The sequence below is a fragment of the Virgisporangium ochraceum genome (genome assembly GCF_016863655.1).
GTDB lineage: Bacteria > Actinomycetota > Actinomycetes > Mycobacteriales > Micromonosporaceae > Virgisporangium > Virgisporangium ochraceum.
On record NZ_BOPH01000132.1, the window covers coordinates 57,050 to 113,626 of the forward strand.

Consider the following 56,577-nt stretch of genomic DNA (forward strand, 5'->3'; position numbering starts at 1 on the left):
CGTGGGCCCGGGCATGGCTGCGGTCGATGCGCCCGGCCACCCATCCGATGTAGACGGTGACGAGCAGTAGCACCGCCAGACCCGCCGCCCACCACCACACGCCACGCAGTGTAGGAGGGACTCAGCCCGTCGCGTGGTGCACCTCGATCGCCGTGGCGTAGACCTCGAGGATCTGCTGGGCGAGCACCGGCCAGTCGTACCTCGCCACGATCCTGCGGGCGTGCGCGGCCAGGGCGCGGCGCGCGTCGGGGTCGTCGAGGAGGTCGGCCAGCACCGTCTCCAGGCGCGCGGCGTCACCGATCGGGAACAGCGCTCCCCCGCCGTCGAGCACTTTGCGGAATGCCTCCAGGTCGGAGGCGACCACCGGGGTCCCGGCGGCCATCGCCTCGGTGAGGATCATGCCGAAGGACTCGCCGCCGGTGTTCGGCGCCACGTAGAGGTCGACGCTGCGCAGCATGCGCCGCTTGTCCTCCTCGGAGACCAGCCCGAGGAACACGATCCGTTCCCGGATGCCGGGCGGCACGTGCCGCACCGCCTCGTCGGGGTCGCCCGGCCCGGCGACCAGCAGCCGCAGGCCCGGCCGCGCCGACGCCAGCGCGCAGAACGCCTCGAGCAGCGTCGGGAAGCCCTTGCGCGGCTCGGTGAACCGGCCGAGGAAGCCGACCGCTCCCCCGTCGCCGGGCCAGCCGGGTAGCGGCGTCGCCGCCTCGAACGCCGCCACGGCGACGCCGTTGGGGATCTCCCAGCCGCTGCCGCCCAGGTGCTCCACCTGCACCTTGCGGGCCAGTTCGCTCACCGCGATGCGTCCCGTGATCTTCTCCATCATCGGCTGGAGGATGCCCTGCGCGGCGGCCATCGCGCGCGACCGGGGGTTCGCGGTGTGGAACGTGGCGACCACCGGCGCGTCCGACGACAGCGCGGCCAGGAACGACAGGCTCGGCGAGATCGGCTCGTGCACGTGGACGACGTCGAAGTCGCCGTTCGCGAGCCAGCGGCGCACCCGGGCCGCCGACACCGGTCCGAACGCGACCCTCGCGACGGAACCGTTGTACGGGACCGGCACCGCCCGGCCCGCCGGCACCACGTACGGCGGGTTCGGCGCGTCCTCGTCGGCCGGCGCGAGCACGCTGACGTCGTGCCCGAGCGCGATCAGCGCCTCCGCGAGGTCGCGGATGTGGTTCTGCACCCCGCCGGGGACCTCGAAGGAGTACGGCGACACGATGCCGATGCGCATGCGCCCTATCCTCCCGAGGTGTTCACGCCGGTTCAGGGGCCGGTTCCGTCGTCGGTTCCGCGGCGGTATCGGCCAGCCAGACCCGTTGCAGCATGTGCCAGTCCTCCGGATGCCGGGCGATGCCCACCGCCAGCCGGTCGGCGACCCGTTGGGTGAGCTCGCGGACCCGGGCGTCGAGCGGCCCGTCGGCCGGCGGCTCGATCGGTCCGTCGAACTCCGCGACCGGACGATCCGGTTCATACCACAGGTGCGCCACGTAGAGGGGGGCACCGGTACGCAGCGCGAGCAGCGCGGGGCCGGCCGGCATCCGGGAGCGGCCGCCGAAGAACGTCACGTCGACGCCGCGCCGGCTGAGGTCGCGGTCGGCCAGCAGCGGCACCACCGCGCCCTCCTTGAGGCGCTCGGCGAGGATGTCGAGCGGCGGCCGGTCGCCGCCGGTCGCCGGGATGATCTCCATGCCGAGCTTGCGGCGGAACGCCAGGAACTGCTCGTAGACGCCCTCCGACAGCCGCTCGGCGACCGTGGTGATCGGCCAGCCCTTCGCGGCGACCCACGCGCCGGCGGCGTCCCAGTTCCCGGCGTGCGGCAGCGCGATCACCACACCCTTACCGGCGGCGACCGCCTCGGCCATCGCCTCCTCGCCGTAGAGGCGGAACCACCCGCGCACCTTCTCGGGCGTGAACGCCGGGAGCTTGAACGCCTCCTGCCAGTACCGGGTGTACGAGCGCATCCCGCGCCGCACCAACGCGTCCAGCTGATCCTGCGGCATCTCCGGCCCGACCACCCGGCGCAGGTTCCCGGCCAGGCGTTGCACGCCACGCCCGCGCCGCCGGACCGTCACGGCCGCGGCGGCCGCGAAGAACGGCGAGGTGACGCCCATGGGTAGGGCCCGCACGACCCGCCACGCCGCGGTGAACCCGAGCTCGGCGGCGCTAGCCATCGACGGGCCGTTCCCCGACCGCCGGTCCCGCGCTCGGCTCCCCCGCGGTCGGCGCGACCGGCGTCGCGACGGGCTCGCGGGTCTGCCGGTACACGGTGACGAACCGCTGCGCGACGGTGACCACCGACAGGATCGCGAGGGTCCACAGCACGATGTACATGCCGGTGTCCCAGCCGAAGCCGGCGGAGAACCCACCGACGCCGATGCCGAGCAGGCGTTCGGGCCGCTCCACGATCCCGACGCTGGCGGTGAGCCCCAGCGACTCGGCCTTCGCCCGCACGTACGACGTGACCTGGCTGGCGACCAGCACGACCAGCGACGCGAACACCGCGTGCCAGGCGCCGTCCTTCGCCGCCCACCAGGCCAGCGACGCGAAGATCGCCCCGTCGGCCACCCGGTCGAGGGACGAGTCGAGGAACGCGCCGAACCGGCTCGACGTGCCGCGGGCCCGGGCCATCGCGCCGTCGAGGATGTCGGTGAGCGCCGAGATCGTCGCGAGGATCACCGCGACGAGGATGTGGTCGAACGCGGCGAGCACCGACGCCACGAGGACGCCGACGGTGCCGGCGACCGTGACCGCGTCGGGCGTGACGCCGACGCGCAGGAGGCCCCGGGCCACCGGGTCGACGACCTTGCCGATCGCGGGTCGCACTCCGCTGAGGATCTTCGCCATGGCGGCACTACCTTATCCGCAGTGCCACCGCCACGGCCGGACGGCACTGCCCCATGACTGAGAGTTTCTGGAAGGTTTCACGATGGGGTTGTGTCCGCTGACGTTCGGGTGTGGGATCGCTTCAACAGCGAGTGGACGTGAGGTGTCTCACATCTGAACCGTTCCAAGGGAGGCGCGCGATGGCGCAGAAGAACCAGGACAAGGGGGTCGCCGGCGCAGTGCCGGCGGTGAGCGACCCCGGCAGGGTACGTAACGTGGTGCTGGTCGGTCACTCCGGCGCCGGCAAGACCTCCCTGGTGGAGGCACTGCTGGCGGTCACCGGAACCGTCAGTCGGGCCGGTTCGGTCACCGAGGGCACCACGGTGTGTGACTCCGACCCCGCGTCGGTGAAACAGCAACGGTCCGTCGCGCTCGCGTGCGCGCCGGTCACGCACGAAGGCATCAAGGTCAACCTGCTGGACACGCCCGGCTACGCCGACTTCGTCGGCGAGCTGCGAGCCGGGCTGCGCGCCGCCGACGCCGCCCTGTTCGTGGTCTCGTCGGTCGACGGCATGGACGCCGCGACGGCCGCGCTCTGGGAGGAGTGCGCCGCGGTCGACATGCCCCGCGCGGTGGCGATCTGCCGCCTGGACCACCAGCGGGCCGACTTCGAGGAGACCCTCGCGGAGTGCCAGCGCGTGTTCGGTGACAACGTGCTCCCCCTGTACCTCCCGCTGCACGGTGACGACGGCCAGAGCGTCGCCGGCCTCATCGGGCTGATCACCCAGCGGGTCTTCGACTACTCTGCCGGCTTCCCGCCGACCGTGCGCGACCCCGACGCCGAGCACCTGCCGCTGATCCAGGAGTCCCGCAACGCCCTGCTCGAGGGGATCATCGCCGAGAGCGAGGACGAGACGCTCATGGAGCGCTACCTCGAGGGCGAGGACATCGAGACGTCGGTGATCATCGAGGACCTGGAGAAGGCGGTCGCCCGCGGCCACTTCTACCCCGTGATCCCCGTCTGCGCCGAGACCCGGGTCGGCCTCGACGCCCTGCTGGAGGTGCTGACCAGCGGGTTCCCGTCGCCGCTGGAGCACCCGCTGCCCGCGGTCGCCGGCGTCGACGGCAGCCCGCGCGAGCCGCTCACCTGTGACCCCGACGGCCCGCTCGTCGCCGAGGTCGTCAAGACCACGATCGACTCCTACGTCGGCCGGGTGAGCCTGGTACGCGTCTTCTCGGGCACGCTGCGTCCCGAGTCCGTGGTCCACGTCTCCGGGCACGGCATGAGCGAGCGCGGCCACCCCGACCACGACAACGACGAACGCTTCGCGCACCTCTACTCCCCCCTCGGCTCGACGCTGCGCGAGGTGAGCGCGTGCGTCGCCGGCGACATCTGCGCGATCACGAAGTCGACCAGCGCCGAGACCGGCGACACGATCTCCGGCAAGGACAACCCGCTGCTCATCGAGCCGTGGGAGATGCCCGAACCGCTGCTGCCGGTCGCGATCGTGGCCAAGACGCGGTCAGACGAGGACGCGCTGGCCAAGAACCTGGGCCGGCTGGTCGCCGGCGACCCGACGATGCGGCTGGAACGCAACGCCGAGACCCACCAGCTGGTGCTGTGGTGCATGGGCGAGGCGCACGCCGACGTCGTGCTCGACCGGCTGAAGTCCGGCGGCGTCGACCTCGACACGGAGCCGGTGAAGGTCGCCCTGCGCGAGACGTTCGTCGCGGCGTCGAAGGGGCACGGGCGGCACGTCAAGCAGAGCGGCGGGCACGGCCAGTACGCGGTCTGCGACATCGAGGTGGCGCCGCTGCCGCGCGGGTCGGGCTTCGAGTTCGTCGACAAGATCGTCGGCGGGGTGGTGCCGCACAACTACATCCCCTCGGTCGAGAAGGGTGTCCGCGCCCAGATGGAGCGCGGGATCGTCGCCGGTCACCAGGTCGTCGACGTCCGGGTGACGCTCTTCGACGGCAAGGCCCACTCGGTCGACTCGTCCGACGCCGCGTTCCAGACCGCCGGCGCGCTGGCGCTGCGCGAGGCGGCCGAGCACGGGCAGGTCGCGCTGCTCGAGCCGGTCGACGAGGTGACGATCCGCGTGCCCGACGCCTTCGTCGGTGCGGTGATGAGCGACCTGTCCGGCCGTCGGGGCAGGGTGCTCGGCACCGAGCCCGACCCGGGCGGTCACGAACGCACGCTGGTGAGGGCCGAGGTGCCGGCCACGGAGCTGGTGCGGTACGCCGTCGAGCTGCGGGCGATGACCTCGGGCGCCGGCACGTTCAACCGGGTCTTCGCCCGGTACGACCAGATGCCCACGCACCTCGCGGAGTCGGTGAAGAAGGAGCACGCCAAGACCTGATCCCTCCCCCCGGACGACCGTGGACGCCGATGGTGCTGTCGGGCGTCCACGGTCGTCCCTTGTCCGCTCTGTCCGTTCGGGGGGTCGCGGGCCGCTCGTTCGACCCGGCACACTGCCCTCCACGGAGGGGTGCGTAGTGATCCAGGTCCCGGCCGGTCGGCGGCGGCTGGCCCGCCTTGTCGGCGCGGCGCTCGTGAGCGTGGCCACGGCCGTCGTGCTCACGGTCGCACCGACGGCGTCGGCCGATCCGGGCGCGGTCTCGAAGGCATGGGACCCGGACGAGACGGCCTGGGCCTCCGTGCGCGCCCGCACCGCCGACGAGTTCGCCCACGACGTGCGGACCCGGACCGGCACCGGCTACCTCCTCACCGACCTCGAGGCCGACACGTTCGGCGGCGACCTGCGGCTCGGCGGGGTCTTCCACCGCAACCCCGACCGGCGCCGCTCGGTGGTCGAGCCGCGGCTCACCGGGCCGGAGTACCGCGACCGGGCGGAGCGGGCCGACGCGGCCGGCCTGCGGCTGGTCGACCTGGAGGTCTACGACCTGGGCGGGGTGCGTCACTACGCCGCGGCGTGGGTGGAGGACGTCGAGGGGCTCGCGGGCCCCGACGCGCACGACCTCACCTACGACCAGCTCCTCGCCGCCGAGGCCGAGCAGCGGCGGCTCGGCCGTCGACCGGTCGACTTCGACGCCTACCCGACGCCGGCCGGCACCCGGTACGCCGTGGTCTGGGTCGACAACCCGCAGGCGCTCACCTGGCGCCTCGACGGCGACCTCAGCGCCGCCGAGTACGAGCGGCGCGCCGCCGGGTACGCCGGTGACGGGCTGCGGCAGGTCGGGTTCGACTCGGTCGGCGGCCGTTACGGCGGCATCTGGACCGAGAACCGCAACCTGCGGCAGTGGCTGTCGTACCGCGACCTGTCGGCGCGGCAGTACGCCAACCTGTGGCACCGCAACGTCGACCTCGGCTACCGGGAGATCTTCGCCGGCACGTACCGCGCGGCCGGCGGGGTGCGGTACGCGTCGATCTGGCGGGCCAACAGCGACCGGCCGACGTGGCCGCTGCGGGGTCCGGTCGACGCGACGGTCGACCGGCTGGTCGGTTCGACCCCGGGCGTCAGCGTGTCGGTGGTGCAGCGGGGCCGCACGGTCTACCAGCGCGGTTTCGGCCACGCCGACCTGGCCGGCGACGTGTGGATGGACTCCGACCACGTGCTGCGCACGGCGTCGGTGGCCAAGGCGGTGGCCGGCATCCTCACGCTGCGGCTGGAGGAGCAGGGCGTGCTGTCGCGGAAGGACACCGTCGCCGGTGACCTCCCGGGTCTGCCCGCGCAGCACCGGCGCACCACGTACGAGGAGTTCGTGAGCAACCGCGGCTGCGTGCGTCATTACGGCGGCCGTGCCGACGCGGTGCTGGCCGCGACCGGCTACCGCACCGCGCGCGACGCCGCCCCGCTGTTCTGGAACGACCCGCTGGTGGCCGGCTGCACCGTGGGCGTGACCGACTCGTACAGCACCCACGGCTACACGCTGGCCGCGGCCGGCATGGAGGCCGCGAGTGGCGGCACCCCGGTGGCCGACCTGCTCCGCCAGCGCCTGTGCGAACCGCTGGGCCTGACCACGCTGCGCCAGGAGAACCCGTCGGACCCGTCGGTGCGCCGCTCGAAGATCTACGAGGGCCGCACCGAGGTGCCCCGCGACCAGCTTTCCTGGAAGACGCTCGGCGGCGGCCTGGAGACCACGCCGAAGGACCTGACCCGGCTGGGCTCGCGCCTGCTGGCCGGCGCCGTGCTGGGCCGCGGCAACGTCGAGTACCTGTGGAGCGGCACCGGCTGGGGCTACTCGTACGGCTTCGGGATCGGGTCCGAACGCGGTCACCGCCGCGCGGCGAAGAACGGGTCCCAACGCGGAGCCGACTCGTTCTGGCTGATCTACCCCGACGACGGGATCGTGATCGCCGTGATGGCCAACCGCAAGGCCCCGGGCGGCGGGGTGGCCCCGGCGGAGGCGATCGCCAACGAGATCGGCCGCCAGATGCTGGCCTCCCTGGGCTGACCCCTGGCAGGGGCGTCAGGACCGGCGGGCCGCGCGCTCCTCGGCGGCGAGGCGCTTGCGCTCGGCCCAGTGGCGCTTCCACTGCTCCCGTGCCTCGGTGGAGCCGCCGTGGAGGGCGTTGTCGACGGTGGCCGGGCCGTAGAAGAAGAACAGCGCCTTCCAGTGGAAGTGGCCCTTGACCTTCTCGTTCACGATTACCTCCACACCAATGATTGGTGTACCAATGATATGCACACCATGGGTTAGGATGGAAGACGTGACCGGCCCCGTCGACCCGAGCCCTCAGGATCTCCTCGACCTGGAGCGGCAGGTGTGTTTCGCGCTCGCGGTGGCCTCGCGCAACGTCATCGCGCTGTACCGGCCGCTGCTGGAACCGATGGGGCTGACCCACCCGCAGTACCTGGTGATGCTGGCGCTGTGGCAGCACGCCCCGCTGTCGGTGCGCGAGCTCGGGCACCTGCTGCAGCTCGACCCGGGCACGCTGTCGCCGCTGCTCAAGCGCCTGGAGGCCGGTGGGCTGATCCGCCGCCAACGCAACCCGCACGACGAGCGCGCCCTCGCCGTCACCCTCACCGACGCCGGTCAGGAGCTCCGTGCCGAGGCCCTGAAGATCCCGCCGGCGGTGGTCGAGCGGCTGGGCCTGCCGCTGGAGAACCTGGAACGCCTGCACGCGGCGCTCACCGAGGTCATCAAGGCGACAACGCCCTAGCCAGCCCGGCGGCGGGCACCGCGCGGTGCCCGGGCGGCAGTTCCAGCCGGAAGCTCAGCTCCGGCCCGACCGGGAGCCCGGCGGAGGCGGGTCAGTGGGCGACGTTCCACGGGTCGCCAGCGGCCGGAGCCTCCGACGGCACTCCGAAGAGCAGCGTGCAGGGGTCGGGGGTCATCCGGCCGACCAGGCCGTCGGGGTGATGCCGCGGGCCTTCAGGGCGTGCTTCTCGACCTTCTCGGTGGGCGTCTTCGGCAACGAGGGCACCACGTCGACGTAGGCCGGCAGCATGTGCCGCGCCATCCGGGACGCGCACCAGGCGACCAGCGACGCGGGGTCGACCGACCGGCCGGGCCGGGGCACGACCGCGACCATCACGTCCTCCTCGGTCAGCTCGCTCGGCACCCCGTACGCGGCGGCCTCCAGCACGTCCGGGTGCGCGCCGACGACCTCCTCCACCTCGAACGCGGAGATGTTCTCGCCGCGGCGGCGGATCGAGTCGGACAGCCGCCCCACGAAGTAGACGTACCCGTCGGGGTCCCGGCGCACGAGGTCGCCGGTGTGGAACCACAGGTTGCGCCGCGCGGCCAGCGACTCCGCCGGCATGCCGAGGTAGCCGTCGTTGATGAGGCCGGGCTCGTTCGGCCGCACGACGAGCTCGCCCACGGTGCCCGGTGGCACCGGCTCATCAGAAGGGTCGACGACCTGCACGTCGTAGGCGGGGATCGGCCGCCCGCAGGCGCCGGGCCGTCTCGGGAGGTCCGGGTCGGAGTAGATGGGGACGCCGACGTCCGTCGATCCGTAGGCCTCGACCAACCGGACGCCGAAGCGCTCCTCGAACTCGGCGGCGAACTCGGGCATCGGCACGCCCCAGCCGAGGCGCACCCCGTGGTCGCGATCGTCCACCTGGGACTGTCGCTTGTGGAGGATCGTCAGCGTGGCGCCCATGAAGTCGAACGCGGTGGCGCCCATCGCCCGCACCTCGGGCCAGAACCCCGACGCGCTGAACCGTTCCCCGATCGCCGCCGTGGCACCGAGCACGAGCGCCGGCATCACGGTCATCACCGTCGCGTCGAGGTGGAACAGCGGGAAGGGGCAGTACAGCACGTCGTCGGCGCGCAGCCGGAAGTTCTCCACCATCAGCTCGGCCTGCCGCACCGCGAACCGGTGCGACAGCAGGCAGCCCTTGGAGCGGCCGGTGGTGCCGGACGTGAACAGCACGAGCGCCGGGTCGGCCGGCTGGGGCTGCACCGCCGGCACGGGATCGCCGGGCTCCTCCAGCACCGCGTACGGCAGCACCGTCCACTGTGGAAAGAGGGTCGCGTCGTGGTCGCCGCGCACGATCAGCGTGCGCACCGTCGTCAGTTCACTGTGGACGGACGTGAGCGCGCCGACCAGCGTGTGGTCGACGACGAGCACCCGGGCGCCGGTGAGGTTGAGCGCGTGCGCGAGGGCCGGGCCGCGGAACGCGGTGTTCACCGGTGCCGCCACCGCGGCGATGCGGTTCGCGCCGAACCAGGTGACCACCGCCTCCGGGCAGTTCGGGAGCAGCACGGCCACGAGGTCGCCCGCCCCCACCCCGAGACCCGTGAAAGCCCGAGCGGCCAGCTGACTCAGCGCGTCACATTGCCTGTAACTCAGCTCGCGCCCGGCGAAGCGCAGGAACACGTGCGAAGCGTGAGTGTCGGCGCGCTGCGAGAGCAGCGCGCTAGTTGTCCGCACGGCGGTGCTTGCGTTCGGCGAACGTGCGCAGGCGTTGCTGGAGCTCCTCGTTGGCGAAGCCTTCGAGGACGGCGGCGGCCTCCGCGTCGAGGGTCTCCTGCCACGGGCGCGGGTCGGCGTTGAGAAGCTCCTTGGTGAGGCGCACCGCCTCCTTCGCGTACTGCGCCGCCTGATGCGCCATCGCGACCGCCTTCGCCTCCAGGTCGTAGACCGGCACGACGCGCGTGACGAGCCCGACCCGCAGCGCCGACGCGGCGTCGAGCACGGTGCCGAACAGGAGCAGCTCGCGGGTCCAGCCCTCGCCGATGAGCTGACGCAGCAGCACCGACGAGCCGTTCGACAGCGTGAGGCTCCACTCGACCTCGGGGCAGGCGAAGCGGGCGTTGTCGGCGGCGATACGGGCGTCGCAGTTGACCGCGATCTCCAGCCCGCCGCCGTACGCGTAGCCGCCGACGGCCGCGATCACCGGCTGCGGCGCGAACCGCAGCGCCGTGGCCAGCTCCTGGAACTGGGCCGCCTGCGCCTTCATCTGGTCGGGCGTCAACGACGCGGCGGCGACGAGGTCCTCGCCGGTGTTGAACGCCCTGGGGCCGCCGGTGAGCACGATCGACCGGACGTCGGGGTCGGCGGTGGTCGCCTTCACCGTCTGCAGGAGGAGGTCGAGCGCCGCGGGGTCGAGGGCGTTGTGGACCTCGGGGCGGTTCATGCGGACGACGGCGACCGCACCGTCGCGCGTGACCTCGACGGTGCTCATGCCCACGCCTGCTTGAGGAGGTCCCGCGTGTCGTGCAGGAGCTGCGGCAGCACCTTGGTGCGGCCGATGACGGGCATGAAGTTGGTGTCGCCGCCCCACCGCGGCACGACGTGCTGGTGCAGGTGCGCCGCGATGCCGGCGCCGGCCACCGATCCCTGGTTCATTCCGAGATTGAACCCGTGCGGGCTGCTGACCGCACGCACAACCCGCATGGCGGACTGCGTGAACTCGGCCAGCTCCAGGGTCTCGGCCGCGTCGAGGTCGGTGTAGTCGGCGACGTGACGGTAGGGGCAGACCATCAGGTGACCCGGGTTGTACGGGTACAGGTTCAGGACGGCGAAGACCTTCTCGCCCTTCCTGACGACGAGGTCGTCCGCGGTGCAGAACGGACAGCCCGACGGTTTGTCGTAGCCCTCGGCCGGTTTCTCCGCACCGGAGATGTAGACCATCCGGTGCGGAGTCCAGAGTCGTTCGAGATCGTCGGGCGTGCTCATGCCCGAGATCCTATTCCGCGGCCGACGGCCCTTCGTTCACTCTGCTTTCCACGATCCGCACCACGTGCTCGATGGCCTCGTCGAGCGGGACGTTGTTGCGCTGCGACCCGTCGCGGTACCGGAAGGACACGGTTCCGCCCTCGACGTCCTGATCGCCGGCCAGCACCATGAACGGGATCTTCTGCTGCTGCGCGGTGCGGATCTTCTTCTGCATGCGGTCGTCGGAGTGGTCTGTTTCCGCGCGGATTCCACGCTTCCGCAGCGTCGCCACGAACTCGTCGAGGTACGGCGCGTGGTCGTCGCGGATCGGGATGCCGACCACCTGCACCGGCGCCAGCCACGCGGGGAACGCGCCGGCGTAGTGCTCGGTGAGGACGCCGAAGAACCGCTCGATCGACCCGAACAGCGCGCGGTGGATCATCACCGGCCGCTGACGGGTGCCGTCGGCCGCCGCGTACTCCAGCTCGAAGCGGGGCGGCAGCTGGAAGTCGACCTGGATCGTCGACATCTGCCACGTGCGTCCGATGGCGTCCTTCGCCTGGACGGAGATCTTCGGGCCGTAGAAGGCCGCGCCGCCCGGGTCGGGTACCAGTTCGAGGCCGGACGCCTCGGCGACCTGCTGGAGCGTCGCGGTGGCCTCGTCCCAGTCCTTCTGGTCGCCGATGAACTTCGGGGAGTCGTCGCGGGTGGACAGCTCCAGGTAGAAGTCGGTCAGCCCGTAGTCCTTCAGGAGGTTGAGGACGAAGGTGAGCAGGCTGGTCAGCTCGTCGGCCATCTGCTCGCGGGTGCAGTAGATGTGCGCGTCGTCCTGGGTGAAGCCGCGGGCCCGGGTGAGGCCGTGCACCACGCCGGACTTCTCGTACCGGTACACCGAGCCGAACTCGAACAGCCGCAGCGGCAGCTCACGGTAGGACCGACCGCGCGAGCGGTAGATCAGGTTGTGGCCGGGGCAGTTCATCGGCTTCGGGTAGTACCGGGCGCCCTCCAGCTCCATGGGCGGGTACATGCCCTCGGCGTACCACTGCAGGTGCCCGGAGATCTCGAACAGCGTGCCCTTGGAGATGTGCGGCGTGTTGACGAACGAGTAGCCCTCCTCCTCGTGCCGGCGCCGCGAGTAGTCCTCCATGACCCGCCGGATGATGCCGCCCTTCGGGTGGAACACCGGCAGGCCCGAGCCGATCTCCTCGGGGAAGCTGAACAGGTCGAGGTCGGCGCCGAGCTTGCGGTGGTCGCGCTTGGCGGCCTCCTCCAGCATGCGCAGGTGGTCCTTGAGCGCGTCGCGGGTTGGCCAGGCGGTGCCGTAGATCCGCTGCAGCTGCGGGTTCTTCTCGCTGCCGCGCCAGTAGGCGGCGGCGCTCCTCATCAGCTTGAACGCGGGAATGAGCCTGGTGGTGGGCAGGTGCGGGCCGCGGCACAGGTCGGACCAGCAGGTCTTGCCCGACTCGGCGTCGAGGTTGTCGTAGATGGTGAGGTCGCCGGCGCCGACCTCCACCAGCTCCTGGTCTCCCGGATCACCCTTGATGTCGACCAGTTCGAGCTTGAACGGCTCGTCCTTCAGCTCCTGCTTGGCCTCGTCGAGGCTGGCGAAACGGCGCCGGCGGAACCGCTGGCCGGCCTTGATGATCTCCTGCATGCGCTTCTCGAGCTTCGACAGGTCGTCGGGCTGGAAGGGCTTCTTCACGTCGAAGTCGTAGTAGAAGCCGTTCTCGATCGGCGGGCCGATGCCGAGCTTCGCCTCGGGGAAGACGTCCTGGACGGCCTGGGCGAGCACGTGCGCGGTGGAGTGCCGCAGGACGTTGAGCCCGTCGGGGCTCGACATCGGCACCGGCTCGACCTCGGTGTCGTGCTCCGGCGCCCAGTCGAGGTCGCGGAGCCTGCCGTCGGCGTCGCGCACCACGACGATCGCGTTCGGGCCGTTGGCCTGCAGCCCGGCCTCGGCCACGGCCGTGGCCGCCGTCGTGCCCGCGGGCAGGGCGAGGCGGTCGGGCGGGGCTGCGGCGCGTGATGAGGACACGGTTGATCTCCTTGATCGGGCTCCTGTCGACCGATCGTATCGGCCGAGCCCGCCCACCCCGCGCGGCAGGGCCAAGCGCCACCCCCGGCGATCTTGGACACTTGTGCATCGGATTCGATGGACAAGCGTCCAAGATCTACCGGCGGACGGGGCTCTACCTCTTCCAGAACGGGCGGCGCCTCTGCTCGGCCGGTTCACCGGCGAGCGCCAGGAGCGCCGCCTCGGTGCGCGCCCACAGCTGCGGCGTCGCCTCGCCGGTGCCGAGGAGCTCGGTCGCCAGGTCGGCGTACCCGGCCAGCGTGGGGTCGGTCGGTGCGGCCACGCGCAGCTGGGTCACCGCGTCGCTCAACCAGCGGCCGGCCACGCGCAGCGCGTGCAGGCGGTCGCCGTCGGACCGGGTTGCGGCGGCCCGCAGCTTCGCGAGCTCGGCCCGCGCGCCGGTGGCGAGCTGGCCGGCCAGGTCCTCCGGCCGCACCGGACGCGGGGTCGCCTGCACCGGGGGCAGCGGCCGCGGCGCGACCGGCTCCGGGGGCAGCGGCGGCGCGACCGGCTCCGGCGACGCCGGCGGGCCGAACGGCGGCGGGGCGGAGTACCGGCGCTCGGCCCGCGGCTGCGCCCCGTCCGCCGACAGGTCGAGCTCGTACTCGGCGGCGTACAGGTCCCGTCCCGGACCGCCCGACGCGACCGTCGGCGGTCCACCGGGCGCGGCCGGCGCGGGCGCACCACCGGGCGCACCACCCGGCGCGGCCCCGGACATGGCGGGCGGCGGCCCCCCAGGAGCGGCACCGGGCGCGGGCGGCGGCGCGCCGGTGACAGACGCGAACTTCGCCCGCGACCGCCGGGCCCCCATGGGTGCCGCCATCGCCGTCCCGTAGGCGACCGGTCGCAGCGCGCCCTGCGGCATGTCCCACCCGGACACCGGCTCGACCGGCTGCACCACCTTGTGCGGACCGCCCTCGGCCACCACCCGGTCGTCGACTGCGACGTACGCGGTGAACCGGCACAGCACGCCGAACCGCAGCGACGTCTCGACGATGCGCTTCTCCAGGTCCGACGCGCCGCCGCGGGCGGTCACGGCGTACCGGTCCTCGAGGTCGCGTACGTGTGCGCGGGCCCAGATCGCGGTGGCGGCCGGGTTGTCGTGGCGCTCGCCGGCCACGTCGGCCCGCCAGGGTGTGCCGTCGGCGGCGGTGCCGTGTACCACCAGCCGTCCGTCGTCGCCGGTGTAGCGGCCCCGGATCACCAGGGGCACACCGGGGAACAGGTCGGGCAGCCGGGTCGGCGCGACCGTGTCGTCCACAATGGACAGTCCGTGCGGAACGAGCGACAGGTTCGTCACCAGCGGCGAACCGATCCGGCGGTGGAGGTTCGCCATCACGTCGTCGAGCTGGTCCTCGCTCTCGACGAGCTCGAACAGTCCTCCGCCCGCGGAAGCCAGCCGGCCCAGGAAGCCGGCGTTGACGGCCCGGTCGATGCCGATGGTGTGCACGCGGATGCCGGTGAGGTCGCCGATCTGGCCGAGGATCTGGTCCTCGTTGCCGACCTGGCCGTCGGTCACCAGTACCAGCACGAGGTCGCGCGACCGGTCCGTGAGAAGGGCGCGTCCCTCGCGGAGCGGCGCGAGCATCTCGGTGCCGCCGCGGGCGTCCACTGAGGACAGATGCCGCACGGCCCGGTACCGGTTGCGGTCGGTGGCCGCGACGAGCCCGGCCGGTAGCCCCTCGACGTGGTCGACCACGTGGTCGAACGTGAGCACGGCGAACCGGTCGGCGTCGGTGAGCGTGTCGACGATGCGGGCCGCGGCGCGCCGGGCGCTGACCATCTTCCAGCCGCCCATGCTGCCCGACCGGTCGAGCACGAGCACCACGTCACGCGGACGCGGCGGCGCGCTGCCGGCCGGTGGCAGCACGGTGAGCTCGAAGGTGCCGTCGTGCAGGCCGAGAACCGGTGCCGTCTCGGCGGAGCCGTAGTCCAGGCGCAGCACGAAGTCGCGGTCGGCCCGCTCTCCGGGCGCGATCCGCCACCGTCCGTCCACGTCGGACACCGCGTGCAGGCTCGACCGCACGGCGCCGAGCGGCAGTCCGGCCGGGTCGACGCCGACGTCGATCGACAGCCGCACCGGGCTCGGGAACCCGGGCAGCAGCACGGGTGGCGTGATCCGCGACGCGTCGGGCACCGCGTCGGTGTCGACCACGACGCCGTCGCCGGCCTGCCCGCCTCCGAGCGGCGCGCCCGGGATGTACCGCGGGGCGACGACCAGCGGGAACCGGAACAGCGCCGCACCGTCCGACATGGACAGTGGACCGGCGAGCGTCAGGATCACCGAGACCTGTTCCCCCGGAACGATGTTGCCGACCCGCATCGTGAACACGTCGGGCCGGTCCTCCTCGGCGATGGAGGCCCGCTGTCCGGCGGCGATGGCGCGGTCGTACGTCTCGCGGGCCTCGCCGCGCTCCTGCAGCGTCGCCTGGACGGTGCGGTCGGCGGCCACCATCTTCATGCCGGTGACGGCGGCGCGGTCGGGCAGCGGGAAGATGTACGTCGCTTCGAGCGGCTGGTCGTAGGTGTTCACGAACTGTTGCGTCAGCTCGACCCGGTACACCAGGCCGGTGATGTCGGTCTTCACGTCGACCGCGGCGAGCGGCAGGTTTCCGCGCTCGGTGCGCAGGCAGCCGATGCCACCATCGTCGAGCGGCCCGGACAGCCGGCCCGCCTGCTCGTCGGTCATCGGCACGATCTGAACTGTCATCGTTGTCCCCTCGCGTCGCCGTTCAGGAGGCCGCGTGCGGCCAGGAGGTCGATCAGTGGTTCGGCCGCGGCGCGCAGCGCCGCGAGGTCGTCGTGGTCGGGCCGCGCCGGCAGCAGCAGCACCGCACCCCCGTCCAAGGGGACGCCCGTGAGCACGTCCTGGTATGTGCGGTGCACGGTCCCGGCGCTGTCGCGCACGGTCTCGGGGGCGGCGGCGGTGACCGGTTCCGCCCAGAACGCACGCCGAGGTGCCTCCGGGGCCTCCGCGGCCTGCTCCGGATCGACCCCAGCGAGCTCGTACAGCACGGCGTCGGTGACGCCCACCAGCTCCGCCTGGATCTCGGCGAGCGACCGCCCCTGCGCCTGCCGCCGCTTGATCGCGACGAGCTGGGCGAGGTGCCGCGGCCCGTACAGCGCGGTGCGCCCGCGCATCCCGGCGGGCCGGTCGAGCAGCCCGATCGTGGTGTACCAGCGGATCGCCCGCCGGTCAGGCACCTCCCGGACGCGGCCGTTGGGCGCACCGGGGTAGTCGGCCGCTCCCAGCGCGCCCGAAACCCTGGCGACCAGCTCGTCCAGCGTCCACTCGATGCCCATGCCGACGACAGTAACACTGTCACACCAACTATGACAGTGTCAGATTCGGCGCCGGCGCAGCCGCTCCAGGAACACGGAGAAGCCGTCCGGTGCCCGCGCCGCCCGGCGGGCGCTGGTCACCACCGGGCTGCTCCCGTCGTGCACGACCCGGTACCCGGCCCGGCGGGCCCGGGCCACCAGGTCGTGGTCCTCACCGACCGCGAGCGCGTCGAAGCCGCCGACCGCGACGTAGGCCGGGGTGGCGCACCCGAGGTTCGCGCCGTGCACGTGTGGCCGGTTGGCCGCGTAGTGCCGCTCGAACCGGTCGCGCACGGACGGCGGATGCGGTGTCCAGTCGACGACGTCGATCTCGCCGACCAGCACGTCGGTGCCGGCGGCCGCGTGCGCCAGGTGCCAGGCGAGCCAGCCGGTGGGCACGAGGCTGTCGGCGTCGGTGGTCGCGAGCCACGTCGCGCCGGTGCGGACCGCGTGGGCCATGCCGGCGGCCCGCGCCCGGCCGACGTTGCGGTCGCCGACCTCGATCACCGTGGCGCCGGCGCCGGCCGCGACCGCCGCGGTGGCGTCGGAACACGCGTCGGCGACGACGATCACCTCGACGTCGGACCCCGCCGCGGCCCGCCGGACGCTCGTCACGCAGGCGCCCACCGCGAGCGCCTCGTCGTGCGCGGGCACGACGACCGCGACCCGGTTCAGCACAGACCCTCCGCCTGCGCGACGGACCGCGCCGCGGGTGGGACCCGGCTGAACACCTCCAGCCGGAAGTCGGTCTCCTCGTGCGCGGCCACCCGTTCCAGGCCCGGCAGCGCACCGATCACCTCGTGCACGTCGTCGCCGGAGCGCACGTGCTCGGCCACCGGGTGCCGCCAGTGCACCGCCAGCAGCGTGCCGCCCGGTTCGAGAGCCTCGCCCGCGTGCCGCACCAGCCGGTCGAGCTCGTCGTCGTCGAAGTAGTAGCCGAGCTCCGACAGCACGACGAGGTCGAACCGCCCGGGCGGCCAGTCGTCGGGCATCCGCCGCCGTTCGACGGTCACGTGCGGGTGGGGCGCGCAGCGCGCGCGGGCGGCGCTGACCGCGACCTCGACGGTGTCGACGGCGAGCACCCGGTCGCACCGGGCCGCCAGCAGATCGGTCAGCAGCCCGGTGGCGCACCCGGGCTCGAACGCCGCCCGGTACCGCCGCCACGGCAGCGACGCCATCACGATCGCCCGTTTGCGCTCCTCGTACCAGCGGCCGGCGAAGTCCCAGGGATCCTCGGCGCCGGCGTACATCGTCTCGAAGTACCCGGCCGGCGTGCTCACACCAGCACCGTCTCGAACGGCCGCTCGAATCGGGCGAGCACCGCCGGCGGGAGGATCGGGGCGTCGGCGGGTTCCGGACCGAGGGGCCCGGTCTGGCTGCGGAACTCCGCCACCGCGGCCCTCTTCCGTTCCCGGACGTCGGCGTCGAGGTCGATCCGGCGCGCCCGCTCCCACGGCACCCGCGGGTCACCGGGGCGGGCCCAGTGCCACATCCACACCGGGTACTCCAGCAGCCGCGCCCCGGTCCGCGCGCAGGCGGTGGCCGCGGCCCGGCCGACCGCCTCGTGGTCGGGGTGGCCGTCGCCGCGCCAGGTGGCGAAGCACCAGCGGCCGGGCCACAGCAGCGGGGTGAGCGCCGCGGCCAGCGCCGCCTCGTCGATGCCGCCGTCGGGTTGGCCCAGCCGGTGCACCAGCACCGGGTCGACGCCGAGCCGGTCGAGGGCCGCGTCGGTCTCCTCGCGCCGGAGCGCGGCGAGCTTCGCCGGCGTGTACACCGTGGACCCGGGGTGCGAGGCCTCGCCGTCGGTCACGGCGAACACGTCTGCGGCGCCGAGGATCGCCATGGCGCCGCCCACGCCGAGGATCTCGTCGTCGGGGTGCGGCGCCACCACCAACGGCGGGTCGTGCGCGTCCCACTCCAGCGCCGGGAAGGCGTCCAGGGAGCTCCAGGCGGCTTCGTCGGTGCCGTCACCCTCGATCGCGATCACCGCGCGGCCGCCGCGAGGGAGCCGAGCAGCTGCAGATCCCGCTCGGCGTGGCTCTGCCGCAGGTAGACGGTCAGGTCGGCGACGCGGGCGGCGTGCCCGGCGTCCCGGCACAGCGGCGCGGCGCCGAGTGCCCGGCCGACCCGGTCGATCACCTCGGTCGCCGTGGCCTCGACGACGGCGCGGACCTGACGGGCCAGCCGTTCGTCGACCCGGTCGGGTGCGGCGTCGATCCGGGCCGCGGCGTCGAGCAGCAGTGCCCTGGCCGCCGCGAGCCGGGCGTCGACCGCGCCGAGGTGCGCGAGGGCGTGCGGGTCCAGGTCGCGGTCGAGGGCCGCGGTCGTCAGAGCGTCGGAGACGCCGACGGCGCCGCCGAACCAGCACGCCGCCACCCCGATTCCGCCGTGCCAGAACCCGGGCCGGTCGGTGTACTCGCCGGGCCGGCCGACCGGCGTCGCCGCGGCGGCGGCGAACCGCACCGTGCGGCTGTCGCTGCGCGCCATTCCGACCGCGGGCCAGGTGCCGTCGAGCGGGGTGGCCCCGGCCCGCGCCAGGTCGACCGCGAACAGCCTGATGCCGTCCGGAGCCTTCGCCGTGACCAGGGCGAAGGCGCAGGCGGCCGCCCCCGAGCACCACGGCCGGTCACCGTCGAGCCGCCATGCCCCGTCGGCCGGCGTCGCGGTGACCGAGGCGGGCACCGCCGCCCATACCCCCCACGGTTGCGCCCGTTGCCCGTCGTCGATGCCGACGCCCAGTTCCGCCAGGATCGCGATGGCGTCGGCGTGCCCTTCGGCCAGCCGCGCCAGCACCGGATCCTGCCTGCCCAGCTCGGCCAGCCGCAGGAACCGTTCCGCGGTGCGGCCACCGCCCGGCAGGGGCAGCTCCTTGACCGCGGACACAAAGTCCGGAAACCCGACCAACCCCGCACCCGCCCGTCGTCGCGCCATGTCCCCCTGGCAGGTGCCCCACCCAAGCAAGATCAAACCCCCGGCGACCCCGCCACGATCGCGCGCTGGCAACCGAAGCCCGGCCGCCGCGCTGACCGAGTGCGTGGAGGTGCGCCGCCGCACCGCCCCACGCGCCCTTCCCCGCGCCGCCGCACGCGCCCCTCCCCGCGCCGCCACACGCGCCCCTCCCCGCGTCGATCTTGCAGTGGTGGCCGCACCTATGTAATGACATGTCGTGTTTTAGGTGAGGCCACAACTGCAAGATCGGCGCGCCGCCTCGGGCGGCACCACGGCGGGGCCCGGGCGCGGCGGGCGGCCCGACGCAGCGGCGACCCGGACGCGGCGGCGGGCGGCCCGGACGCGGCGGCGGGTCAAGGTGCGGGGATCAGGGCACGGGTCAGCGGTAGGCGGATCGTGGCTCGCAGGCCCGGGCCGGCGTCCGCAAGTGTCACCGAGCCGTCGTGTCTGCGTACCAGTTCGCGGACGATGGCCAGGCCCAGCCCGCTGCCGCCCTCGTCGCGGGCGCGGGCGTCGTCGAGGCGGGTGAAGCGGTCGAACACTCGCTCCCGGTCGACCTCCGGGATGCCCGGCCCGTCGTCGGTCACCTCGATCACGGCGTGTCCGGCCTCCGGGTAGCCGGTCAGCGTCACCCGGCCGGCGGCGTGCCGCACGGCGTTGTCGAGGAGGTTGGCCACCGCGCGCAGCAGGGCGTCGTGCTCGCCCAGCGTCGTCAGGTCCGGGCCGTCGTCCAGCACCAGGGTGACCGGGACGCGCGCGCCGCGCGAACGGTCGCGGGCCTCGCGGAGCACGTCGGCGACGTCGACCGGGGCGAAGCGGTCCTTCGCGGGGGCGGCCCCCGAACCGGCGTCGTCGGCGCGGGCGAGCAGGAGCAGGTCGTCGACGAGGCGGCTCAGCCGCACCACGTCGGCGAGCAGGTCGGGTACCAGGTCGGGCGGGATGCCGTGCCGGCCGGCGACCTCGAGTTCGGTGCGCATCGCGGTCAGCGGGCTGCGCAGTTCGTGCGCGGCGTCGGCGACGAACGCGCGCTGCCTCGCCCGGGCGGCCGACAGCCGGTCGAGCATGCCGTTGAGCGTGATGGCCAGGCGCTGGATCTCGTCCTCGGAGCAGGGCACCGGCAGCCGGTCGTCGCGGCGGGAACCGGTGATCGACTCCGCGCCCGCCCGCAGCTGCTCGACGGGGCGCAGCGCCGCGCCGACCACCCGCCACCCGACCACGCCGATCGCGATGACCAGCACCGGGTAGACCACGAGGAGGTGCCCGCGCAGCACACCCATGCTCCGGTACATCTCGCCCACGGGCCGCCCGACGACGACAGTGTCGTCACCGGCCGGCAGCGCGACGACCCGGATCGGCCCCTCGACGGTGGCCCGCGACCCGTGGACGTACCGGTAGTTGCCCTTGCGGGCCTCCGCCAGCTCCTTCGGCTGCAGCAGCGGCACCAGCCGGTCGGCGCCGATCGACGCCGAGCGCACCCGGCCCTGGGCGTCGACCACCTGCACCAGCTGGCCGCCGGAGACCGGCAGCGGGTCCGACAGCCGCCCCTCGGCGGCGAGGGCGGCGACCTCGCGGGCGGTGCTCTCGGCCGCGGTGTCGATCGACCGCTGCAACGCGAGCCCGAGCACCCCGAACAGCACGACCCCGCCGACGAGGAACCCGACGCCGAGGCCGCAGGTGCCGAGGATCACCAGGCGCGCCCGCAGGGACCGGCCGCGCCACCAGCGCATCACGGCGTGCCGCCGGCCAGCCGGTAGCCCGCGCCGCGCACCGTCTCCAGGCGGTCGCGGCCGAGCTTGCGCCGCAGGTAGCCGATGTAGACCTCCACCACGTTGGGCGCGGTGTCGGCGGCGGCGTCCCACACGTGGTCCAACAGCTCGATCTTGGAGACCACCCGGTCGGGGCGGCGCATCAGGTACTCGAGCAGGGCGTACTCGCGGGCGGTGAGCGTCACCGGCTCTCCCCCGCTGGTCACCGACCGCGACGCCGGGTCGAGCTCGATGTCGCCGACGGCGAGCACCGTGGGGCGTGACGGCGCGCCGCGGCGCAGCAGGGCCCGCAGCCGGGCCAGGAGCACCACGTACGAGAAGGGCTTGGTGAGGTAGTCGTCGGCGCCGCAGTCGAGGCCGTCGGCCTGGTCGTACTCGCCGTCCTTGGCCGAGAGCATGAGCACGGGCAGCCAGTGCTCCTCGGCCCGCAGCTGGCGCACCACGCGGTAGCCCGACAGGCCGGGCAGCATCACGTCGAGGATCATCGCGTCGTAGTCACCGTGCCGGGCCAGGTCGAGCCCGCTCACCCCGTCGTGGGCCAGGTCGACCGCGAAACCCTCGGCGGCCAGCCCGCGCTGCAACGCCCGGGCCAGCCGCTGCTCGTCCTCCACCACCAGCAACCGCACAAGAGACAGCGTGGCATGCGCACACGCAAAGGGGGAGCGCACTCTCAGCGGCCTCTCAGTGCCGGAGGAGCACCATGTAGGGCATGTCGATCTTTGCTACCCGTCCGGCGTTGCGCTGGCTCGTCCCGGTGGCCGTCACCGCCGTGGTCGTCGGTGGCGGGGCGGCGGCCCGCTCGATCGCGGCGTCCGCCGAACCGTCGTTGCCGGCACGCAGTGCCGCCCAGCTGCTGGTCGACCTGCAGACCGCCACGCTCGACGGCCTCTCCGGCACCGTGCGCACCAACGCCGACCTGGGCCTGCCCGAGCTGCCCGACGTCGGCAGCGGCGAGTCGAGCACCAGCCTCTCCCAGCTCCTGTCCGGCTCGCGCACCGTGCGGGTCTGGTACTCCGGGCCCGACAAGGTGCGGGTCGCGCTGCTCGGGACGCTCGGCGAGTCCGACGTCATCCGCAACGGCGCCGACGTGTGGCAGTGGGACAGCCGGGCCAAGAAGGCCGTGCACCGCACGCTCACCGGCGACGCGGCGAAGCAGCCCAAGGTCCAGGTGCCACAGACGCCGCAGGAGGCCGCCGACCTCGCGTTGCGGTCCCTGGACCCGACCACCACCGTCAGCACCGGCAGCAGCGCCCGGGTCGCCGGCCGCGACGCGTACGAGCTGATCCTCACGCCGAAGGACGGCGCCTCGCTGATCGGCCAGGTGCGCCTGGCGATCGACGCGAGGGAGCACGTGCCGCTGCGGGTGCAGGCGTTCGCGAAGGGCGCCGGCCAGCCCGCGTTCGAGGTGGCGTTCACGCAGGTCACGTTCGACCGGCCGGCCGACTCGCAGTTCGTGTTCAACCCGCCGCCGGGCACGTCCGTCGAGGAGGAGCCGCAGGATCAGGCGCCGGCCACGTCGGGCAAGCCGGACCAGGCGACGAAGGTCATCGGTGACGGCTGGACCGCGGTGCTCGCGGGGACGCTTCCGGCCGCGTCGGGCGCGGGCGCGGAGAACGAGAAGGGACGCGCGCAGGCGCAGACGGTGCTCGACAGCCTGCCCCGCGTGAGTGGCGACTGGGGCAGCGGACGCCTCCTGTCCGGCACACTGTTCTCCGTGCTGCTCACCGACGACAACCGGATCTTCGCCGGCGCGGTCGCCCCGGAGCGCCTCTACGAGGCGGCCCGTGCCAAATAGCACCGACCTGGCGGTCGGTACGACCGGCCTCACCAAGCGGTTCGGCCGCCAGGTCGCCGTCGACGGCGTCGACCTGGCGGTGCCGCGCGGGGCGGTGTACGGGTTCCTCGGGCCGAACGGCTCGGGCAAGACCACCACGATCCGGATGCTGCTGGGCCTGATCCGGCCCAGCGCCGGCGGCCACGCGCTGCTCGGCCGGGCGATGCCCGGGCACGCCGGCGAGGTCCTCCCCCGGGTCGGCGCGCTGGTCGAGGGACCGGCGTTCCACCCGTACCTGTCGGGCCGGGCCAACCTGCACCGGCTCGACGCGGCCGACCGCACCGCCGACCCGCGCACCGCGAAGGCCCGCGTCGACAAGGCGCTCGACCGCGTCGGCCTGCTCGCCGCGGCCACCAAGCGGTACCGGGCCTACTCGCTGGGCATGCGCCAGCGGCTCGCGCTCGCCGCGGCCATGCTGGTCCCCCGCGATCTGCTGATCCTCGACGAGCCGACGAACGGCCTCGACCCGCAGGGCACCCGCGAGGTACGCGCGATCATCGCCGCGCTGGCCGCCGACGGTGCGACCGTGCTGCTGTCGACGCACCTGCTCTCCGAGGTCGAGCAGATCTGCACGCACGTCGGGGTCATGCACCTCGGCAAGCTGGTGGCGCAGGCGCCGCTGGCCCAGCTCCGGGCGCAGGCGGTGCCGCGGGTCCGGGTCGACACCGACCGGCCGGAGGACGCCGCGCGGGTGCTCACCGCGATGGGCGTCACCGAGGTGGAGACGGGCGCGACCGGCGCGACGGGGCTGCCCGGCGACGTCGCGCCGGAGAAGATCGTCGCCGCGCTCGTGCACGACGACGTCCCCGTGCGCGGCTTCATGCTGGTGACGCCCGACCTCGAGGAGCTGTTCGTGTCGCTGACGGGAGAGGGTTTCGATGTCAGCGGTTGAGACCCCCACAGAGGTGCCGGCGAAACCGCGGCTGATCAGTACGCGCTTCATGCGCTCGGAGCTGATGCTCATCTTCGGGCGGCGGAGGAACTGGGCGGGTCTGGCCGTGCTGGGCGCGGTCCCGTTGATCATTGCCGTCGTCACGAAGATCTGGCCGCCGACCGGCGGCCCCGGCCCCGACGGCGGTGAGGGCGGCCCGAGCTTCTTCACCGACATCACCAGCAACGGCCTGTTCGTGGCGCTGACCGCGCTCACGGCGGAGCTGCCGCTGTTCCTGCCGCTGGCCGTGGCCGCGATCGCCGGTGACGCGGTGGCCGGCGAGGCGAACCAGGGCACGCTGCGGTACCTGCTCGCCGTGCCGGTGCAGCGCACCCGGCTGCTGCTGGTGAAGTACGCCGGCGTGGTGGTGTTCGCGTTCGCGGCGGTGCTGCTGGTCGCGTTCGTGGGGACCGTGTCGGGGCTGGCGCTGTTCGGCGGCGGCGACGTGGTGCTGCTGTCGGGCACCACGGTCGGGTTCGGCGAGGGCGTGCTGCGGCTGGTCGGCGTGTGCGCCTACATCGCCGTGGGGCTCTCGGCGCTCGGCGCGATCGGGCTGTTCGTGTCGACGCTCACCGAACAGCCGATCGGCGCCACGATCGCCACGATGATCCTGATCGTGGTGAGCTACATCCTGGACGTGCTGCCGCGGCTCGAATGGCTCGGCCCGTACCTGCCGACCCACTACTCGATGGACTACGGCGAGCTGCTGCGCGACCCGGTCGACCTCGGTGCGCTGCAGCCCGGGCTGTTCTCCGCGGCCTGCTACATCGTGATCTTCCTGACCGCCGCGTGGGCCCGGTTCGCCGGCAAGGACGTATCGAGCTGAGCCGCACCGGGCCGCCGGCGGGCCGGCCCGGTGGGCGTCACTTGTGGCGACCGGTGTCCGCCGGCACCATCGCGGCGTGCTCGTACAGCTCCCGGGCCCGGGCGAGCATCATCTCCTCCTGGTCGTTCTCTCGCCGCACGGTGAACCCCACGGTCGCGTACGCCAGCGAGCTGATCAGCACGCACGCGAGCACCGCGATCGGGGCGAGCAGCTCGAAGGCGCCCATCCCGCCGCTCACCGGCGGCAGGTCGCTGCTCAGCTCGATCCGCACGGCCGCCATCCCGGTGTAGTGCATGCTGCACACCGCGATCGCCATGAGCACCGCGGCCGCGACGGTCGCCGACGCGCCCTGGATGACCGTGGCGAACCACAGCGCCACGGTCGCCGCCACGATCGCGATCGCGAACGAGGCCGCCACCAGCGCCGGGTCGTAGGACAGCGTCCCGGCGAACGTCACCGCCGACATGCCGGTGTAGTGCATGGCGGCCACGCCGATGCCGGTGACGACGCCGCCGGCGACGATCCGGACCACCGTCGGGCGCATCGCGTAGACGGCGAGGAACAGCCCGACGGCCACCACGACGACCGAGATCGCGAAGCTCGCCGCGGTGGTCAGCGGGTCGTAGCGCACGAGCGTCTCGGGGATGTCGAAGCCGAGGATCGCCATGAAGTGCATGAGCCAGATGCCGGTGCCTCCGAGCGCGAACGCCGACATGATCAGCCAGCGCATGCGGCTCGAACCGACGGCCGCCCGGGCCCGGGTGGCCAGCACCAGGCTCAGCAGCGACCCGAGAAATGCCAGGACGAATCCCAGGACGGGGTTGATGAACCCGTACGCGAAGTGATGTACCTCAGCCACCGGGGAATTGACCCACCTCCGGTTCCGTCGCTGTCGCACAGTCCGTACGTCCGAGGCACCTGGGCAGCGAAAAGGCCCGGCGGGGGTTACCCACCGGGCCTTTCGGACTACCCCCCGCGGTCAGCTCACCGACTGGCGGGTCTGGTCGACGGTCGTGCGGCCGGACTCCTTCGCCTGGTCCGCCGTGGTCTGCGCCGCCTCGCGGGCGGTCTGCTTGACCTGGTCGGCCGCCTCGCGGGCGGTGCCGCCGAGCTCGTCGGCCATCTCGCGGGCGGTCTCCTTGGCCTTCTCGACGAGGTCGCCGGAGTGCTCGGCCACGGCGCCGCCGGCGCGCTTCTCGGCCTCGGTCTCGGGCAGCAGCGACGCGGTGAGCAGGCCGATCCCGAACGCGATCAGCCCGACGGCGAGCGGGTTGCCCTGGGTCTGGCGGACCACCATGTCGGGGGTCTGCCGGACCGTGTCGGCCGCCGTGGACGCCGCGTCCTGGACCTTGTCGCTCGCGGTCGACGCCGCGTCCTTGACCGTGTCGCCGGCGCTGGACGCCTTGTCCTTCGCTCCGGCCGCCACGGAGTCGCGGGCACCCATCACCCGGTCGGTGACGGAGCGGACGCGGCTCTTCGCGCCCTCCCACTTCCGGCCGGCCACCCGGGTCGGCACGGTGCGGTCGGCGAGCCGGTCGACGTCGTAGGCCAGCTCCTCCCGCGTCTGCTCGATCTCGGTCCTCAGTTCCTCCGGTCGCGAACCCATTGCGCGTCCTCCCTCAGCGTCTCGACCGTTTCGCGTGGCACCGGGTCCACGTCCTTCATCCGTTTGCGTCCCACGCTGTAGAGGACACCGCCGACGATCGCCCACAACACGGCGACGACGACGGCGGCCCACCCGAGGGGCATGACCGCGTCGAGCGCGAACACCAGGGCCAGGCTCAGCAGGACCGCCACCATGTAACCGGCGAACCCGGCGCCGGCGAGCATCCCGCCGGCCTTGCCGGCCTTGGCCGCCTCCTCCTTGAGCTCCGCCTTGGCCAGCGCGACCTCCTGGCGGAACAGCTTGGAGACGTCCTGCATCACCTCGCCGATCAGCTGCCCGATGGACTCGTCCCCGACCGGTCTCCGGATCTGCTCCGGTTCGTAGCCGGTGGTCATTGCTGTCCACCCGTGCGCGGGTCGGTGTAGTCGGGGTACCCCTGCGGCGGCACGGCCGGTGCCGCCGGGTAGGGCTCCGTCACCGGGTACGGCTCGGCGGTCGCCGGGTAGCCCTGCGCGGACGTCGACTGGTACGTCTGGGTCGACGCCGGGTAGGGCTCGGTGGCGCCGGTCCCGGTCGCCACGGTCTCGGTCACCACGGGCCGGGTGACGACGGGGGCCGCCACCACCGGCTCCTCGGTGGCGTAGGCCGGCTGCCGCGACCGGTACGAGTCCGACACCCGCTTCGACTCCTGGTCGTCCTGCTGGGCCTTCCAGACGTTCTTGCCGAGCCGGCCGACGAGGAACCCGGCCGCCACCGCACCGGCGATGAACGCGAACGGGCGCCGGCGCGCGAAGTCGGTGAGCTCCGACACCAGCCCTTCCGGCCCGCGGTCGGACAGGTAGTCGGCCACCCGCTGACCGCGCTGGCCGAGGTCGCCGACGAGCGCCCTGCCGGGCGAGCTTCCGTCGCCGCCCATCTCGGCGAACTCGTCGGAGATGCCGCGCAGCCGGTCCACCAGTTGGTTGTGCTGTCCGCGCACGCGGTCCGTCGCCTGGTCCTTCGCCTGCGACGCGAGCCGCCGCACCTGGCCGCGGGCCTCGCCCACGACGGCGCCCGCCTGCTCCTTCGCGGTGCCGGCGACGTTGCCGGCCTCGTCCTTCACGGTCTCCTTGGCGGTCTCCGCGGCGACGGCCGCCTTGGAGCTGGTGTCGTTGGCTTCGTGGGCGCCGCTGTAGGAGGGGGCGCGAGCGTACGTCTCCTGATCATGCATGTGAATCGCTCCTTCTCGGGGGTCGCGCCCGGAGCTACCCGCCATCGACGCACCTATGCCACTTCGCCGGTGCCGCCATTTGCGCAGCCCCCGGATGGGTATATGTGACTCGTGGCGGATCAGGTGATGGAACGGCCGGTGACCTCGACGGCCGACGACGACGTGTCGCCGTCGAAGCAGCCGTGGTGGAAGAAGGCGTGGCGCTACGTCCGCCGGCTCCAGGAGGACATGGGCAACGACAACCTCACGCTCGTCGCGGCCGGGGTCGCGTTCTACTGGATGCTGGCGCTGTTCCCGGCGATCATCGCGATGGTCACGGTGTACGCGTTGTTCGCCGACGCCGGGCAGGCCCGCGAACAGCTGTCGCCGATCCTCGGTGCGCTGCCCGCCGAGGCGCGCGACCTGATCGCGACGCAGCTCGACAAGACCGTCGAGGCCGGCGACGGCGGGCTGACGTTCGGTCTGCTGGCCAGCCTCCTGGCCACGTTGTGGGCGACGTCGGGCGGCATGCAGGCGCTGATGACCGGTCTCAACATCATCTGGGGGGAGCAGGAGACCCGCAACTACGTGAAGCTGCGCGGGATCTCGTTGCTGCTGACCGTCGGCGCGCTGATCGCGGCCGCGGTCGCCATCGCGCTGGTGGCCGCGTTCCCGGTGGCGCTCGACTGGCTCGGGCTCGACCCGGTGGCCGCCGCCGGCGCGCAGGGTGCCCGGTGGCTGATCCTCGTGCTGCTGATCGGCACCGGGCTGTCGGTGATGTACCGGTTCGGACCGGCACCGCACAGCGCCCGGTGGCATTGGGTCACCCCGGGCAACGTCACGGCGGTGGGCCTCTGGTTGCTGGCGTCGCTGGGCTTCTCGCTGTACGTCAGCTCGTTCGGGTCCTACAACAAGACCTACGGCGCCCTGGCGGCCGTGGTCGTGCTGCTGATGTGGCTGTACCTGTCCGCGATCGTCATCCTGCTCGGCGCTGAAATCGACGCAATCCGTGAGAAAACTGTTTTGACGAAAGAGGGCCGGGTAACCGAACTGCGCACCAGCAAGGAAGGAGTTGAACGCAACATGAGCACGGTCACTGAATCCGTCGACGTTGCCGTTCCGGTTCGGACCGCCTACAACCAGTGGACCCAGTTCGAAGAGTTCCCGCAGTTCATGGACGGCGTGGAGGAGATCCGTCAGGTCTCGCCCGAGCTGACCCACTGGAAGGTCAAGATCGCCGGTGTCGAGCGCGAGTTCGACGCCCGCATCACCGAGCAGCACCCCGACGAGCGGGTGGCCTGGACGTCGGTGGACGGCCCCACCCACGCCGGTGTGGTGACGTTCCACCGCCTGGACGAGTCGCACACGCGGGTCACGGTCCAGATGGACCTCGAGCCCGAGGGTCTGGCCGAGACCGTCGGCGACAAGGCCGGCTTCGTCGACCGGAAGGTCAAGGGCGACGTCAAGCGCTTCAAGGAGTTCATCGAGTCCCGTGGCAACGAGACCGGTGCCTGGCGCGGCGACGTCGAGAGACCGCATCCGTAGTCTCTCTGTCATCGAGGGCCGCACCCCGTTCGCGGGGTGCGGCCCTTTGCGTGCCTACCAGGGGCTGTGGTGGCGCTCCGGGCGGCGGCGCACGTCGAGCGCGATCCGACGTGCGGGCCGCGACGGGCCGTCGGACGTGGGACGCCGGCGGCTGAACGGGATCTGGCCCGGCTGGAATGGGTAGCTTGTCATGACATCATCGTGGCATCACAAGTGACGTCATGTCAAGCCGTAGTGGCGCTACCCGTGGTCAGCGACGAGGTTCAGCTCGATCCCGTGCTCCAGCCAGGCCTTCGCGCCCGCAAGCACCAGCGAGAAACCCTGCATGCTGTCGAGTGCATGCGCCGCTCTGCCGTCACTGGTGTCACCCTTGATGTCATCCTCGACGATGCGCACGTGCGTGCCCCGCTCGTGCGGGGTGAACGTCCACTCCACGGTCGACGGGTCGTCGGGGTTCCACTCGACGCGGATCCGCTCGTTCTCCACGACGTCCTTCACCGCGACCTTCGTGCCGACGCCGAACATCTCCCACTCCCACGAGACCGTGGCACCGGGTTCGAGCGGTCCGCTGCTCTTCGTGAACCAGAACCGGGTGGTGACCGCCGGGTCGACGAACGCCCGGAACACCTCCTCGACCGGCTTCCGGATCACCAGGGCGGTGTTCACGATCATGCTGTCTCCGCTTCTCTTCTCGTCATGGCCGCTCCACTTCTCGTCATGGCCGCTCCGCTTCCGTCTTGAGGGCGGCGAGCCGCCGGTCCCATGCCCTGGCGACGCTGTCGAGGCGCCGGCCGAGCTCCGACAGCCGCGCGCCGACGGCCTCGTACCGCCGCTCCCGCCCGACCCTCCGCGACTCGACCAGCCCCGCCCCTTCGAGCACGGCCAGGTGCTTGTTGATCGCCTGCCGGGAGACCGGGAGCTCCCGCGCCAGCGCCGACGCCGACGCCGGCTGCCGGCCGAGGTGCACGAGCACGCTCCACCGCGTCTCGTCGGCGAGCGCCGCGAACGAGGCCACCACGTTCACGCCAGTGCTCTTTCGAGCGCGCCGAGCTCCTGGAGCCAGCCCTTGTCGTTGCCGGCCCGGTTCTCCTCGGTCCAGAACCCCGACTCGACCACGCGCACGGTCACGGTGCCGTCCCCGTGGTCGTCGAGCCAGAACTCGACGAGCGTGGTCGGCCCGTCGACCGATCGGCCCACGCCGTCGCTGCGCCAGCGGAACGCCGCGTAGGTACGGGGTTCCAGCGCCACGACGCGGATCTCGAACTCGCCGCAGTTCGGGTCGGTCACCCGGCAGAGGTCGCCGTCGCGCTCGATGCGGTGCGCGGTCACCTCGCCGTCGTTGATCCACCAACCGGGCCGGGTGACGAGGTCCCAGACGCGCTCGACACCCGCGCTGATCACGACGGACCGTTCCACCTTCTCCATACCCCCACCCTGGCACGGCGCGCCGCGATGTGCAACCAAAGGGTTGCACTTCTGGGGGACGGGCAATCCCGCCACCGCCCATCGCGCGCCACCGCCTATCGGGCGCCCCCGGCCGACATGGCGCCCCCGACCGACATGGCGCCCCCGGCCGACATGGCGCCCCTGGCCTTCCCCTTCGCCCCGCCGCCCCCGGCCGCTCCTCGCCACACCGCCCCGCCGCCCCCGGCCGCTCCTCGCCACCCCTTCGCGATCTTGGACACCCGTGCATCGAATTCGATGCAGAAGTGTCCAAGATCGCGGGGGTCCCTGCCGGGCCCCCGCCAGGCACGCACCGCACAGGCGCGGGGCAGGGCGGGGGGCGGGGCAGCCGAGGCCAGGGGCGGTGCGGCCAGGGCGGTGCGACCCAAGCGCGGCCAACGCGGCCCCAGCGCGGCGAACGCGGCCCAGCACGGCCACGCGGCCAGCGCCGGGCCAGGGTCGATGCGGGCCGGCCCCCGGGTCAGAGCGGCAGCAGAACCCTCGATCCGTCGAGCACCTCGCGGTCGGCGGCCGTCATCGGGCCCGGCTCGTGCAGGGCCGTCGCCGTACCCGGGTTCCGCGACCACCGGGGATGCGCGCCGCCGCTGACCTGCACCCGGATGCGGTGGCCGGGCAGGAAGACGTGCGCCATCGGCCACAGGTCGACCTCGACCTCGTGCACGTCGCCCGCCGCGCCCGCCACCCGCAGGAGGCCGTCGCAGATGTTCACCGACCGGCCGTCGGGGTGCACGTCACAGATCCGCACGAACACGTCGAACGACGGTGTGGAGGAGGTCGTCCGCACGACGGCCCGCACCGGCCCGACCGCCTCGACCGGCGCGGTGAGCGGCGCGCTGGAGTACACGAGCACGTCGGGACGCGCCTCCAGCCGCCGGTTGTCGCGGATGCCGGCCACGCTTCCCATGAGCCGCGGCCCACCGACCGACGGCGTCGGGTCGGCCGGGTCGTACCGGAACCGCCGCCGTCCGTCGCGCGGTCCGCGCCCGGGTGCCAGGCCGCCGTCGCTTCCGAGAAACCATTCCTGGACCGCGTGAGCGGGCGGCCAGTCCGCCAGTTCGCGCCACTCCCCGGTCCCGCCGATGTGGACCCTGACCTTGTCTTTTCCTTCCTGGCCGCCGCGCAGGTGCTCGTCGAGGAACGCCAGCGCCTCGCGGACGCTCGCCGCCAGCAGCGCGCCGCTGCCGTGGTGCCACGGCCCGATCACCAGGCGTGGCTGCCGGCCCTGCGCGCGCAGCACCGCGTAGTCGACGAGCTGCCACGGCAGGAAGATGTCGTACCAGCCGCCGACCATGAGCACCGGCGCGGTGACCTCGGCGACCCGGTGCGCGTGGCCGCGTTCGAGCCAGTACGGGGCGCCTTCCTCCGTCTCGCGGATCCACTCCTGGAAGTGCGGCACCGCCGCGCCCACGGCGATCGCGTCGGCCTCGGCGAGCGTCGCGTGGGCGAGGCCGCGCTTGAGCTTCGGCTGCCCGCGCAGCAGTTCCCTGACCGCGGCCGAGGCCGGGCCGCGCTGGGCGGCGAGGATCGAGCTCCACGTGAGCACGGTGTCGAACGAGAACCCGCCGCCGGCGTAGGTGGGGTCGCGGAACGAGGAGGCGGTCACGGTCGTGCACAGTGCCTTGAGGTCGGGGCCGGCGTCGGCGGCCACGGCCCACTGGGTGAACCCGACGTAGCTCGGGCCGTACATCGCGAACGCCCCGCGGTACCAGGGTTGCCGCTTGAGCCAGTCGATGCAGTCGAGGCCGTCGTTCTTCTCGTTGCGCATGGGTTCGAACGTGCCGCCCGAGTCGGCGGTGCCGCGGCAGGACTGCACCACCACGCGGTAGCCCCGCTCGGCCACGGCGCGGGCGATGATGTTGCTCGGCGCGCCCCGGCCGTACGGGGTCCGGACGAGGAGCACCGGCGCGTCGTCGTGACCGGCCGGCTCGTACAGGTCCGTCCGGAGGATCACGCCGTCCCGCGCGCGCACCGACAGTCCACGATGGACCGTGACACGGCCGGTGAGCGGCGCGGGAAGCTTGGCCACGGCGGCGAACGCACGCGAGACGATGGTCACATCACCGACACTAGGTGACCCCCGGCCGGTCCGCTGTATGGGCGGGCCTGGACAATTGTGCGCATGGCAGTCCGCTCAGATCTTCGTAACGTGGCCATCATCGCCCACGTCGACCACGGCAAGACCACGCTGGTCGACGCCATGCTCAAGCAGGCGGGCGCGTTCCACGCGCGGGCCGAGGTGGCCGACCGGGTCATGGACTCGATGGATCTGGAGCGTGAGAAGGGCATCACGATCCTGGCCAAGAACACCGCCGTGAAGTACGGCGAGCACACGATCAACATCATCGACACCCCCGGTCACGCCGACTTCGGTGGCGAGGTCGAGCGCGGGCTGACGATGGTCGACGGCGTGGTGCTGCTGGTCGACGCGTCGGAGGGTCCGCTGCCGCAGACCCGGTTCGTGCTGCGCAAGGCGCTGTCGGCGCGGCTGCCGATCATCCTGGTGATCAACAAGGTCGACCGGCCCGACGCCCGCATCAAGGACGTCGTCGACGACACCTACGAGCTGTTCCTCGACCTCGACGCCGACGAGAGCCAGATCGAGTTCCCGATCGTGTACGCCTGTGCCCGCGACGGCCGCGCCTCGCTCGCGCAGCCGGCCGACGGTGGCATGCCCGACAGCGAGACGCTGGAGCCGCTGTTCGCGACGCTGCTGTCGACGATTCCCGCGCCGTCGTACGAGGAGGGTGCGCCGCTGCAGGCGCACGTGACGAACCTCGACGCGTCGCCGTTCCTCGGCCGGCTCGCCCTGTGCCGGGTGCGGCAGGGCGTTCTGAAGCGCGGGCAGACCGTGGCCTGGTGCCGTGAGGACGGCACGATCAACCGCGTGCGCGTGTCCGAGCTGCTCATGACCGAGGCGCTGGAGCGCAAGCCGGCCCAGGAGGCCGGGCCGGGCGACATCATCGCGGTGGCCGGCTTCCCCGACATCATGATCGGCGACACGCTGGCCGACGCCGAGAACCCGGTGCCGCTCCCGCGCATCACCGTCGACGAGCCGGCCATCTCGATGACGATCGGCACGAACACCTCGCCGCTGGCCGGCCGGGTGAAGGGCTCGAAGGTCACGGCGCGCCTGGTGAAGGACCGGCTCGACCGTGAGCTGATCGGCAACGTGTCGCTGCGCATCCTGCCGACCGAGCGCCCCGACACATGGGAGGTGCAGGGCCGCGGCGAGCTGGCGCTGGCGATCCTCGTGGAGCAGATGCGCCGCGAGGGCTACGAGCTGACCGTCGGCAAGCCGCAGGTGGTCACCCGCGAGATCAACGGCAAGGTCCACGAGCCGGTCGAGCGGCTGACCATCGACGCGCCGGAGGACTACCTGGGTGCGATCACGCAGCTGCTCGCGTCTCGCAAGGGCCGCATGGAGCAGCTGGTCAACCACGGCACCGGCTGGATCCGCATGGAGTGGCTGGTGCCGGCCCGGGCGCTGATCGGTTTCCGTACCGAGTTCCTGACGGAGACCCGCGGCACGGGCATCCTCCACCACGTGTTCGAGTCCTACGAGCCGTGGTTCGGCGAGCTGCGCATCCGTCCCACCGGTTCCCTGGTCGCCGACCGGGCCGGTTCGGCCACCCCCTTCGCGATGATGAACCTGCAGGAGCGCGGTTCCCTGTTCGTGGAGCCCACCACCGAGGTCTACGAGGGCATGATCGTCGGCGAGAACTCCCGCGCCGACGACATGGACGTGAACATCACCAAGGAGAAGAAGCTCACCAACATGCGTAACTCCGCGGGCGAGGAGACCGAGAAGCTGATCCCGCCGCGCCGCCTGTCGTTGGAGCAGGCGCTGGAGTTCTGCCGCGAGGACGAGTGCGTCGAGGTGACCCCGGAGGCGATCCGCATCCGCAAGGTCCTGCTCGACGGCAAGGACCGCGAGCGCGCGTTCCGCAAGCGCGCCCACGCCTGACCCGCTCCTCCGCGATCGTGGCCGATCGTCGTGGCCCGGCGACGACGGTCGTCCACGATCGTCAGGTGTCGTTCGCGCGTGACTCCAGGTCACGCTCGATCTCGTCGAGCGCCGCGAGAGCGGCCTCGACCTTGCGAGCGAACTCCAGCCCACCGGAGTTGGCGGCGAGGAGCCAGTCGAAGAACATGGTCCGGGCGTATGTGTCCACCGTATCGGGATCGGCCCGGACGTCCCGGATGGCGTTGTCGACCGAGGTTTGCTGGTAGTCGACGTCGAGTCCGGGCAGTACCGTTCCGGGGCCGCCCGTCTGGATCAGCGTCGACAACTCGTCGATGGCGGTGATCCATTCGTGCCGGGCGAAGGTCACGTCGGCCTCGGCGAGGCTGGATCGGCTGAAGCCCTTGTGGAACTCCCACTGGCTCGCGAATCTGACGAGGGTTTCCATCGCCTCCCCGGAGCCCGGCACCACCGCGCATCGGGCGCGGTGGGTAGTCCGCCAGTCCTGGCAGGCGGTGATGAACCCCCGGGCCTTCTCCGCCGCCGCCAGCCCGGTATCGGCGAGCGCGGTGCGGGTGGCCTCGATCTGTGCGGTGGACGCCTCGGTGTCGGTCACGATCTGGGGCCAGTCTTCGGCAGGATCCGGACTCAGCTGCCGGACGATCTCCTTGAGCTGTCTGCCACTCCGGACGGCTGACCGGATCCTCGAACGACGCTCCAGGCCTTCGACCTGAAGGCGGGAGATGTGCTGGAACACGACGAGGGCGAGCGGGATGCCGAAGGCCGCGCTGGTGAGCGTGGACACCACGTTCGTCGTGAACGCGAGCTCGTCCCACCAGTGCCGGACGTCTCCCACGACGCCGACGACGACCAGGACGACGCCGATGCCGACGGAAATGCCGAAGAAGCGGCGCAGGAAGGGTCCCGACTCATGCCACAGGGTCTTGAGCGCGTTCACCGGCCGGCCGGTCTCAGGTCTCGACGAGGGGGCGGTACGTCGCCTCGTCGAGGTCGAAGGTCCAGGCGACACCGGCGCGGGCGGTGCGGACCCAGGGCGGCACGCGGAGCCAGTATTTCCGGAACGTGCCGTCGGGCTCGGCGGTGGAGTTGACCACCTCGACCATCACGAGGTCCTCGTCGCGTTCCATGGGGAGGCGCCACAGGATGCCGGTGTCGTCTTCGTGCACCCGGGTGGCGCCGAACTCGCGGGCGTAGCGCTCGTACCCGAAGTGCTCGAGCATCACCCGGCGCAGCTCCGCGTTGGTCTCCGCGGTGATGCGTTCGGCGGTGAGGTGCGGAAGCACGTCGACCACCGTGTCGGGGATCGGCATGCCGTGCCACGCGTGGACGCCGTAGCCGTCGGGGTAGCCGAGCGCCGGCCCGTCGCCGCGGTGGAGCCGGCCGATGTTGTCGCGGTGCAGGTCGCTGGGGCGCTCGGTGAGCACCGCGACCCGCTCGTACGGCCACCACCAGCCCGCCCCGCGCGTGACCCGGCCCAGCGGCACCAACCCGGGATGCGGCTGGACCCCGAGTTCCGCGGTGGCGGCGAACGTCGCCAGCCATGGCGCCTCGTGGCCGCCGTACACGGCGTCGAACAACGCGTCGGCGGCGTCGGCGGGCAGGCCGGCGATCAGGTGCCGCCGGAGCGGCTCGACCACCCGGTCGACCACGAGACGCCACGGCCCGGCCGACGCGGCCGTCCATACCTGGGCCCAGCCCACCGGTCCCAACGCCGCTGACGCCGCCGCCCGCGCGGCGGCCCAGGGCACGGTGCGCAACGCCGCCCGCACCGGCCTGCCCCGGTCGGCGGCGGCGGCCGCGGCGATCGCGCCCGCGTGCGGCGACCCGGCCCACACGAACCGCTCCGGACCGGCCAGGCCGGCGGCCCGGTACGCCGCACGGACGTCGGCCTCGACGGCCGCCCGGTCGGTGGGCCCGGTCCCGAGCCCGACCTCGCCCCAGTCCGTCGCGGCGGCGGCCGCCGCGGCACCGATCCGCCCCGCGCCGACGCCGCCGACGCCGGTCTCGACGCCGCTCTCCCCCGCGCGGAGGCGGCCCGCGCCGAGGCCGCCCGCACCGACGCCGCCCGCGCTCGTGTCGACGGCCGCCATCAGTCGGCCACGTAGCGGTAGTCGCCCGGCGTGTACTCGCGCTGGCGGACGATGCGGTACAGCCCCGCCGGGACGGTGATGGCGCCGTGCTCCTCGTGCACCACGCGGGCCTTGCTGACGATCTCGACGAACAACCGGTCGATGTCGTCGGGCGCGGCGAACAACGCGACGTCGGGACCGGTGATCACGTGGGCGTGACCGGTGGCCTCACCGCGGGCGAGTACCAGCCGACCGCCGTCGCGCGGACCGGGGACCAGGCCCGCCGGCAGCTCCCCGATCGGAACGATCAGCACATCACCTTGTCGGTACATGCCGGCACTGTATCGACGGGGTACGACGTTTTCCGGCACGGCCACTCGGACGAGTCGACGGGTCGGCCGTTCGGCCCGAAACAGCTCGGGTCAACGGCGCATCGGCCGGGTCACCACCGGTAGTGACCGCATGTGGGACCGCCCGTCGGCGGCCGCGGGCCCACTCCGCGGGACGGCGGTCACCCATGATCCTCGATACGGTGCGCCGTCGGTCGCGTCGTTCGGACGCTTTCCATGGGGGGTTCATTGTGAGACTCATCGGCCGCTGGGGGGCGCGCCTCGGAGCGACGGCCGTGGTTGCCGCCGCCGGCCTCGCGGTCACCGCGCTGCCGGCCAGCGCGGCACCGGGTGTCGACCTGGCAGTCAGCGTGCAGAGCGGTGTCGTCGCCGCCGGTTCGGACGGCAAGCCGTTCGTGGTGAAGGTGACGAACGTCGGCGACGCCGACAGCGACGGGTTCGCGTTCGTCCTCGACGTCAGCGGGCTCGACCTGAAGAAGGTGACGATCGAGCTGCCCGAGGGCACCGACAAGGCCTGCGGGAAGCAGGGCGGGAAGATCGCCTGCGAGATCGTGAACGTGCTGGTGCCCAACGACTCCGCGGAGTTCCCGGTCGAGGTGAAGCCGGTCTCCGGTCGCGGCGGACTCGGCCCGGCCGGCAGCTTCAAGGCCATGGTGTCCAACGACAAGGACACCAACAAGAGCAACGACAGCACGACCGTCAAGGTGTCCGTCGCCAAGCCCGGCGTCGACATCGTGGTCTGGGCGGGTGACGTGGTCGCCGGCCGCGACGAGGCGACCGGCAAGGTCGAGCGCGTGAAGCCGGATGGCAGCGCCGAGCTGTCCTTCGCCGTGTTCAACTTCGGCAGCGTGGCGTCGAAGGGCATCGAGTTCGTCGTCCAGCTGCCCGAGCACGTCCAGTTCACGGCCGGCCTGGAGGGCTGCACCACGTCGTCGGACAAGCGGCGGCTGACCTGCACCCTGACCGACTTCCTGTTCGAACCCGGCGACAGGGGCATCGGCGCCGACGTGCCGGTGAAGGTCGCGTCGAACGCACCGGAGTCGGTCGACCTGAAGGGTTCGATCGTCGGGAAGTCGCTGGGTGTGGCGGAGGCGCTGGGAGCGGACGCCCGCCGCGCCGCGCCGCAGGCACCGGGCTGGCTGAAGACCCGGAACAACGCCGACGACGTCGACGCCGGTGACAACACCGACGAGTTCGTGGTGTTCGTCGGCGCGGTCGACGGTGGCCTGCCGGTCACCGGGCCGAAGGCGCTCGCCATCGGCGGCGTCGGCGCGGTCGTGTTCGCGGTCGGCGTGGTCCTGCTGGTCGCCGCCCGCCGGCGCCGGGTCGTCCTGGTGACCCCGGCCGAGTAACCCACTCGACGAAAGGGCTCCCGGTCACGCGGGGAAGGCGTGACCGGGGGCCCTTTCCCGTGCACGCAATGCCGCGAGGCCTCAGCGCAGAGCCGCGAGGCCTCAGCGCAGGGCCGCGATCCGCTCCAGTACTCCCCCGGCGAACACGTCGTACAGCGGCAGCGTGCGCAGGTGCACGTATCCGATATGGCAGTCGCACGTCAGGTTCGGGCACGGGCGCGGGCGAAGGCCGGCCCGCCACGTGCCGTCGTACAGGTTGCCGATCGGCTCGCGCACGAAGTGGCAGCGGCGCACCGTGCCGTCGCCGTCGACGGACACCACCGTCTCGCCGGTGCGGCAGCCGGCGCCGAGGCTGTCGTGGGGGCGCACGCTGAACCCGAAGTGCGGGTCGATCGCGGTCCAGGCCGCTTCGGCGTCGGCGTCGTAGGTGTGACCGTCGGCGGCGTTCACCCACAGGTACACGTCCCCGGGCAGGTCCCGCCGCAGCGCCCGCGCCTCGGCGAGGTGCTCCGGCAGTCCGACCACGCCCACCGAGTAGCGCACCCCGAGCCCGGAACACCGCTCCAGGAAGGCCTGACGGGTGACCTCGCCCGGGTGGTAGGTACACCAGAGGGCCACCTTCGCCGGGTCGGCGGCGGCCAGGAACCCGGTGCGGACGGCCAGGTTCGTCTGGATCGCGACCCGCTCGACGTGCGGCAGGTGCGACAACCGCACGATCGCCTCGCGGTACCACGAGCGGGTCAGGCCCTCGCCCCACGGGGTGAACAGCACCGAGACCGTCAGGTCGGAGACCGTCGACACCCAGTCGACGAACCGCCGCAGCGCGGCGCGGTCGGCGCGCAGCGCCTCCGGCGGGTCGCGCCGCTTGGCGAACGGGCAGTACGGGCAGTCGTAGTTGCAGCTCGCCAGCGGGCCGCGGTACAGGATCGACAGGTTCATCGCGCCGCGTACCCGGCCATCGCCTCGCGCACGCCCGGCGACACCAGCCACGGGCCGATCGCGTCGGAGTACGCGAGGCCCTCGGGCGTGAGCCGGGAGCCGTCGAAGTACCCGTGCTCGGCCAGCCGGGTCAGCTCGGGGAAGTCGTCGTCCACTGTGGACCCGAACCGCCGCCCGTACGCGTCGCGGTGCACGCCGTCGGTGCGCAGCAACGACTTCAGGAGCCACCGCCGCCGCTGTTCGAGCCCGTCGAGCGCGAAGCCGTACTCGGCGACGTCGAAGTCGGTGGCCGGCCGGCTGAGATAGTCGTCGATGATGGCGCGGACCTGCCCGACGCCGACCGCGTAGTCGAACGAGTAGTGCAGCCCGGTCGTGTACGACCGCGCGCCGCAGCCGAGCCCCACCATGCCGTCGTCCTGGCAGCAGTACTCCGGCCCACCCACGTCGGCGGCGTCGCGCCGGCGGAACATGCGCATCGACTCCTGCCGGTAGCCCGCGTCTGCCAGCACCTCGACGGCCCGGCGGTACAGGGCCAGCCGCTCGGCGTCCCATTGCGGGTCCTCGCCGGGGGCACGACGGCCGAGACCCGTCAGCGGCCGCACGTACAGCGGATAGAGGTACAGCTCCTCCGGCCGCCACGACAGCGCCGTCGTCAGCGAGTACTCCCAGGTGGCGACGGTCTGGCCGGGGATGCCGTAGATGAGGTCGAAGTTGAGCGTGGGAACGGCGCTGGCGCGGATGAGGCCGAGGGCCCGGTCGACGTCCGCGCGGTGCTGCGGCCGTCCGGCCCGGTGCGCCTCGTCGTCGAGAAAGCTCTGGACCCCGATGCTGACCCGCGTGACGCCGCGCGCCGCGAGCACTTCCAACCGGTCGGCCGTGGCGGTGGCCGGCGACGTCTCGACGCCGGTGGGAACCGTTGCGCCGCCGGTGAACCGTGCGACGATGTCGAACAGACCGTCCAGTTCGGACGGTGTGAGGTAGGTGGGGGTGCCGCCGCCGATCGCCACGCGGGCGAAGGCGCCGCTTCCCAGGGCGTCGCGCACGCGGTCCGCTTGGATCGCAAGCTGTGTGAGGTAGGCGCGCACCTGTTCAGCCGGCGGGTTCGCGCGCGTGAACAGGTTGCAGAAGCCGCACCGCATCTCGCAGAACGGCACGTGGACGTAGCAGAACAGCGCTCCCACGTCCTCGTCCACCCACACGCCGCGCAGGGACGGACGCGGCCGCAGCGGCCGGTACGCGGTCTTGTGCGGGTAGGCGTACAGGTAGCCCTGGTAGGGCGGGCCGATCACGGTCGCAGCACCACCTCGGCGTAGGGCACCGTCCAGACCACCTCGTGCGCGACGCGGTGCCCGGTGAGGCCGTCCTCGCCGTAGGCGGTGCCGTGGTCGGAGCACAGGATCGCCGCGCACGGCCGTCCGCGTCCGGTCATCGCCGTCACGAGCCGGGGCATCTGCGTATCGACATACTCCAACGCGGCGGCGTGCGACTCCAGCGTGTCCTCCGCGGCGCCGTCGAGGTAGTGCCGGTTCGGCTGGTGCAGCGCGGCCACGTTGAGGAACACGAACACGGGCCGGTCGCGCGGCGTCGCGTCGAGCGCGGCCTCGAGTCGCGCGAGTTGCGCTTCGAGGCAGCGCTTCTCGGTGACCCCGAAAGCAGGCTCCCAGTAGGCCTCGTCGAACAGCGACGGCAGCACCCGGCCCAACGGCGAGCACAGGTTGAAGAACCCGACCCCGCCCAGGCACAGGGTGCGGTATCCGTTGTCGCGCAGCGCGGTGACGATGTCGGGCGCGTCGAACACCCACGTACCGTCCACAGTGGACTCGCTGCCGGGGAAGCGTGCCGCGAACGGCCGTGGGTGCGGTCCGGGGCCGGACGGCGTGGGCAGGAAGCCGGCGAAGAACGCGTGGTGCGCCGCGTAGGTGAAGCTGGCCGGTGAATGCCTTTTCTCCCACCGGTTCCCGGGCAGCAGTGCCGCCAGGTTCGGCGTGCGCCCCCGCTCCATCAGCCCGGCGGCGACGTCGTACCGCAGCGTGTCGAGCGTGACGAAGAGGACGTCGTGCGTGCCGACCGCGTTCTTCAGGTCGAGCACGGGACCACCCGGTCCGCGCCGGCGCGGCCCTCGGACCCGACGGCCGTGCCGCGCCCCCACCCGGCGAGCGCAGCGTGGACCTGCTCCGCGTACGTGTCGCGCCCGTGCTCGTTCACCAGCCCCGGCAGCAGGTCTCCGAACGCGTTCACCTCGGCCACCGCGTGCCGACGCCACCCGGGCGCGAACATCAGGTCGACGCCGACCATCAGGCAGCCCGGGAACAGCGCCGCGGCCCGGGCGCAGGTCTCCATCGCCGCCCGCCAGTTCTCCTCGCCGGCGGCCGCCCGGACCGCGGCCGGGTCACCGCGCCGGGCACCCAGGTGCAGGTTGGTCATCGGGTGCCGGCTGGCCCGCACCACCACGTGCGTGGGCCGCCCGGCCACCACCACGACCCGCAGGTCGACCGTGCGTCCGCCGTGGCCCGCCTTCGGGAACCACCGCTCCACGTGCAGCGGCCCCAACCGGTCGACGACGAACGCCACGGTCGCCTCGTCGGTGTACCGCCGCACGGTCAGCGAGTTGTACAGCCGCCCGTCGGCCACCTCGACCGACGTGGTGGCCACGAGCCGCGCCCCCGCGGTCTCCAACGCGATGACCCCCGAGGCCGACGACCCGTGCGGCGGCTTCACGAACACCCGACCGAACCCGGCCGCCCGCATCCGCTCTCTCAGGTCGACATACCCGGTGACCGGGGGCAGCGCCGCCGGCACCGGCACCCCCGCCGCCTCCAGCACCGCGTGGCAGCGCCGCTTGTCGAACATGACGGCCACGGCGTCGGGGTCGCTGAGCGGCACCCCGGAACCGCCGAGCCGGCCGCCGAGCCGGCCGCCGAGCCGGTTCAGTGCGCCGGTGAACCCGGCGTACCAGGCCGCGCCGGGCCGGATCTCCCCGTGCGCCACCGGCTCGACGTCGCCGCGCAGCAGCCGGTCGACCTCGGGGTCGCCGTCGGGCGAGTCGATCCGCACCAGCGCACCCGCCGCGACCACGGGCACGTCCCCGCCCGCCAGCGCCCGCCACGGGATCTCGACCACCGGCGGCAGCCCCGCCGCCCGGACCGCGTCGGCGAACAACCGCGACCGCCGTCCGCCCGGGTTGGTCACCGCCGCGAACCGCACGCCCGCCACTCCCGTCACCCGGTGGGTCCTACTCGCTGACCGCGATCCAGCGGTCCTCACGCTCGTCGTCCAGCTGCTCGTCGAGGTCGACCGCGACGCCGGGAAGCGCGGTGACCAGCCGCTCCATCATCGCGGTCGACAGGTAGTGGTGCCAGAGGCGCAGCTCGGCCAGGTGGGTCAGCGGCTGGCCGGCCAGGAGCGCGGCGGCCCCCCGGTCGGTCAGGACGCCCATGGACAGGTCGAGCACCGCCAGCCGGGCGACGACCGGCGCGCCGGCCACCGCGGCGGCCACGTCGTCGGCGATCTCGGAGTTGCGCAGGCCCAGCTCCCTGAGCGCGGGCAGCTTCGAGCCGCCCAGCAGGTCGGCCAGGTCGGCCACGGTGGCGTCGCCGCCGTAGTTGTCGGTGCCGAGCCACAGCTCCAGCGACGACACGTTCGGCAGGTCGGACGCGCCGACCGCCCGCACGACCCCGGCCGGCAGGCCGCCGCTCTCGAATACCAGGTCGCGCAGCCCGGTGTGGTGGACCGGCCGGAGCTCGAGGCCCTCGCCGCCACGCACCGTGAGGGTCTCCAGGCCGGGAAGGGCCTCGAGCACGGGTGTGAGGTCGCCGTGCTGGATCCAGGAGATCTCGCACTCCTCCGGAACCAGGTCGCCGACGAACAGCGCCCGCAGGTTCGGCAGCGCGGGCAGCTTCTCCGCGAGCAGCGCGACCGGCAGCTTGTGTTCGTAGGCCGCGCCACCCCACTGACCGATGAGCAACGCCGAGACCGACGCGGGGTCGACGGCGCCCAGGAACGCGTCGAGGAGAGCCGCGAAGTCGTCGGGGCCGTCCTCGTACCCGACCTCCAGCCGCCAGGCGACGGCGCCGCCGGGCCGCTCACCGTCGGGCTCGAACGTGTGGACCGGCAGCCCGCCCCAGTCCTCCGGATGGTCCACGTAGCTCATGCGTCTGCCCCCGTTCGCTGACTTCCCGCCCACGGCAACGTACCGGGTGCCGTGGGCGGTGGCCGGCGGTTCGGCCTGTCGCGGAGCCCCATCGGCTACTCGCTCACCGCGACGACGCGGTCGACCGTACGCTCCTGGCGATCGTCCAGGTCGACGTCGACACCCGGCAGCCCGGCCACGATCCGCGCCGCCATCTCCTCGGACAGGTAGTGCCGGTGCAGGTCGAGCCGGCGCAGGTGGGTCAGCGGCTGCCCGCTGAGCAGCGCCCGGGCGCCCTCGTCGCCGAGCGTGCCCATCGACAGGTCGAGCACCTCCAGCCGCGCCACCACCGGTGCGGTGGAGACGGCGACGGCCACCTCGTCGGCCGCCTCGGCGTTGCACAGCCCGAGGTAGCGCAGGGCCGGGAGCCGCGCGCCGCCGAGGATCTCGGCAAGGTCGTCGACCCGGCTGTCGCCGCCGTAGCTGTCGTCGCCCAGCCACAGCTCGAGGTGGCCGAGCGCCGGCAGGTCGCTGGCGCCGACCGCGCGCACCGTCGACGCCGGTAGCCCGCCGCTCTCCAGCACCAGCGCCTCCAGCGGCGCGCCGACGAGCGGGGTGAACCCGTTGGACCCGCGGGCCCGCAGGTGCACCAGCTTCGGGAAGAAGGGCAGGATCTCCGTCGGGTCGCACGGCGTGATCCAGGAGACCTCGCTCTCCTCGTAGACGATGTCGCCGAGGAACAGCGCCCGCAGGTTCGGCAGCCTGCCGGCCCGCGCGGCCAGCGCGTCGATCGGTGCCGGGTGGTCGCCGACCGAGCCCCACGGGCCGACGACGAGCGTGGTCAGCGCCGGCCCGACCGCCGACAGCAGCCCGTCGAGCACCTCCGCGAAGTCGTCGGGGCCGTCCTCCCAGTCGACCTCGATCCGCCACGCCACCGCCGCGGGATCGTCGACGTCGGGTGCCTTCCCGTCCTCGAACCGGACGACCGGCAGACCGGCGAAGGTCTCCACATGGTCGTGAACGTCATGTGCTCCCCCTGTGCGCGAACGGCGGGCGTGGGACGCGCGGACGCTACCAGCACACCGCCCCCTGCGGTGGGGCGGTGTGGTGGCGCGATCTTCCGGTGTGGTGCGGCGCTACTTGACCCCGGCGACGTCCATCGCGCGGAGCTCCTTCTTCAATTCCTTGATCTCGTCGCGGATGCGCGCGGCGACCTCGAACTGCAGCTCGCGGGCGGCACCGAGCATCTGGTCGTTCAGGTCCTGGATGAGCGTCGCCAGCTCGGCCCTGGCCATGCCGGCCCGTGCCGGGGTGGGGGTGGGTGCCTTGCCGCGGTTGCGCGTCTCGGGCACCGAGGCCTTGCCGCGGCTCATCTGCCGGCCGCCGCCGATGGCCCCGCCGGGACCGTGCCCGCCGAGCGCGCCCTCGGTGTCGTCGGCCTCGCGGTAGATGTCGTCGAGGATGTCGCCGATCTTCTTGCGCAACGGCGTCGGGTCGATGCCGTGCTCCTTGTTGTGCGCCTCCTGCTTGGCGCGCCGCCGGTTGGTCTCGTCGATCGCCGCCGTCATCGACGGGGTCATCTTGTCGGCGTACATGATCACCTGGCCGGACACGTTACGGGCCGCCCGGCCGATCGTCTGGATCAGCGACGTGCCGGACCGGAGGAAGCCCTCCTTGTCGGCGTCGAGGATCGCGACCAGCGACACCTCCGGCAGGTCGAGGCCCTCCCGGAGCAGGTTGATGCCGACGAGCACGTCGAAGTCGCCCCGCCGCAGCTCGCGCAGCAGCTCGACCCGGCGCAACGTGTCGACCTCGGAGTGCAGGTAGCGCACCCGGATGCCGTGCTCGAGCAGGTAGTCGGTGAGGTCCTCGGCCATCTTCTTGGTGAGCGTGGTGACCAGCACCCGCTCGTCCTTCTCGGTGCGCAGGTTGATCTCGTGCATCAGGTCGTCGATCTGGCCCTTGGTGGGCTTGACCACGACCTCCGGGTCGACGAGGTTCGTGGGCCGGATGACCTGCTCGACGAACTCGCCGCCGCTCTTCTGCAGCTCGTAGGTGCCGGGCGTCGCCGAGAGGTACACGCTCTGCCCGACCCGCTCGACGAACTCGTCGAAGCGCAGCGGGCGGTTGTCCATCGCGCTGGGCAGCCGGAACCCGTGCTCGACAAGCGTGCGCTTGCGCGAGGCGTCGCCCTCGTACATGCCGCCGATCTGCGGCACCGTGACGTGCGACTCGTCGATCACGGTGATGAAGTCGTCGGGGAAGTAGTCGAGCAGGCAGTGCGGGGCGCTGCCGGCCTCCCGCCCGTCGATGTGACGCGAGTAGTTCTCGATGCCCGAGCAGAAGCCGACCTGGCGCATCATCTCGATGTCGTACGTGGTGCGCATGCGCAGCCGCTGCGACTCGAGGAGGCTGCCCTGCCGGTCGAGCTCGGCCAGCCGCTCCTCCAGCTCGACCTCGATCGCCTTGATCGCCCGCTCCATGCGCTCGGGACCGGCCGCGTAGTGGCTCGCCGGGAAGATGAGCAGCTGGTTGACCTCACGGATCTCGTCGCCGGTGAGCGGGTGCAGGTAGGCCAGCCGCTCGATCTCGTCGCCGAAGAACTCGATGCGGATCGCCAGCTCCTCGTACGCCGGAATGATCTCCAGCGTGTCGCCCCGGACCCGGAACGTGCCGCGGTTGAACGCCAGGTCGTTGCGCGCGTACTGGACCTCGACGAGCCGCCGCAGCAGCTTGTCGCGCTCGATCTCCCGGCCGACGTCGAGGCGGACCGACCGGTCGAGGTACTCGGCGGGCGTACCGAGGCCGTAGATCGCCGACACGGTGGCGACCACGATGACGTCGCGCCGGGTGAGCAGGCTCATCGTCGCCGAGTGCCGCAGCCGCTCGACCTCCTCGTTGACCGACGAGTCCTTCTCGATGTAGGTGTCGGTCTGCGGGATGTAGGCCTCGGGCTGGTAGTAGTCGTAGTAGCTGACGAAGTACTCGACCGCGTTGTGCGGCATCAGCTCCCGGAACTCCTTGGCCAGCTGGGCGGCCAGGGTCTTGTTCGGGGCGAGCACGAGCGCCGGCCGCTGCATCTTCTCGACCAGCCAGGCCGTGGTGGCGCTCTTACCCGTACCGGTGGCACCGAGCAGGACGACGTGTTTCTCGCCGCCCTTCAGGCGGCGGGCCAGATCGTCGATGGCCGCCGGCTGGTCGCCGGAGGGCACGTAATCACTGACGACGCGGAAGTCGCCGTCGAGGCGCGGGATGTCGAGCGACATGGGAACCACCGTAACTCCGGGGTGTGACAACTTTGCCGATCGGTCCAGGCAGGCACGATCAGCTTCGATATCACGATTGTTTTGTCAAGATCATGAAGCTACCGTTTTCAGGGTAGGCCGCTCGCGGGCGGCCGACCGGGAACGAAGGTCCAGCCTCATCGGGCTGGCGGTCCCGGCGCAGGGTTAGCAGCCCCGGCCGGCAAGGTCGGTGAGCGCAACCCGTGCGGTGGCGCCTTGAGCAGCGCCCCGGCCCCCCGCGAGCGCCTCAGCGTCGTCCAGGAGCTTTTATGGGACCGCGTGAGCGCCCACCTTCACCCAACCGCCCCGGGCCACGCCCCCATTCCCGGGTAGGTTCGACGAGTGGATCTCTCCAACGTCGCCGCCGTGCTCCTCGACATGGACGGCACCCTGGTCGACTCCGACGCCGCCGTCGAGCGCGCCTGGACCAGCTGGGCCGCCGAGTTCGGCGCCGACGCGGCCGCGGTGCTCGCGATCGCCCACGGCGCGCCGGCCGACACCACCGTCCGCAAGATCATGGCCGACGCCACCGACGACGCGGTCCACCGCGCCGCGACCCGCCAGCTGGAGCTGCAGTACGACGACCTGTCCGACGTGCGCGCGCTCGACGGTGCCACCGACCTGTTCGCGGTGCTGGAGCGGCGCGGCCTGCCGTGGGCGGTCGTCACGAGCGCCGACGTGCGGCTGGCGCGGGCGCGGCTGGGCGCCGCGGGCATCGTGGCGCCCCTCGTGGTGACCGTCGAGGACATCAGCGCCGGCAAGCCCGACCCGGAGGGGTTCCTGCTCGCCGCGGAACGGCTGGGCGTCGCGCCGGAGCGCTGCCTGGTGGTCGAGGACTCCGAGCCGGGCCTGCGGGCCGGCCGCGCCGCGGGTGCGATGACCGCCGCCCTGAAGGGCCTCGACGGCGACCTGAGGCTGAGGGACCTGGGCGAGCTCGCGGAGCTGCTCAGCGCCGCCGGAGCGTCCCCGAGGTGATCCCCTCCCACACCTCGTCGACCCGCGCGTGCAGGTCCTCCAGCGTCCCGTCGTTCTCGATGGCCACATCGGCCACGGCGCGCCGCTGTTCGTCGGTCGCCTGAGCCGCGATCCGCGACTCGGCCTCCTCGCGGCTCATCCCGCGGGTGCGCGCGAGCCGCTCGATGCGCGCCTCCAGCGGCGCGAACACGATGACCACCAGCTCGAACGTGGCCGCCATGCCACCCTCGACCAGCAGCGGCACGTCGTTGACCACGATCGTCCCCGGTGCGGCGGCCATGATCAGCTCGACCGTGCGGGCCCGGATCAGCGGGTGGGTGATCCCCTCCAGCCGGCGCCGCGCCTCCGGGTCGGAGAAGACGATCTTCCCGAGCGCCGGCCGGTCGAGCGACCCGTCGGGCGCGAGCACCCCGTCACCGAACGCCGCCACCACCTCGGCGAGCCCGTCGGTGCCCGGTGCGACCACCTCGCGCGCCAGTTTGTCCCCGTCGATGATCATCGCCCCGTGCGAGGCGAGCCGTGACGCCACGGCCGACTTCCCCGCCCCGATCCCCCCGGTGAGCCCGACCAGCACGAGACCTCCCACGATCACGACGACCCGCCCAGTGTGCACCCCCTGCGACCCCGCGCCGCGACCGCCCCATGATCGTGTTCCCAGGAACGAACGTGAAGCGTGGCTACACGTTCGTTCCTCAAATCGCGATCACGGCCGGGACACCGCGATCACTGCCGGGACACCGCGATCACGGCCCGGCACCGTGATCGCGGCCGGAACAGCGAACTGCCCCGGTCGCCGACGCGACCGGGGCAGTTCAGCAACAGAGCGTGGTGCTACTTGCCACCGGCGAGCTTCTCACGGAGGGCGGCGAGCGCCTCATCCGTGGCGAGCGTGCCGGACGGCTCCTCCGCCGCGCTGGAGCTGCGCGAGGAGGTGGTGCCACCGCCGCCACCGGCAGCCGGCGCGGATCCGCCACCGGCCGGGGCTTCGGGGATGTCGGCAGCGCGGGCGGTCTGCACCTGCTTGGTGTGCGCCTCCCACCGCTGGCGGGCCTCGGCGTACTGCCGCTCCCACTCTTCGCGCTGCTTGTCGTAGCCCTCGAGCCACTCCCCGGTCTCCGGGTCGAAGCCCTCGGGGTAGATGTAGTTGCCCTCGTTGTCGTACGTGGCGGTCATGCCGTAGAGGGTCGGGTCGAAGTGCTCCTCGCCCTCGACGAAGCCCTCGTTCGCCTGCTTGAGCGACAGCGAGATCCGCCGGCGCTCCAGGTCGATGTCGATGACCTTGACCATGACCTCGGAGCCGACCTGCACGACCTGCTCCGGGATCTCCACGTGACGCTCCGCCAGCTCGGAGATGTGCACCAGGCCCTCGATGCCGTCGTCGACCCGGACGAACGCACCGAACGGAACGAGCTTGGTGACCTTGCCCGGCACGATCTGCTGGATCGCGTGGGTGCGGGCGAACTGGCGCCACGGGTCTTCCTGCGTCGCCTTCAGCGACAGCGAGACCCGCTCACGGTCGAGGTCGACGTCGAGAACCTCGACCTCGACCTCCTGGCCCACCTCGACGACCTCGGACGGGTGGTCGATGTGCTTCCAGGACAGCTCCGACACGTGCACCAGACCGTCGACCCCGCCGAGGTCGACGAACGCGCCGAAGTTGACGATCGACGAGACCTGACCCTTGCGGACCTGGCCCTTCTGCAGCTTGTGCAGGAACTCGGTACGCACCTCGCTCTGGGTCTGCTCCAGGTAGGCGCGGCGGGACAGGACCACGTTGTTGCGGTTCTTGTCCAGCTCGATGATCTTGGCGTCGAGTTCCCGACCGACGTAGGGCTGCAGGTCACGCACCCGGCGCATCTCGACCAGCGACGCGGGCAGGAAGCCGCGCAGCCCGATGTCGAGGATGAGACCGCCCTTGACCACCTCGATGACGGAGCCCCGGACGACGCCGTCCTCGTCCTTGATCTTCTCGATCGTGCCCCACGCGCGCTCGTACTGCGCCCGCTTCTTGGACAGGATCAGACGGCCTTCCTTGTCCTCCTTCTGGAGAACCAGGGCCTCGATGTGGTCGCCGACCGACACAACTTCAGCGGGATCGACATCGTGCTTGATCGACAACTCACGAGAGGGGATGACCCCCTCGGTCTTGTAGCCGATGTCGAGCAGGACCTCGTCCCGATCGACCTTGACGACGGTTCCTTCGACGATGTCGCCGTCGTTGAAGTACTTGATGGTCTCGTCGATCGCGGCGAGGAACGCTTCCTCGGTGCCGATGTCGTCGACGGTGACCTTGTTGCGTGCGGGTGCGCTCGAGGTGGCCTCGATGCTGCTCGTCATGTGGGCTGTTGCTCCGGTCGGAAGGTGGCGTCTCGTAAAGACTCGATGCGCGCGTGGGCCCCGCCGCCGGGCAAATACGCGAATTCACGGAGAAAGGCGCGGATTGTTCGACGACCGCGGACCTGCTCCCTACCGAGGCACGCAGGCCCACATGTGCATCGAACAGCCTACCGTGCGCAATACCACAAGGTCCAACGCTCCCAGGTAACAGCTGTGCACTCCCGTAACGTGGCAGGACATGGAGCCAGGCGTCACGCGCAATCACGTGTCCGTCGCGGAGGCGAGCCGCGCGAACCGGCGCTGGTGGGACGCCGACGCCGACAGCTACCAGGCCGAACACGGCGCCTTCCTCGGCGACGTCGACCTCCTCTGGTGCCCGGAGGGCGTCCGCGAGGCCACCGCCGGCCTGCTCGGCGCCGTCGAGGGCCGGCGGACCCTCGAGGTCGGTTGCGGTTCGGCGGCCGGGTCGCGGTGGTTGGTCACGCAGGGTGCGCGGGCGGTCGCGCTGGATCTGTCCGCCGGCATGTTGCGGCACGCGTCGCGTCTCAACGAAAAGACGGGGATACGGGCACAGTTGGTCCAGGGCGACGCCAGCGCGTTGCCGTTGGTGGCGGAGAGCTTCGACGTCGCCTTCACCGCGTTCGGAGCGGTCCCGTTCGTCAGCGATTCGGCCCGCGTGATGCGGGAGGTGTACCGGGTGCTGCGACCGGGCGGACGCTGGGTCTTCTCGGTGACCCACCCGATGCGCTGGATCTTCCTCGACGACCCCGGCGAGGGCGGCCTGGTCGCCGTCCACTCGTACTTCGACCGCAGGCCCTACGTCGAGCACGACGAGCACGGCGTGCCCACCTACGTCGAGCAGCACCGCACCCTCGGCGACCGCATCCGGGAGCTGGTCGCCGCCGGCTTCACCGTGCTCGACGTCGTCGAGCCCGAGTGGCCGGAGGGCCACGACCGGATCTGGGGCCAGTGGAGCCCGCTGCGCGGGCGGCTGTTCCCCGGTACCGCGATCTTCGTCACCCGCAAGCCGATATCGCCTTGACCTCGAGCGCGGTTGGGATGGCAGCCTCTCGGGCGTGACCGCCGCCGACCCCGCCACCGTCGACGCTCCTCCCCGCTCCTACCGGGAGGTGCTGCGCGACCGTCGCCTGGCCACGCTGCTCTCCGGTGACGTGGTGTCCAAGACCGGCGACGGCATGACGTTCGTCGGCCTGCCGCTGGTCGCCCTCGAACTGCACGGCACCGTGCCGGCGGCGGTGGCGATCGCGCTGGTCACCGGCATGCCGTACATCGCGCCGTTCGGGCTGAGCATGTTCTACGGGCTGAGCCGGCGCCGGTTCGACCCGCGGCTGGTCATCCTGGCCGACTCGGCCCTGCACGTGGTGCTGTACGTGGCCCTCGGCGCGCTGGCCCTGACCGGCCGGCTGACGTTCTGGGTCCTGGTGGCGGGCCTGTTCCTGGCCTCGCTGCTGCGGCTGCTGTCGGCGAGCGCCCGGCGGCTGGCCGCCGTCGGGATGGTCGAGGAGGACGGGCGGCTGGCCGTCAACGGGCTGATCGGCACGTCCGACAACCTGGCCCTGTACGTGGTCGGGCCGGCGCTGGGCGGGGTGGTGGTCACCGTGTGGGGCACCGACCCGCTGCTGCTGACCGTCGGCCTGTCGTACCTGGCGCTGCTGGCGGCGGCCGCTGTCGCGGTCCCCGGAAAGGTGACCGACCACGACGGGCCCGGCGGCGCCGAGGCGGCCACGAGCGGGTGGGCGATCATGCGCCGGTCGGGCGTGGTGGTGCGGCTCGCGCTGGTGGTGTTCCTGTTCGACCTGTTCTACGGTCCGGTCGAGGTGGCGCTGCCGCTGCTGGTCACCGACGAGCTCGGCGGCGACGGCGGCGCCTACGGCGCGATGTGGACCTCGTTCGGCGTCGGTGCCCTGATAGGCGCCCTCCTGACCAACCAGTTCCGGCGGCTGCGGCCGCAGCTGCTGCTGGTCGCCATCATCGGCGGCTGGGGCACGTGCGCCGCGGTGGTCGGCATCGCGCCGAACCTGTGGGTGGCCGGTGCCGGCCTGGCCGTGGGCGGGGTGATCTACGGCCCGTTCCTCGCCGTGGCCTACACGCTGCTGCAGGGTCTGCTGAAGCCCGACGAGCAGCAGCCCGTCTTCACCCTCTACGGCGCCATGGTGACCGTCGCCCTCCCCCTGGGCCTGGCGGTGGGCGGCCCCCTGGTGGCGACCGCCGGCCCCCGGGGCGGCATCCTGCTGAGCGCCCTGATCACCGCCCTCCTGGTACCCGCGGCGCTGTACTGGCTCCGCCGCCCCCGAACCTAGCCCTCCCCGGCGCCGCGCTCTCCCCCGCGATCTTGGACATTCGTGCATCGAAACCGATGTAGAAGTGTCCAAGATCGCGGGGGGTGGGCTCGCCGGCCTACTGGCCCGGGCGGACCAGGCCGGTCTGGTACGCGATGACCACCAGCTGGGCCCGGTCCCTCGCGCCGAGCTTGGTCATCGCGCGGTTGACGTGGGTCTTCGCGGTGGCCGGTGACAGGTGCAGGCGGGCGCCGATCTCGTCGTTCGACAGGCCGAGCGCGACCAGCGTCACGACCTCGCGTTCGCGGTCGGTGAGGGCGTCGAGGACGGCCGCGGTGGACGGTTCGGTGGCGCTCGTGGTGAGGAAGCGGGCGATCAGGGTCTGGGTGGCCTTCGGCGAGAGGAGGGCCTCGCCGTTCGCGACGGTGCGGATCGCGTTGTGCAGGTCGGTCGGCGTGGCGCCCTTGCCGAGGAAGCCGCTCGCGCCGGCGCGCAGTGCCTGCAGGACGTACTCGTCGAGCTCGAACGTGGTCAGGATCAGCACCCGCACGCCGGCGAGGGCGTCGTCGGCGACGATCTGGCGGGTAGCCTGCAGGCCGTCGACCTCGGGCATGCGGATGTCCATCAGCACGACGTCGGCGGGGGTGGTGCGCAGCAGGTCGACGGCCTCACGGCCGGTGGCGGCCTCGGCCACGACGTCGAGGTCGTCGGCGGACTCGACGATGCCGCGCAGCCCGGTGCGGATCAGGGCCTGGTCGTCGGCGATCAGGACGCGGATGGTCATGCGGTGGCGTTCATGTGGCGGGCAGCTCCGCGTGCACGTGGAACCGGTCGGGCCACCGGTCGACGCTGAGCGTGCCACCGACGGCCAGCGCCCGCTCACGCATGCCGGTGAGGCCGTGGCCGGAGGTGCCGTCGCGGCGGGGCGCGCCCCCGGCCGGGTTGGTGATGTCGAGGACCACCATGTCGGGCCGGTAGTCGACGCGCAGGTCGGCGGCGCGGCCCGTCCCGTGCTTGTGGGCGTTGGTCAGGGCCTCCTGCACGATCCGGTACGCCGCCTGGTCGACGGCGGCGGGCAGCGGCCGGGGCGCGCCGACCTGCCGGTGGTCGACCCGCTGACCGGCGGCGGCCAGCGAGCCGAGCAGGTCCTCGAGCCGCGACAGCCCCCGGACCGGGTCGGTCGGTGCGCCCTCGTCGCCGTTCTGACGGAGCACCGACAGGATCGTCGCCAGCTCGTCGAGCACGGTGTGCGCCGCGTCGCGGACGTGGACCAGCGACGCCTCCGCCCGCTCCGGCCGGGTACGCACGGTGTGCCCGGCCAGGCCGGCGTGCAGGTTGATCACCGCCATGTGGTGGGCGACCGCGTCGTGCAGGTCGCGGGCGATCCGCAGCCGCTCCTCGGCGACCCGGCGGCGGGCCTCCTCGTCGCGGGTCTCCTCGGCGCGGCGGGCCCGCTCCTCGACCGCGGCGATGTACGCCCGGCGGATCCGGGTGGCGTCGCCGACGGCGGTGGTCATCCCGATCCACGCGAGCACCGCCAGCGCGGGCCCGTACCAGGTGTCGCCGCCTACCAGGACCGCAGCGAGGTAGCTGAACAGCGCCGCGCCGCCGCACATGAGCCACGCGGTCCGCCGGTCGGTGCGGCTCGCCACCGTGTACGTGGCGACGGCCGTGGTCATGATGAACGGCCCGGCGACCTCGTGGCCCGCCCCCGCGATCGTGCACAGCACCGACGCCATGAGCACGATCGTCGGCCGCCACCGCCGCAGGACCACCAGCGTGAACACGGCCACCGCGATCACGATGTCCAGGGCCCGCACCGGCCGGGCCGCGACACCGGGGTCACCCGGACCGCCGGGCTGCCCCATCGTGAACGCGATGATCGTCACCGCCGCGATGGCGGCACCGACGGCGATGTCGAGCAGGGTTCCCGGTGACGCCACCCGCCTGACCAGCGCGCCCATGGGCGTCACCCTAGCGGTCGGCGGACTGGAGGTCCTCGAGCCGGTGCGCTCCGACGGGCCGCTCCCCCTCCGCCTCGACCTCCGCCTCGACCTCCGCCGGCGCGGCCGCCCGCTTGCGTTCGCGCCGCCGCTCACGCCGGCCCTCGACCATCGTGTACAGCGTCGGCACCAGCACCAGGGTCAGCAGCGTCGAGCTGATCAGGCCGCCGATCACCACCACCGCGAGCGGCTGCGAGATGAACCCGCCCTCGCCGGTGACACCGAGCGCCATCGGCAGCAGCGCGCAGATCGTCGCGACCGCGGTCATGAGAATGGGACGCAGGCGGCGCCGGCCACCCTCGACGACCGCGTCGCGCACGCTCATGCCCTGTTCCCGGTACTGGTTGATCAGGTCCATGAGCACGATCGCGTTGGTGACCACGATGCCGATCAGCATCAGCACCCCGATCAGCGCCGGAACCCCCAGCGCGGTGTCGGTGAGCAGCAGCAACGCGATCGCGCCGGTGGCCGCGAACGGGATCGACACCAGCAGGATCAGCGGCTGCACGATGCTGCGGAACGTCGCGACCATGATGATGAAGACGATCGCGATCGCCACCAGCATGGCGAGGCCGAGCTGGCTGAACGCCTCGGCCTGGTCGGCGGACACGCCGCCGAGCGTCACGGTGGCGCCGGCCGGCAGCACGAGGTCGTCGAGCCGCTTCTGCAGGTCCGTGGAGGTCGCGCCGACGTCGGACCCGGTGGCCCGGCCGGAGACCGCCGCGCTGCGCTCGCCGTCGATGCGGGTGATCTGCAGCGGGCCGGCGCTCTCGGCGACCTCGGCCACGGCGTCGAGCCGCACGGGCCCGCCCGGTACGGGAAGCGGCAGCGCCTTCAGCTCCTCGATGCTCGCCGGCGGCGCGCCGAACCTCAGCACCACGTCGCGCTGCTGCCCGTCGACGGTGAGCCGGGTCAGCGTCTGGCCGCGGTAGGCGCCCGCGACGATCTGCCCGACGGCGGCGTCGCTGAGCCCGTACCGGCTGGCGACGTCGCGCCGGACCTTCACGTCGACCCGCGGGACGCTCGCCGCGAGGTTGCTCTCGACGTCGGCGATCCCGGGCGTGCCGGTCATCGCGTCCTGCACCAGCTTCGCCGCCGCGGTGAGGTCCTCGGCCCGGTTGGCCTGGACCACGACCTGCAGCGAGTCGGTCGACCCGCCGGGGCCGCCGGCCGCCGACCCAACCGTGATCGTGCCGGCGCCGGTGAGCGCGCCGGTCTCGGTGCGCAGGTCGGCCTGCAGCCGCTCGACGTCGGCGTCCTCGGTGGCCGTGACCTGGAAGTTGGCGGTGTTCGTCGTCTGCGCGCCGCCCCAGCCCTGCCCGGCCGACGAGCCGATCGTCACCTGGTAGGCCTCGACCTCGTCGTGGCCGGCGAGGATGTCCTCGATCTTCCTGGCCGCGGCGTCGGTCGCGGCGAGGTTCGAGCCGACCGGCAGCTCCTGCGCGATCGTGAACTCGCGCTGGCCGCCGTCGTCGAGGAAGTTGGTCTTGAGGAACGTCGCGCCGAACAGGGTCAGCACGAACACGACCAGCCCGAGCGCGACGGTGGCGAGCCGGCGCCGCGTGGCGAAACGGATCACCGGCAGGTAGGCCCGCTGCAACGGGCTGCGCCGCTCCTTCTCCAGCGCCTCGGCCTCGACCTCCTCCTGGGTCCTGCCGCCGGTCTTCGGCGGGCGCAGGAACCAGTACGACAGCACCGGGACGACGGTCAGCGACACCACCAGCGACGCCAGCAGCGCCACCGCGACGGTGACCGCGAACGGCCGGAACAGCTCGCCGACGAAGCCGCTCACCAGCGCGATCGGCGCGAACACGGCGACCGTGGTCAGCGTCGAGGCGACGACCGCGCCGGTGACCTCCCGCACGCCGGTGAGGATCGCGTGCTGTTTCTCCTCGCCGTAGCCGAGATGGCGTTTGATGTTCTCCAGCACCACGATCGAGTCGTCGACGACCCGGCCGACCGCGATCGTCAACGCGCCGAGCGTGAGGATGTTGAGCGAGTAGTCGCCGACCCACAGGGCGATCAGCGCAACCACCACCGACATCGGGATCGAGACCGCGGTCACCAGCGTCGAGCGCACCGACAGCAGGAACACCAGGATCACCAGCACCGCGAACACCAGGCCGAGCGCGCCCTCCGTGGTGAGGCTGCTGATCGACTCCTCCACCGACGGCGCCTGGTCGAAGATCGGCACGAGCGCGGCGTCGCCGCCGAGCTCCTTCTCCAGCCCCGCCAGCTTGTCGCGGATCTCGTTGCTGATCTGCACCGCGTTGCCGTCGGGCGACGCGGTGACCTGGATGCCGAAGCTCGGCTTGCCGTTGGTGCGGGTCACCGAGGTCTGCGCCTCGGGCGTCAGCTCGACCGTCGCGACGCTGCCGAGGGTCGCGGCGGGCGTGACGGCCAGGTTCCGCAGGTCGTCGAGACCGGCGAGCGCGCCGCCGACCTGCACCGACAG

Annotated in this window: 52 protein-coding genes and 2 pseudogenes (2 of these 54 only partly in view); 13 read left to right on the top strand and 41 right to left on the bottom strand. The window is 72.5% G+C overall.

Going from position 1 to position 56,577, the window contains the following annotated elements; translation table 11 throughout:
• The 4 genes in view from Voc01_RS45835 to pgsA are tightly spaced (at most 22 nt apart) and all read right to left on the bottom strand, a layout consistent with a single transcriptional unit that may run on beyond the window.
• On the bottom strand, positions 1-100 hold the start of the coding sequence (locus Voc01_RS45835) for a hypothetical protein (RefSeq protein ID WP_307781617.1). It extends 407 nt beyond the left edge of the window; the window shows 100 of its 507 coding nt (coding positions 1-100); its start codon is at positions 98-100; its stop codon lies off the left edge, out of view.
• 21 nt (positions 101-121) lie between these two features.
• Complete coding sequence (locus Voc01_RS45840) at positions 122-1,234, bottom strand: glycosyltransferase family 4 protein (RefSeq protein ID WP_203934062.1); 1,113 nt, start codon at positions 1,232-1,234, stop codon at positions 122-124.
• A 22-nt stretch (positions 1,235-1,256) separates the two neighbouring features.
• Positions 1,257-2,174: a phosphatidylinositol mannoside acyltransferase gene (locus tag Voc01_RS45845; protein ID WP_203934063.1), complete on the bottom strand. Its 918-nt coding sequence runs from the start codon at positions 2,172-2,174 to the stop codon at positions 1,257-1,259.
• Positions 2,167-2,847, bottom strand: coding sequence for a phosphatidylinositol phosphate synthase (gene pgsA / locus Voc01_RS45850; RefSeq protein WP_203934064.1), 681 nt, complete (start codon positions 2,845-2,847; stop codon positions 2,167-2,169). Before pgsA ends, Voc01_RS45845 begins: the two co-directional genes overlap by 8 nt.
• A gap of 179 nt (positions 2,848-3,026) precedes the next feature.
• Here pgsA and Voc01_RS45855 point away from each other — a divergent pair, with 179 nt between their 5' ends.
• Together Voc01_RS45855 and Voc01_RS45860 are read left to right on the top strand one after the other, a co-directional pair.
• Positions 3,027-5,186, top strand: a complete 2,160-nt coding sequence (locus tag Voc01_RS45855) for an elongation factor G-like protein EF-G2 (protein ID WP_203934065.1) — start codon at positions 3,027-3,029, stop codon at positions 5,184-5,186.
• 136 nt (positions 5,187-5,322) lie between these two features.
• On the top strand, positions 5,323-7,242 hold the full coding sequence (locus Voc01_RS45860; protein ID WP_203934066.1) for a serine hydrolase: 1,920 nt from the start codon (positions 5,323-5,325) through the stop codon (positions 7,240-7,242).
• A 15-nt stretch (positions 7,243-7,257) separates the two neighbouring features.
• Here Voc01_RS45860 and Voc01_RS45865 read toward each other — a convergent pair whose 3' ends face one another.
• On the bottom strand, positions 7,258-7,434 hold the full coding sequence (locus tag Voc01_RS45865) for a hypothetical protein (protein ID WP_203934067.1): 177 nt from the start codon (positions 7,432-7,434) through the stop codon (positions 7,258-7,260).
• Positions 7,435-7,498: 64 nt separating this feature from the next.
• Between Voc01_RS45865 and Voc01_RS45870 the strand changes: the two genes are divergently transcribed.
• Positions 7,499-7,951 (top strand): MarR family winged helix-turn-helix transcriptional regulator, encoded by a 453-nt coding sequence (locus Voc01_RS45870; RefSeq protein ID WP_239160967.1) that lies wholly within the window; start codon positions 7,499-7,501, stop codon positions 7,949-7,951.
• Positions 7,952-8,122: 171 nt separating this feature from the next.
• On the opposite strand, the gene Voc01_RS45875 is transcribed toward Voc01_RS45870, so the two are convergent.
• From Voc01_RS45875 to Voc01_RS45930, 12 genes are all read right to left on the bottom strand, one after another.
• Positions 8,123-9,670, bottom strand: a complete 1,548-nt coding sequence (locus Voc01_RS45875; RefSeq protein WP_275423822.1) for an AMP-binding protein — start codon at positions 9,668-9,670, stop codon at positions 8,123-8,125.
• Entirely contained in the window at positions 9,657-10,424 is a 768-nt protein-coding gene (locus Voc01_RS45880; RefSeq protein WP_203934070.1) for an enoyl-CoA hydratase/isomerase family protein, read from the bottom strand. Before Voc01_RS45880 ends, Voc01_RS45875 begins: the two co-directional genes overlap by 14 nt.
• Positions 10,421-10,918 carry an HIT family protein gene (locus Voc01_RS45885; RefSeq protein WP_203934071.1) on the bottom strand — a complete coding sequence of 166 codons (498 nt, stop codon included), beginning with the start codon at positions 10,916-10,918 and terminating at the stop codon, positions 10,421-10,423. The genes Voc01_RS45880 and Voc01_RS45885 overlap by 4 nt, the downstream gene beginning before the upstream one ends.
• 10 nt (positions 10,919-10,928) lie before the next feature.
• The gene (gene thrS, locus Voc01_RS45890) at positions 10,929-12,932 is read right to left on the bottom strand and encodes a threonine--tRNA ligase (protein WP_203934072.1); all 2,004 of its coding nucleotides are present in this window, start codon (positions 12,930-12,932) and stop codon (positions 10,929-10,931) included.
• 154 nt (positions 12,933-13,086) lie between these two features.
• On the bottom strand, positions 13,087-15,681 hold the full coding sequence (locus tag Voc01_RS45895; protein WP_203934073.1) for a VIT domain-containing protein: 2,595 nt from the start codon (positions 15,679-15,681) through the stop codon (positions 13,087-13,089).
• Positions 15,678-16,274: a MerR family transcriptional regulator gene (locus tag Voc01_RS45900; RefSeq protein WP_203934074.1), complete on the bottom strand. Its 597-nt coding sequence runs from the start codon at positions 16,272-16,274 to the stop codon at positions 15,678-15,680. Before Voc01_RS45900 ends, Voc01_RS45895 begins: the two co-directional genes overlap by 4 nt.
• Positions 16,275-16,313: 39 nt before the next feature.
• A complete protein-coding gene (locus tag Voc01_RS45905; protein ID WP_203934075.1) occupies positions 16,314-16,970 on the bottom strand; it encodes a glycosyltransferase family 2 protein in 657 nt (218 codons plus the stop codon).
• Positions 16,964-17,572: a class I SAM-dependent DNA methyltransferase gene (locus Voc01_RS45910; protein WP_203934076.1), complete on the bottom strand. Its 609-nt coding sequence runs from the start codon at positions 17,570-17,572 to the stop codon at positions 16,964-16,966. The genes Voc01_RS45905 and Voc01_RS45910 overlap by 7 nt, the downstream gene beginning before the upstream one ends.
• On the bottom strand, positions 17,569-18,279 hold the full coding sequence (locus tag Voc01_RS45915) for a PIG-L deacetylase family protein (RefSeq protein ID WP_239160968.1): 711 nt from the start codon (positions 18,277-18,279) through the stop codon (positions 17,569-17,571). Before Voc01_RS45915 ends, Voc01_RS45910 begins: the two co-directional genes overlap by 4 nt.
• Positions 18,276-19,175, bottom strand: coding sequence for an acyl-CoA dehydrogenase family protein (locus Voc01_RS45920; RefSeq protein WP_239160969.1), 900 nt, complete (start codon positions 19,173-19,175; stop codon positions 18,276-18,278). Before Voc01_RS45920 ends, Voc01_RS45915 begins: the two co-directional genes overlap by 4 nt.
• 419 nt (positions 19,176-19,594) lie before the next feature.
• The gene (locus tag Voc01_RS45925; protein ID WP_373873955.1) at positions 19,595-20,971 is read right to left on the bottom strand and encodes a sensor histidine kinase; all 1,377 of its coding nucleotides are present in this window, start codon (positions 20,969-20,971) and stop codon (positions 19,595-19,597) included.
• Entirely contained in the window at positions 20,968-21,633 is a 666-nt protein-coding gene (locus Voc01_RS45930) for a response regulator transcription factor (protein WP_203934079.1), read from the bottom strand. Before Voc01_RS45930 ends, Voc01_RS45925 begins: the two co-directional genes overlap by 4 nt.
• 83 nt (positions 21,634-21,716) lie before the next feature.
• On the opposite strand from Voc01_RS45930, the gene Voc01_RS45935 reads away from it, so the two are divergent.
• Genes Voc01_RS45935 through Voc01_RS45945 form a run of 3 tightly spaced genes read left to right on the top strand, consistent with a single transcriptional unit; the run spans position 21,717 to position 24,598 of the window.
• Entirely contained in the window at positions 21,717-22,802 is a 1,086-nt protein-coding gene (locus Voc01_RS45935) for a LolA family protein (RefSeq protein WP_203934080.1), read from the top strand.
• The gene (locus Voc01_RS45940) at positions 22,792-23,733 is read left to right on the top strand and encodes an ABC transporter ATP-binding protein (protein ID WP_203934081.1); all 942 of its coding nucleotides are present in this window, start codon (positions 22,792-22,794) and stop codon (positions 23,731-23,733) included. Before Voc01_RS45935 ends, Voc01_RS45940 begins: the two co-directional genes overlap by 11 nt.
• The gene (locus Voc01_RS45945; RefSeq protein ID WP_203934082.1) at positions 23,720-24,598 is read left to right on the top strand and encodes an ABC transporter permease; all 879 of its coding nucleotides are present in this window, start codon (positions 23,720-23,722) and stop codon (positions 24,596-24,598) included. The genes Voc01_RS45940 and Voc01_RS45945 overlap by 14 nt, the downstream gene beginning before the upstream one ends.
• Before the next feature lie 37 nt (positions 24,599-24,635).
• Here the strand turns inward: Voc01_RS45945 and Voc01_RS45950 are convergent, their stop codons facing one another.
• The 4 genes from Voc01_RS45950 to Voc01_RS45965 all read right to left on the bottom strand — a co-directional run bounded on the left by Voc01_RS45950 (position 24,636) and on the right by Voc01_RS45965 (position 27,414).
• Entirely contained in the window at positions 24,636-25,457 is an 822-nt protein-coding gene (locus Voc01_RS45950) for an MHYT domain-containing protein (RefSeq protein WP_203934083.1), read from the bottom strand.
• A gap of 120 nt (positions 25,458-25,577) precedes the next feature.
• Positions 25,578-26,204: a DUF3618 domain-containing protein gene (locus tag Voc01_RS45955; protein WP_203934084.1), complete on the bottom strand. Its 627-nt coding sequence runs from the start codon at positions 26,202-26,204 to the stop codon at positions 25,578-25,580.
• Complete coding sequence (locus Voc01_RS45960) at positions 26,180-26,599, bottom strand: phage holin family protein (protein ID WP_203934085.1); 420 nt, start codon at positions 26,597-26,599, stop codon at positions 26,180-26,182. The genes Voc01_RS45955 and Voc01_RS45960 overlap by 25 nt, the downstream gene beginning before the upstream one ends.
• Positions 26,596-27,414, bottom strand: coding sequence for a CsbD family protein (locus Voc01_RS45965; RefSeq protein ID WP_203934086.1), 819 nt, complete (start codon positions 27,412-27,414; stop codon positions 26,596-26,598). Before Voc01_RS45965 ends, Voc01_RS45960 begins: the two co-directional genes overlap by 4 nt.
• Positions 27,415-27,540: 126 nt before the next feature.
• On the opposite strand from Voc01_RS45965, the pseudogene Voc01_RS53745 reads away from it, so the two are divergent.
• Both Voc01_RS53745 and Voc01_RS53750 read left to right on the top strand, forming a co-directional pair.
• Positions 27,541-28,401: pseudogene (locus Voc01_RS53745) on the top strand (YihY/virulence factor BrkB family protein); the annotation flags it as partial.
• 75 nt (positions 28,402-28,476) lie between these two features.
• Positions 28,477-28,938, top strand: a complete 462-nt coding sequence (locus Voc01_RS53750; RefSeq protein WP_239160979.1) for an SRPBCC family protein — start codon at positions 28,477-28,479, stop codon at positions 28,936-28,938.
• A 54-nt stretch (positions 28,939-28,992) separates the two neighbouring features.
• Here the strand turns inward: Voc01_RS53750 and Voc01_RS45975 are convergent, their stop codons facing one another.
• From Voc01_RS45975 to Voc01_RS45995, 5 genes are all read right to left on the bottom strand, one after another.
• Positions 28,993-29,130 carry a hypothetical protein gene (locus Voc01_RS45975; RefSeq protein ID WP_203934088.1) on the bottom strand — a complete coding sequence of 46 codons (138 nt, stop codon included), beginning with the start codon at positions 29,128-29,130 and terminating at the stop codon, positions 28,993-28,995.
• Between the two features lie 48 nt (positions 29,131-29,178).
• Positions 29,179-29,610, bottom strand: a complete 432-nt coding sequence (locus tag Voc01_RS45980; protein WP_203934089.1) for an SRPBCC family protein — start codon at positions 29,608-29,610, stop codon at positions 29,179-29,181.
• A 43-nt stretch (positions 29,611-29,653) separates the two neighbouring features.
• A complete protein-coding gene (locus tag Voc01_RS45985; RefSeq protein WP_203934090.1) occupies positions 29,654-29,962 on the bottom strand; it encodes an ArsR/SmtB family transcription factor in 309 nt (102 codons plus the stop codon).
• Positions 29,959-30,363 (bottom strand): SRPBCC domain-containing protein, encoded by a 405-nt coding sequence (locus Voc01_RS45990; RefSeq protein ID WP_203934091.1) that lies wholly within the window; start codon positions 30,361-30,363, stop codon positions 29,959-29,961. The genes Voc01_RS45985 and Voc01_RS45990 overlap by 4 nt, the downstream gene beginning before the upstream one ends.
• Before the next feature lie 499 nt (positions 30,364-30,862).
• The gene (locus Voc01_RS45995; protein WP_203934092.1) at positions 30,863-32,458 is read right to left on the bottom strand and encodes a CocE/NonD family hydrolase; all 1,596 of its coding nucleotides are present in this window, start codon (positions 32,456-32,458) and stop codon (positions 30,863-30,865) included.
• Positions 32,459-32,521: 63 nt separating this feature from the next.
• Here Voc01_RS45995 and typA point away from each other — a divergent pair, with 63 nt between their 5' ends.
• Positions 32,522-34,366 carry a translational GTPase TypA gene (gene typA, locus Voc01_RS46000; RefSeq protein ID WP_203934093.1) on the top strand — a complete coding sequence of 615 codons (1,845 nt, stop codon included), beginning with the start codon at positions 32,522-32,524 and terminating at the stop codon, positions 34,364-34,366.
• A 61-nt stretch (positions 34,367-34,427) separates the two neighbouring features.
• On the opposite strand, the gene Voc01_RS46005 is transcribed toward typA, so the two are convergent.
• The 3 genes from Voc01_RS46005 to Voc01_RS46015 are packed head-to-tail and all read right to left on the bottom strand — an operon-like array spanning position 34,428 to position 36,785.
• The gene (locus Voc01_RS46005) at positions 34,428-35,321 is read right to left on the bottom strand and encodes a hypothetical protein (protein ID WP_203934094.1); all 894 of its coding nucleotides are present in this window, start codon (positions 35,319-35,321) and stop codon (positions 34,428-34,430) included.
• 13 nt (positions 35,322-35,334) lie between these two features.
• Positions 35,335-36,474, bottom strand: a complete 1,140-nt coding sequence (locus Voc01_RS46010; RefSeq protein WP_239160970.1) for a DUF6745 domain-containing protein — start codon at positions 36,472-36,474, stop codon at positions 35,335-35,337.
• Positions 36,474-36,785, bottom strand: a complete 312-nt coding sequence (locus tag Voc01_RS46015) for a DUF8820 family protein (RefSeq protein WP_203934095.1) — start codon at positions 36,783-36,785, stop codon at positions 36,474-36,476. Before Voc01_RS46015 ends, Voc01_RS46010 begins: the two co-directional genes overlap by 1 nt.
• Positions 36,786-37,033: 248 nt before the next feature.
• On the opposite strand from Voc01_RS46015, the gene Voc01_RS46020 reads away from it, so the two are divergent.
• Entirely contained in the window at positions 37,034-38,155 is a 1,122-nt protein-coding gene (locus Voc01_RS46020) for a hypothetical protein (protein ID WP_203934096.1), read from the top strand.
• A gap of 102 nt (positions 38,156-38,257) precedes the next feature.
• Here Voc01_RS46020 and Voc01_RS46025 read toward each other — a convergent pair whose 3' ends face one another.
• From Voc01_RS46025 to uvrB, 7 genes are all read right to left on the bottom strand, one after another.
• The gene (locus tag Voc01_RS46025; RefSeq protein ID WP_203934097.1) at positions 38,258-39,094 is read right to left on the bottom strand and encodes an STM4011 family radical SAM protein; all 837 of its coding nucleotides are present in this window, start codon (positions 39,092-39,094) and stop codon (positions 38,258-38,260) included.
• A complete protein-coding gene (locus tag Voc01_RS46030) occupies positions 39,091-40,383 on the bottom strand; it encodes an STM4012 family radical SAM protein (RefSeq protein ID WP_239160971.1) in 1,293 nt (430 codons plus the stop codon). Before Voc01_RS46030 ends, Voc01_RS46025 begins: the two co-directional genes overlap by 4 nt.
• Positions 40,380-41,183 (bottom strand): STM4013/SEN3800 family hydrolase, encoded by an 804-nt coding sequence (locus tag Voc01_RS46035; protein ID WP_239160972.1) that lies wholly within the window; start codon positions 41,181-41,183, stop codon positions 40,380-40,382. Before Voc01_RS46035 ends, Voc01_RS46030 begins: the two co-directional genes overlap by 4 nt.
• Positions 41,171-42,316, bottom strand: coding sequence for an STM4014 family protein (locus tag Voc01_RS46040; RefSeq protein WP_239160973.1), 1,146 nt, complete (start codon positions 42,314-42,316; stop codon positions 41,171-41,173). Before Voc01_RS46040 ends, Voc01_RS46035 begins: the two co-directional genes overlap by 13 nt.
• 10 nt (positions 42,317-42,326) lie before the next feature.
• Positions 42,327-43,244, bottom strand: a complete 918-nt coding sequence (locus Voc01_RS46045; RefSeq protein WP_203934098.1) for an STM4015 family protein — start codon at positions 43,242-43,244, stop codon at positions 42,327-42,329.
• Positions 43,245-43,339: 95 nt separating this feature from the next.
• A complete protein-coding gene (locus Voc01_RS46050; RefSeq protein ID WP_203934099.1) occupies positions 43,340-44,233 on the bottom strand; it encodes an STM4015 family protein in 894 nt (297 codons plus the stop codon).
• Between the two features lie 126 nt (positions 44,234-44,359).
• Positions 44,360-46,489: an excinuclease ABC subunit UvrB gene (gene uvrB, locus Voc01_RS46055; RefSeq protein WP_203934100.1), complete on the bottom strand. Its 2,130-nt coding sequence runs from the start codon at positions 46,487-46,489 to the stop codon at positions 44,360-44,362.
• A gap of 360 nt (positions 46,490-46,849) precedes the next feature.
• Here uvrB and Voc01_RS46060 point away from each other — a divergent pair, with 360 nt between their 5' ends.
• Complete coding sequence (locus Voc01_RS46060; protein WP_203934101.1) at positions 46,850-47,482, top strand: HAD-IA family hydrolase; 633 nt, start codon at positions 46,850-46,852, stop codon at positions 47,480-47,482.
• Positions 47,483-47,489: 7 nt separating this feature from the next.
• Here the strand turns inward: Voc01_RS46060 and coaE are convergent.
• Together coaE and rpsA are read right to left on the bottom strand one after the other, a co-directional pair.
• A pseudogene (gene coaE / locus Voc01_RS46065) lies at positions 47,490-48,068 on the bottom strand (dephospho-CoA kinase); the annotation flags it as partial.
• Between the two features lie 245 nt (positions 48,069-48,313).
• Positions 48,314-49,819 (bottom strand): 30S ribosomal protein S1, encoded by a 1,506-nt coding sequence (gene rpsA / locus Voc01_RS46070; protein WP_203934102.1) that lies wholly within the window; start codon positions 49,817-49,819, stop codon positions 48,314-48,316.
• Positions 49,820-50,057: 238 nt separating this feature from the next.
• Between rpsA and Voc01_RS46075 the strand changes: the two genes are divergently transcribed.
• Positions 50,058-50,861 carry a class I SAM-dependent methyltransferase gene (locus Voc01_RS46075; RefSeq protein WP_203934103.1) on the top strand — a complete coding sequence of 268 codons (804 nt, stop codon included), beginning with the start codon at positions 50,058-50,060 and terminating at the stop codon, positions 50,859-50,861.
• 34 nt (positions 50,862-50,895) lie between these two features.
• Positions 50,896-52,140, top strand: a complete 1,245-nt coding sequence (locus Voc01_RS46080) for an MFS transporter (RefSeq protein WP_203934104.1) — start codon at positions 50,896-50,898, stop codon at positions 52,138-52,140.
• Between the two features lie 97 nt (positions 52,141-52,237).
• Here Voc01_RS46080 and Voc01_RS46085 read toward each other — a convergent pair whose 3' ends face one another.
• The 3 genes in view from Voc01_RS46085 to Voc01_RS46095 are tightly spaced (at most 10 nt apart) and all read right to left on the bottom strand, a layout consistent with a single transcriptional unit that may run on beyond the window.
• Complete coding sequence (locus tag Voc01_RS46085; RefSeq protein ID WP_203934105.1) at positions 52,238-52,903, bottom strand: response regulator transcription factor; 666 nt, start codon at positions 52,901-52,903, stop codon at positions 52,238-52,240.
• 10 nt (positions 52,904-52,913) lie between these two features.
• Positions 52,914-54,083 carry a sensor histidine kinase gene (locus Voc01_RS46090; RefSeq protein WP_203934106.1) on the bottom strand — a complete coding sequence of 390 codons (1,170 nt, stop codon included), beginning with the start codon at positions 54,081-54,083 and terminating at the stop codon, positions 52,914-52,916.
• 10 nt (positions 54,084-54,093) lie between these two features.
• On the bottom strand, positions 54,094-56,577 hold the 3' portion of the coding sequence (locus Voc01_RS46095; RefSeq protein WP_203934107.1) for an efflux RND transporter permease subunit. 672 nt of this gene lie beyond the right edge of the window; 2,484 of the gene's 3,156 nt are visible here — the last part of the coding sequence; the start codon falls outside the window, past its right edge; the stop codon is at positions 54,094-54,096.

What these genes read in the sequence shown, in the direction of transcription:
- Voc01_RS45840 (WP_203934062.1), bottom strand. Translation starts at nt 1,234, where the DNA reads ATGCGCATCGGCATCGTGTCGCCGTACTCCTTCGAGGTCCCCGGCGGG.
- Voc01_RS45845 (WP_203934063.1), bottom strand. Translation starts at nt 2,174, where the DNA reads ATGGCTAGCGCCGCCGAGCTCGGGTTCACCGCGGCGTGGCGGGTCGTG.
- pgsA (WP_203934064.1), bottom strand. Translation starts at nt 2,847, where the DNA reads ATGGCGAAGATCCTCAGCGGAGTGCGACCCGCGATCGGCAAGGTCGTC.
- Voc01_RS45855 (WP_203934065.1), top strand. Translation starts at nt 3,027, where the DNA reads ATGGCGCAGAAGAACCAGGACAAGGGGGTCGCCGGCGCAGTGCCGGCG.
- Voc01_RS45880 (WP_203934070.1), bottom strand. Translation starts at nt 10,424, where the DNA reads ATGAGCACCGTCGAGGTCACGCGCGACGGTGCGGTCGCCGTCGTCCGC.
- Voc01_RS45885 (WP_203934071.1), bottom strand. Translation starts at nt 10,918, where the DNA reads ATGAGCACGCCCGACGATCTCGAACGACTCTGGACTCCGCACCGGATG.
- Voc01_RS45895 (WP_203934073.1), bottom strand. Translation starts at nt 15,681, where the DNA reads ATGACAGTTCAGATCGTGCCGATGACCGACGAGCAGGCGGGCCGGCTG.
- Voc01_RS45900 (WP_203934074.1), bottom strand. Translation starts at nt 16,274, where the DNA reads ATGGGCATCGAGTGGACGCTGGACGAGCTGGTCGCCAGGGTTTCGGGC.
- Voc01_RS45935 (WP_203934080.1), top strand. Translation starts at nt 21,717, where the DNA reads ATGTCGATCTTTGCTACCCGTCCGGCGTTGCGCTGGCTCGTCCCGGTG.
- Voc01_RS45945 (WP_203934082.1), top strand. Translation starts at nt 23,720, where the DNA reads ATGTCAGCGGTTGAGACCCCCACAGAGGTGCCGGCGAAACCGCGGCTG.
- Voc01_RS45955 (WP_203934084.1), bottom strand. Translation starts at nt 26,204, where the DNA reads ATGGGTTCGCGACCGGAGGAACTGAGGACCGAGATCGAGCAGACGCGG.
- Voc01_RS45960 (WP_203934085.1), bottom strand. Translation starts at nt 26,599, where the DNA reads ATGACCACCGGCTACGAACCGGAGCAGATCCGGAGACCGGTCGGGGAC.
- Voc01_RS45965 (WP_203934086.1), bottom strand. Translation starts at nt 27,414, where the DNA reads ATGCATGATCAGGAGACGTACGCTCGCGCCCCCTCCTACAGCGGCGCC.
- Voc01_RS53750 (WP_239160979.1), top strand. Translation starts at nt 28,477, where the DNA reads ATGAGCACGGTCACTGAATCCGTCGACGTTGCCGTTCCGGTTCGGACC.
- Voc01_RS45975 (WP_203934088.1), bottom strand. Translation starts at nt 29,130, where the DNA reads ATGACAAGCTACCCATTCCAGCCGGGCCAGATCCCGTTCAGCCGCCGG.
- Voc01_RS45980 (WP_203934089.1), bottom strand. Translation starts at nt 29,610, where the DNA reads ATGATCGTGAACACCGCCCTGGTGATCCGGAAGCCGGTCGAGGAGGTG.
- Voc01_RS45990 (WP_203934091.1), bottom strand. Translation starts at nt 30,363, where the DNA reads ATGGAGAAGGTGGAACGGTCCGTCGTGATCAGCGCGGGTGTCGAGCGC.
- typA (WP_203934093.1), top strand. Translation starts at nt 32,522, where the DNA reads ATGGCAGTCCGCTCAGATCTTCGTAACGTGGCCATCATCGCCCACGTC.
- Voc01_RS46010 (WP_239160970.1), bottom strand. Translation starts at nt 36,474, where the DNA reads ATGGCGGCCGTCGACACGAGCGCGGGCGGCGTCGGTGCGGGCGGCCTC.
- Voc01_RS46015 (WP_203934095.1), bottom strand. Translation starts at nt 36,785, where the DNA reads ATGTACCGACAAGGTGATGTGCTGATCGTTCCGATCGGGGAGCTGCCG.
- Voc01_RS46025 (WP_203934097.1), bottom strand. Translation starts at nt 39,094, where the DNA reads ATGAACCTGTCGATCCTGTACCGCGGCCCGCTGGCGAGCTGCAACTAC.
- Voc01_RS46045 (WP_203934098.1), bottom strand. Translation starts at nt 43,244, where the DNA reads ATGAGCTACGTGGACCATCCGGAGGACTGGGGCGGGCTGCCGGTCCAC.
- uvrB (WP_203934100.1), bottom strand. Translation starts at nt 46,489, where the DNA reads ATGTCGCTCGACATCCCGCGCCTCGACGGCGACTTCCGCGTCGTCAGT.
- rpsA (WP_203934102.1), bottom strand. Translation starts at nt 49,819, where the DNA reads ATGACGAGCAGCATCGAGGCCACCTCGAGCGCACCCGCACGCAACAAG.
- Voc01_RS46075 (WP_203934103.1), top strand. Translation starts at nt 50,058, where the DNA reads ATGGAGCCAGGCGTCACGCGCAATCACGTGTCCGTCGCGGAGGCGAGC.
- Voc01_RS46085 (WP_203934105.1), bottom strand. Translation starts at nt 52,903, where the DNA reads ATGACCATCCGCGTCCTGATCGCCGACGACCAGGCCCTGATCCGCACC.
- Voc01_RS46090 (WP_203934106.1), bottom strand. Translation starts at nt 54,083, where the DNA reads ATGGGCGCGCTGGTCAGGCGGGTGGCGTCACCGGGAACCCTGCTCGAC.